The 57671-nt window shown below is 70.8% G+C and carries 48 protein-coding genes and 1 pseudogene (1 of these 49 running past the window's edge); 22 read left to right on the top strand and 27 right to left on the bottom strand.

All coding sequences use genetic code 11. From position 1 onward, the window contains the following. Nucleotides 1-249 precede the first annotated feature (249 nt). The 3 genes from WG923_RS21905 to WG923_RS21915 all read left to right on the top strand — a co-directional run bounded on the left by WG923_RS21905 (nt 250) and on the right by WG923_RS21915 (nt 3133). Nucleotides 250-1266 carry a TRAP transporter substrate-binding protein gene (locus WG923_RS21905; RefSeq protein ID WP_340353128.1) on the top strand — a complete coding sequence of 339 codons (1017 nt, stop codon included), beginning with the start codon at nt 250-252 and terminating at the stop codon, nt 1264-1266. A 92-nt stretch (nt 1267-1358) separates the two neighbouring features. Then, nucleotides 1359-1844: a TRAP transporter small permease gene (locus tag WG923_RS21910; protein ID WP_340353129.1), complete on the top strand. Its 486-nt coding sequence runs from the start codon at nt 1359-1361 to the stop codon at nt 1842-1844. Next, on the top strand, nt 1841-3133 hold the full coding sequence (locus tag WG923_RS21915) for a TRAP transporter large permease (protein ID WP_340353130.1): 1293 nt from the start codon (nt 1841-1843) through the stop codon (nt 3131-3133). The genes WG923_RS21910 and WG923_RS21915 overlap by 4 nt, the downstream gene beginning before the upstream one ends. Before the next feature lie 154 nt (nt 3134-3287). Here the strand turns inward: WG923_RS21915 and WG923_RS21920 are convergent, their stop codons facing one another. Genes WG923_RS21920 through WG923_RS21930 form a run of 3 tightly spaced genes read right to left on the bottom strand, consistent with a single transcriptional unit; the run spans nt 3288 to nt 6299 of the window. After that, a complete protein-coding gene (locus WG923_RS21920) occupies nt 3288-4550 on the bottom strand; it encodes a mechanosensitive ion channel family protein (RefSeq protein WP_340353131.1) in 1263 nt (420 codons plus the stop codon). Nucleotides 4551-4573: 23 nt separating this feature from the next. Next, a complete protein-coding gene (locus WG923_RS21925; RefSeq protein WP_340353132.1) occupies nt 4574-5353 on the bottom strand; it encodes an enoyl-CoA hydratase in 780 nt (259 codons plus the stop codon). Continuing rightward, on the bottom strand, nt 5346-6299 hold the full coding sequence (locus WG923_RS21930) for a histone deacetylase family protein (RefSeq protein WP_340353133.1): 954 nt from the start codon (nt 6297-6299) through the stop codon (nt 5346-5348). The genes WG923_RS21925 and WG923_RS21930 overlap by 8 nt, the downstream gene beginning before the upstream one ends. A 44-nt stretch (nt 6300-6343) precedes the next feature. Here WG923_RS21930 and WG923_RS21935 point away from each other — a divergent pair, with 44 nt between their 5' ends. From WG923_RS21935 to WG923_RS21960, 6 genes are all read left to right on the top strand, one after another. Beyond that, complete coding sequence (locus tag WG923_RS21935) at nt 6344-7264, top strand: AAA family ATPase (RefSeq protein WP_340353134.1); 921 nt, start codon at nt 6344-6346, stop codon at nt 7262-7264. Further along, the gene (locus WG923_RS21940; protein WP_340353135.1) at nt 7261-8301 is read left to right on the top strand and encodes a DUF58 domain-containing protein; all 1041 of its coding nucleotides are present in this window, start codon (nt 7261-7263) and stop codon (nt 8299-8301) included. Before WG923_RS21935 ends, WG923_RS21940 begins: the two co-directional genes overlap by 4 nt. Then, nucleotides 8295-10301, top strand: coding sequence for a transglutaminase family protein (locus WG923_RS21945; RefSeq protein ID WP_340353136.1), 2007 nt, complete (start codon nt 8295-8297; stop codon nt 10299-10301). The genes WG923_RS21940 and WG923_RS21945 overlap by 7 nt, the downstream gene beginning before the upstream one ends. Beyond that, a complete protein-coding gene (gene mltB / locus WG923_RS21950; protein WP_445322959.1) occupies nt 10301-11428 on the top strand; it encodes a lytic murein transglycosylase B in 1128 nt (375 codons plus the stop codon). Before WG923_RS21945 ends, mltB begins: the two co-directional genes overlap by 1 nt. A 91-nt stretch (nt 11429-11519) precedes the next feature. Beyond that, the gene (locus tag WG923_RS21955; RefSeq protein WP_340353137.1) at nt 11520-12143 is read left to right on the top strand and encodes an HD domain-containing protein; all 624 of its coding nucleotides are present in this window, start codon (nt 11520-11522) and stop codon (nt 12141-12143) included. 132 nt (nt 12144-12275) lie between these two features. After that, nucleotides 12276-12653, top strand: a complete 378-nt coding sequence (locus tag WG923_RS21960) for a SpoIIAA family protein (RefSeq protein ID WP_340353138.1) — start codon at nt 12276-12278, stop codon at nt 12651-12653. Nucleotides 12654-12673: 20 nt separating this feature from the next. Here the strand turns inward: WG923_RS21960 and WG923_RS21965 are convergent, their stop codons facing one another. From WG923_RS21965 to WG923_RS22035, 15 genes are all read right to left on the bottom strand, one after another. Beyond that, on the bottom strand, nt 12674-14227 hold the full coding sequence (locus WG923_RS21965) for a tetratricopeptide repeat protein (protein ID WP_340353139.1): 1554 nt from the start codon (nt 14225-14227) through the stop codon (nt 12674-12676). After that, nucleotides 14227-15180, bottom strand: coding sequence for an alpha-E domain-containing protein (locus WG923_RS21970; protein WP_340353140.1), 954 nt, complete (start codon nt 15178-15180; stop codon nt 14227-14229). The genes WG923_RS21965 and WG923_RS21970 overlap by 1 nt, the downstream gene beginning before the upstream one ends. A 20-nt stretch (nt 15181-15200) precedes the next feature. Further along, entirely contained in the window at nt 15201-16700 is a 1500-nt protein-coding gene (locus tag WG923_RS21975; RefSeq protein WP_340353141.1) for a circularly permuted type 2 ATP-grasp protein, read from the bottom strand. A gap of 67 nt (nt 16701-16767) precedes the next feature. Next, nucleotides 16768-19218, bottom strand: a complete 2451-nt coding sequence (locus WG923_RS21980) for a DNA internalization-related competence protein ComEC/Rec2 (RefSeq protein ID WP_340353142.1) — start codon at nt 19216-19218, stop codon at nt 16768-16770. A gap of 235 nt (nt 19219-19453) precedes the next feature. Next, complete coding sequence (locus WG923_RS21985; RefSeq protein ID WP_340353143.1) at nt 19454-20494, bottom strand: protein-glutamate methylesterase/protein-glutamine glutaminase; 1041 nt, start codon at nt 20492-20494, stop codon at nt 19454-19456. Next, the gene (cheD, locus tag WG923_RS21990) at nt 20491-21102 is read right to left on the bottom strand and encodes a chemoreceptor glutamine deamidase CheD (protein WP_340353247.1); all 612 of its coding nucleotides are present in this window, start codon (nt 21100-21102) and stop codon (nt 20491-20493) included. Before cheD ends, WG923_RS21985 begins: the two co-directional genes overlap by 4 nt. A gap of 8 nt (nt 21103-21110) precedes the next feature. Continuing rightward, nucleotides 21111-21989 (bottom strand): CheR family methyltransferase, encoded by an 879-nt coding sequence (locus WG923_RS21995; protein ID WP_340353144.1) that lies wholly within the window; start codon nt 21987-21989, stop codon nt 21111-21113. 2 nt (nt 21990-21991) lie between these two features. Further along, nucleotides 21992-23383, bottom strand: a complete 1392-nt coding sequence (locus WG923_RS22000) for a methyl-accepting chemotaxis protein (protein ID WP_340353145.1) — start codon at nt 23381-23383, stop codon at nt 21992-21994. 86 nt (nt 23384-23469) lie between these two features. Beyond that, nucleotides 23470-23979: a chemotaxis protein CheW gene (locus WG923_RS22005; protein WP_340353146.1), complete on the bottom strand. Its 510-nt coding sequence runs from the start codon at nt 23977-23979 to the stop codon at nt 23470-23472. 206 nt (nt 23980-24185) lie between these two features. Continuing rightward, on the bottom strand, nt 24186-25898 hold the full coding sequence (locus WG923_RS22010) for a methyl-accepting chemotaxis protein (protein WP_340353147.1): 1713 nt from the start codon (nt 25896-25898) through the stop codon (nt 24186-24188). 132 nt (nt 25899-26030) lie between these two features. Beyond that, complete coding sequence (locus WG923_RS22015) at nt 26031-28379, bottom strand: chemotaxis protein CheA (protein ID WP_340353148.1); 2349 nt, start codon at nt 28377-28379, stop codon at nt 26031-26033. A gap of 19 nt (nt 28380-28398) precedes the next feature. After that, on the bottom strand, nt 28399-28761 hold the full coding sequence (locus WG923_RS22020) for a response regulator (protein ID WP_340353149.1): 363 nt from the start codon (nt 28759-28761) through the stop codon (nt 28399-28401). Then, nucleotides 28758-29639 carry a response regulator gene (locus WG923_RS22025; protein WP_340353150.1) on the bottom strand — a complete coding sequence of 294 codons (882 nt, stop codon included), beginning with the start codon at nt 29637-29639 and terminating at the stop codon, nt 28758-28760. The genes WG923_RS22020 and WG923_RS22025 overlap by 4 nt, the downstream gene beginning before the upstream one ends. Continuing rightward, a complete protein-coding gene (locus WG923_RS22030; RefSeq protein ID WP_340353151.1) occupies nt 29636-30484 on the bottom strand; it encodes a serine/threonine-protein kinase in 849 nt (282 codons plus the stop codon). The genes WG923_RS22025 and WG923_RS22030 overlap by 4 nt, the downstream gene beginning before the upstream one ends. Next, nucleotides 30484-32094, bottom strand: a complete 1611-nt coding sequence (locus WG923_RS22035) for a protein kinase domain-containing protein (RefSeq protein WP_340353152.1) — start codon at nt 32092-32094, stop codon at nt 30484-30486. Before WG923_RS22035 ends, WG923_RS22030 begins: the two co-directional genes overlap by 1 nt. 236 nt (nt 32095-32330) lie before the next feature. On the opposite strand from WG923_RS22035, the gene WG923_RS22040 reads away from it, so the two are divergent. The 5 genes from WG923_RS22040 to WG923_RS22060 all read left to right on the top strand — a co-directional run bounded on the left by WG923_RS22040 (nt 32331) and on the right by WG923_RS22060 (nt 40703). Next, nucleotides 32331-35822, top strand: coding sequence for a transglutaminase family protein (locus tag WG923_RS22040; protein WP_340353153.1), 3492 nt, complete (start codon nt 32331-32333; stop codon nt 35820-35822). Nucleotides 35823-35835: 13 nt separating this feature from the next. Then, on the top strand, nt 35836-36591 hold the full coding sequence (locus WG923_RS22045) for a metallophosphoesterase (protein ID WP_340353248.1): 756 nt from the start codon (nt 35836-35838) through the stop codon (nt 36589-36591). A 50-nt stretch (nt 36592-36641) separates the two neighbouring features. Further along, nucleotides 36642-39266 carry a circularly permuted type 2 ATP-grasp protein gene (locus tag WG923_RS22050; protein WP_445322960.1) on the top strand — a complete coding sequence of 875 codons (2625 nt, stop codon included), beginning with the start codon at nt 36642-36644 and terminating at the stop codon, nt 39264-39266. After that, nucleotides 39266-40186, top strand: a complete 921-nt coding sequence (locus WG923_RS22055; RefSeq protein WP_340353155.1) for a transglutaminase family protein — start codon at nt 39266-39268, stop codon at nt 40184-40186. Before WG923_RS22050 ends, WG923_RS22055 begins: the two co-directional genes overlap by 1 nt. Before the next feature lie 64 nt (nt 40187-40250). Continuing rightward, a complete protein-coding gene (locus tag WG923_RS22060; protein WP_340353156.1) occupies nt 40251-40703 on the top strand; it encodes a RidA family protein in 453 nt (150 codons plus the stop codon). Between the two features lie 3 nt (nt 40704-40706). Here the strand turns inward: WG923_RS22060 and WG923_RS22065 are convergent, their stop codons facing one another. Both WG923_RS22065 and WG923_RS22070 read right to left on the bottom strand, forming a co-directional pair. After that, a complete protein-coding gene (locus WG923_RS22065; protein WP_340353157.1) occupies nt 40707-41639 on the bottom strand; it encodes a universal stress protein in 933 nt (310 codons plus the stop codon). Continuing rightward, a complete protein-coding gene (locus WG923_RS22070; RefSeq protein ID WP_340353158.1) occupies nt 41639-42058 on the bottom strand; it encodes a GreA/GreB family elongation factor in 420 nt (139 codons plus the stop codon). Before WG923_RS22070 ends, WG923_RS22065 begins: the two co-directional genes overlap by 1 nt. A gap of 365 nt (nt 42059-42423) precedes the next feature. Here WG923_RS22070 and WG923_RS22075 point away from each other — a divergent pair, with 365 nt between their 5' ends. The 4 genes and pseudogenes from WG923_RS22075 (at nt 42424) to WG923_RS22090 (ending at nt 45906) form a co-directional block, all read left to right on the top strand. Then, nucleotides 42424-43056, top strand: coding sequence for a TetR/AcrR family transcriptional regulator (locus WG923_RS22075; RefSeq protein ID WP_340353159.1), 633 nt, complete (start codon nt 42424-42426; stop codon nt 43054-43056). Beyond that, a complete protein-coding gene (locus WG923_RS22080) occupies nt 43053-44021 on the top strand; it encodes an HlyD family secretion protein (RefSeq protein WP_340353160.1) in 969 nt (322 codons plus the stop codon). The genes WG923_RS22075 and WG923_RS22080 overlap by 4 nt, the downstream gene beginning before the upstream one ends. Beyond that, nucleotides 44018-44680: pseudogene (locus WG923_RS22085) on the top strand (ABC transporter ATP-binding protein); the annotation flags it as partial. The gene WG923_RS22080 and the pseudogene WG923_RS22085, both read left to right, overlap by 4 nt. Nucleotides 44681-44772: 92 nt before the next feature. Then, nucleotides 44773-45906, top strand: coding sequence for an ABC transporter permease (locus WG923_RS22090; RefSeq protein WP_340353162.1), 1134 nt, complete (start codon nt 44773-44775; stop codon nt 45904-45906). A gap of 50 nt (nt 45907-45956) precedes the next feature. Here the strand turns inward: WG923_RS22090 and WG923_RS22095 are convergent, their stop codons facing one another. From WG923_RS22095 to WG923_RS22120, 6 genes are read right to left on the bottom strand one after another with little or no spacing between them, the layout of a single operon-like run. Next, the gene (locus WG923_RS22095) at nt 45957-46157 is read right to left on the bottom strand and encodes a hypothetical protein (RefSeq protein WP_340353163.1); all 201 of its coding nucleotides are present in this window, start codon (nt 46155-46157) and stop codon (nt 45957-45959) included. Next, nucleotides 46154-48484, bottom strand: coding sequence for a DNA topoisomerase IV subunit A (gene parC / locus WG923_RS22100; RefSeq protein WP_340353164.1), 2331 nt, complete (start codon nt 48482-48484; stop codon nt 46154-46156). Before parC ends, WG923_RS22095 begins: the two co-directional genes overlap by 4 nt. A 6-nt stretch (nt 48485-48490) precedes the next feature. Further along, entirely contained in the window at nt 48491-49669 is a 1179-nt protein-coding gene (locus tag WG923_RS22105; RefSeq protein WP_340353165.1) for a diguanylate cyclase domain-containing protein, read from the bottom strand. Nucleotides 49670-49672: 3 nt separating this feature from the next. Continuing rightward, nucleotides 49673-50518, bottom strand: coding sequence for a lytic transglycosylase domain-containing protein (locus WG923_RS22110; protein ID WP_340353166.1), 846 nt, complete (start codon nt 50516-50518; stop codon nt 49673-49675). Further along, nucleotides 50515-51066: a GNAT family N-acetyltransferase gene (locus WG923_RS22115; protein WP_340353167.1), complete on the bottom strand. Its 552-nt coding sequence runs from the start codon at nt 51064-51066 to the stop codon at nt 50515-50517. Before WG923_RS22115 ends, WG923_RS22110 begins: the two co-directional genes overlap by 4 nt. A 21-nt stretch (nt 51067-51087) precedes the next feature. Beyond that, nucleotides 51088-53052: a DNA topoisomerase IV subunit B gene (locus WG923_RS22120; RefSeq protein ID WP_340353168.1), complete on the bottom strand. Its 1965-nt coding sequence runs from the start codon at nt 53050-53052 to the stop codon at nt 51088-51090. Nucleotides 53053-53213: 161 nt separating this feature from the next. Between WG923_RS22120 and WG923_RS22125 the strand changes: the two genes are divergently transcribed. Both WG923_RS22125 and WG923_RS22130 read left to right on the top strand, forming a co-directional pair. Next, complete coding sequence (locus WG923_RS22125; RefSeq protein WP_340353169.1) at nt 53214-54434, top strand: MFS transporter; 1221 nt, start codon at nt 53214-53216, stop codon at nt 54432-54434. After that, the gene (locus WG923_RS22130; RefSeq protein WP_340353170.1) at nt 54434-54565 is read left to right on the top strand and encodes a hypothetical protein; all 132 of its coding nucleotides are present in this window, start codon (nt 54434-54436) and stop codon (nt 54563-54565) included. The genes WG923_RS22125 and WG923_RS22130 overlap by 1 nt, the downstream gene beginning before the upstream one ends. A gap of 87 nt (nt 54566-54652) precedes the next feature. On the opposite strand, the gene WG923_RS22135 is transcribed toward WG923_RS22130, so the two are convergent. After that, a complete protein-coding gene (locus tag WG923_RS22135; protein WP_340353171.1) occupies nt 54653-56152 on the bottom strand; it encodes a methyl-accepting chemotaxis protein in 1500 nt (499 codons plus the stop codon). A gap of 166 nt (nt 56153-56318) precedes the next feature. Between WG923_RS22135 and WG923_RS22140 the strand changes: the two genes are divergently transcribed. Continuing rightward, nucleotides 56319-56858: a class I SAM-dependent methyltransferase gene (locus WG923_RS22140; RefSeq protein WP_340353172.1), complete on the top strand. Its 540-nt coding sequence runs from the start codon at nt 56319-56321 to the stop codon at nt 56856-56858. A gap of 30 nt (nt 56859-56888) precedes the next feature. Beyond that, on the top strand, nt 56889-57671 hold the 5' portion of the coding sequence (dapA, locus tag WG923_RS22145) for a 4-hydroxy-tetrahydrodipicolinate synthase (RefSeq protein WP_340353173.1). Its footprint extends 105 nt past the window's final position; the window shows 783 of its 888 coding nt (coding positions 1-783); the start codon lies at nt 56889-56891; its stop codon lies beyond the right edge, outside the window.

Consider the following 57671-nt stretch of genomic DNA (forward strand, 5'->3'; position numbering starts at 1 on the left):
CGGGCACTCCTAGGGTAGTTCTGTGGGGAATTGACGTTGACGTAAACGGAATTCTATGCGGCGCGCGCGGCCGACTCTCCGCGACGCATCCTCTCACGCCGGATCGGGATAAAAAAGAACGATCGTTCGATTTTGATTATAGAGGGACTCGCGGGCCCCCCTCGCGTCGGGGGCTGTCCGGGTAATTCAGGACCGGGCCGCTTAGGGCGCCGCCTTACAGTCGCACGCACCCTACAAGGAGTTCGTTGGATGAATTACCGCCTGCTCTCCCTCGCAGCCCTCGTCACCGCCGGTGCCGCCGCGCCGGCCGGCGCGCAGACCGTGCTCACCGCGTCGAGCTGGGTCCCGCCGACCCACGCCCTGAGCGTCGCACAGAAGGAGTGGTGCGACCTCGTCGAGAAGAACAGCGCCGGCAAGGTCAAGTGCAACGTGCTGCCGCGCGCGGTGGCCAACCCGCCGGGCACCTACGACGCGGTGAAGAACGGCCTCGCCGATGTCTCGTTCACCGTGCACGGCTACACGCCCGGGCGCTTCGTGCTCACGCAGATGGCGGAATTCCCCTTCCTCGGCGACGCCGCGGAGCCGCTGTCGGTGGCGTTCAACCGGGTGGCGATGAAGCACCCGCAGTTCGCGCAGGAGCACCAGGGCGTGCACGTGCTGGCGTTCTTCACGCACGGCCCCGGCATCGTGTTCAACACCAAGCACGCGGTCACGAAGCTGCAGGACCTGCAGGGGCTGAAGTGGCGCGTGGGCGGCGGCATGGTCAACGAGATCGCCAAGACGCTGGGCATGAACGTGACGCTCAAGCCCGCGCCCGACTCCTACGAGCTGCTGTCCGGCGGCGTGATGGACGGCACGCTGTTCCCGGCCGAATCGATCGAGTCCTTCAAGATCGACAAGATCATCAAGTACGCGACCACCTTCCCGGGCGGCCTCTACAACACCAGCTTCGTCTTCATGATGAACCCCGCCACCTATGCCAAGCTCGCGCCGGCGGAGAAGAAGGCCGTGGACGACGCCTCGGGCGAGGTCGCCGCGCGCATCATGGGCCGCAACTGGGACAAGGTCGATCGCCGCGCCTACGGCCTCATGCAGGCCAACAACGTGCAGGTCACCAAGGCCGACGCGAAGTTCGTCTCCGACATCAAGGGCAAGACTTCCGCGCTGGAACAGAAGTGGGTCAAGGAGGCCGAGGCCAAGGGCCTGAAGGATGCCGCCAAGGTGCTGGCGGAATTCCGCTCGGAGATCGCCAAGCAGTCGAAGTAAGCGCAGCAACGAGTCTGGTACAAAGGCGGCACCCGGGGCGACCCGGTGCCGCTTTCGTTTGCGCGAACGGCTAGGGGACAAGAAACCACGACATGAACAAGCTCCTGGATCTGCTGTGCGGGCTGCTGTCCGGAATCGCGCTCTTCGCGATCATGGCGCTCACCTTCTTCGACGTGCTGGGGCGCAAGTTCGCCTCGAACTCCATCCCGGGCTCGCTGGAGATGACGGAGCTGCTGATGGTGGTCGTCATCTTCGGTGCGCTGCCGCTCGTGTCGCGGCGCGGCGAGCACGTCGAGTTCGATTCGCTCGATCCCTACCTGCCGGCGTGGGTGCGCCGCGCGCAATGGCTGGTGGTGAACCTGCTGTGCGGCGCCGTGCTGCTGGCGCTCGCGTGGCTGATGTGGCGCACGGGCGGGCAGTTCTCCGAAACCGGCGAGACCACCGCGCAGCTGCAGATCCGCAAGGCGCCCTTCATCTACGGCATGGGCGTGCTGTGCGGCCTGACCGGCCTGGTGCACCTGTGGCTGGTGGGGCACCGGCCGCCGGACCGCGCCGAAGGCGAAGGGACGGCCCTGTGACCGCGGCGCTGCTCGGCTTCGCCGCGATCTTCCTGCTCGCGCTGCTGCGCGTGCCGCTCGCCTTCGCCATGGGCCTGGTGGGCTTCGCCGGCATCGGCCTCACCCGCGGCTGGCTGCCGGCGCTGGCCAGCACGGCGCAGGTCGTGTACGAGACCGGCTTCGCCTACACGCTGTCGGTGATCCCGCTGTTCATCCTGATGGGGAATTTCGTGGCGCGCGCCGGGCTGGCGCACGAACTGTTCGCCGCCGCCTACGCGTTCATCGGCCACCTGCGCGGCGGGCTCGCGCACGCGACGGTCGCCGCCTGCGCCGGCTTCGGCGCGATCTGCGGCTCCTCCATCGCGACGGCGGCCACCATGAGCAAGGTGGCCTATCCGTCCATGCGCAAGCTCGGGTACAGCGACGCGCTCTCCACCGGCGTGATGGCCGCGGGCGGCACCCTCGGCATCATGATCCCGCCGTCCACGATCATGGTGATCTACGGGATCATCACGGAGACGAACATCGGCAAGCTGTTCGCGGCCGGCGTGATCCCGGGCATCCTGACGGCGGCGATGCTGATGCTGGCGATCGTGGTCGTCACCTCGCGCGACCCGGAACACGCGCCGCCCGGCGAGCGCGCTTCCTGGCCGCAGCGCTGGCGCGCGCTGCGCGGGATCTGGGGCGTGCTGGTGCTGGTGCTCGTGGTGCTCGGCGGCATCTACGGCGGCTTCTTCACGGCCACCGAAGGGGCGGGTTTCGGCGCCGCCGGCGCCTTCCTGTTCGCGCTGCTGCGCGGCAAGCTCACGTGGCGCAGCCTCTACGAGGTGCTGGTGGAGTCCGCGCGCACGACGGCGATGCTGTTCGCGCTGCTGATCGCGGCCACGCTGTTCGCCAACTTCGTGAACTTCACGACGCTGCCCGGCGACCTGAAGGACTGGATCACGCACCTGGGGCTGTCGCCGACGATGGTGGTCGTGGCGATGATGGCGATCTACGTGATCCTGGGCACCGTCATGGAGGAACTCACGATGGTGCTGCTGACCATCCCGCTGTTCTTCCCGATCGTGACCTCGCTCGGCTTCGACCCGGTGTGGTTCGGGGTGCTGATCGTGATGATCGTGCAGATCGGCCTGATCTCGCCGCCGGTGGGAATGAACCTGTTCGTGCTGAACGCGCTGCTGCCGAACGTGGGCCTGAACCAGATCTTCCGCGGCTGCTGGCCGTTCGTGCTGGTGATGGTGCTGATGCTCGGGGCGCTGATCGCGTTTCCCCAGTTGAGCCTGTGGCTGCCGTCGTTGATGAAGTGAAGACCGAACTGCCGGACGCAGAGGGCGCAAAGGGTACGCAGAGGACGCAAAAGAAATACCTTTAAAGGGATTCGTTCCTTCTCTTCTCTTGGCTGTCCTTTCGCGTCCTCTGCGTACCCTTTGCGTCCTCTGCGTCCGGCAGTCCGGTTTTACTTCAGCCCGGTGCCCCATCCGTCCCGCGCGCCGGCACCATGTGCACGACCCGCTGCGGATAGGGGATCTCGATCCCCGCCGCGCGCAGGCCCTTGAGCACCCGGATGTTCACCTCCGAAACCACGTTGCCCGAGCCGTTCTGCGGATCCGCGATCCAGAACAGCAGGCGGAACTCCAGGCCGTCGGCGCCGAAGCGCACCAGGTGCACGCCCGGGCCGGGCTCGGCGATCACGCGCGGCGACTCGCGCGCGGCCTCCATCAGGATGCGCCGGACCTCGTCCACGTCCGCGTCGTAGCTGACCGCGACCTCGGTCGTCAGCAGGATCTTCGGGTCGGCCAGCGACAGGTTCTCGATGCGCTCGGTGATCAGCTTCTCGTTGGGCACGATCGACTCGCGGCCGCCGAGCGAGCGGATCAGCGTGTAGCGGGTCTTGATGTCCGCCACCACGCCCTCGAAGTTGTCGACCCGCACCGTGTCGCCGATGCGCAGGCTCCGTTCGGCCAGGATCACGAAACCGCTCACGTAGTTGGCCGCCAGCTTCTGCAGGCCGAAGCCCAGGCCGACCCCCAGCGCGCCACCGAGCACGGACAGCGCGGTGAGGTCGACGCCCACCGCCGACAGCGCGAACAGGAAGCCCACCGTCAGCAGCACGGCGCGGATCGCGTTGCCGGCCACCTTGCGCAGCGACAGGTCCGCCACCGTGTCGCGCAGCACCTTGCGCTCCAGCGCCGCCGAGACCCACAGCGCCAGCACCATCACGAGGCCGGAGGAGAGGGTCCCCTGCACGATTGTCAGCAGGCTGACGTCGGTCTTGCCGAAGGCGAACCGGATGTTCTCCAGCTCCGCCATCACGGCCGGCAGCAGCCCCAGGATCCACAGCGCGGCGGCGAGCCAGGCGACCCACGAGAACAGCCGCTCCACCAGCCGTGCCATGGCCGAATGCGGGAACACCAGCGTGAACACGCGGGCGAGCAGGCGGATGCCGGCCAGCGCCAGCAGCACCGGCACCGCGATGCGCAGCAGCGGCACGGGCTGGAAGCGCCCCTGCACCAGCGCCGCCGTGTAGGTGATCGCCAGCGCCAGCAGCGGGAACAGCAGGCCGTCGATCAGCGCCCGGCCGAACCAGACCGATTCGCCGCGGCGGTTGCGCCCCACCAGCCAGCAGATGCCGTAGGCGACCAGCAGGCTGGCGACCAGCGTGCCGATTTCCCATGGCGTCGCGCCGCGATCGAGGTCGCGGATGAAGCGTCCGAGTTCGTCCATGCCCTCCTCGGGCGCCAGCCCCCTCATGGGGTCCAGCTCGGCTTTCTCTTTTCGGTGAAGGCGGTGACGCCCTCGAGGGCGCAGCTGTCCATCATGTTGGCAGCCATCGTCTGCGCGGCAAGCTGGTACGCCGCCGCTATGCCCATCTCGCGCTGGCGATAGAACAGGTCCTTGCCCATCGCCAGCGCCAGCCGCGGCTTGGCCAGGATGCTGTCGACGAGCCGCGCGATCTGCCCGTCCACCTCGCCCGGTGCGACGGCGTGGTTCACGAGGCCGCGCGCGCTCGCCTGCTCGGCGGAGATGAACTCGCCGGTGACCAGCATCTCCATCGCCTGCTTGGCCGGCACGTTGCGCAGCAGCGGCACGCTGGGCGTGGAGCAGAAGAGGCCGTAGTTGACGCCGCTCACGGCGAAGCGCGCCTCGGTGGAAGCCACCGCCAGGTCGCACTGGGCCACCAGCTGGCAGCCGGCGGCGGTGGCGATGCCGTGCACCCGCGCGATCACCGGCACGGGCAGCTGCTGGATCGCCAGCATCATGCGGCTGCACTGCGCGAACAGCTCCTGGTAGTACGCCAGTTCGGGCCGCGCGATCATTTCCTTGAGGTTGTGGCCGGCGCAAAAGGCCTTGCCGTTGGCAGCCAGCACCACCGCCCGCACGCCTTCGTCGTCCCCCAGGCGCTCGAGCGCGGATTGCAGCGCGGCGATCATTTCCTCCGACAGCGCATTGAAGCTGGCGGGCCGGTTCATGGTCAGCGTGACCACGCCGCGGGCGTCGCGGTCCTCCAGCAGGGCGGCTTCAGACATCGGCCAGCGCCCGCACGTGCGCCTCCACGCTGCGGCCCAGGGCGTCGAGGTTGTAGCCGCCCTCCAGGCAGGAGACGATGCGGCCCTTCGCATGGCGGTGGGCGACCTCGCTGATCCGGCGCGTGATCCAGGCGTAGTCCGCCTCCACCAGGCCGAGCTGGCCCAGGTCGTCCTCCCGGTGGGCGTCGAAACCGGCGCTGATGAAGATCATCTCCGGCCTGAATTCCTCCAGGCGCGGCATCCACAGCGTATCGACGATCTCGCGGATGGCGGGCCCGCGGGTGAACGCGGGCACCGGCACGTTCAGCATGTTCTTCGCCTTGGCGTCCGCGCCGCTGTACGGATAGAACGGGTGCTGGAAGATGCCGACCATCAGCACGCGCTCGTCGCCCGAGAGGATGTCCTCGGTGCCGTTGCCGTGGTGGACGTCGAAATCGACGACGGCCACGCGCTGCAGGCCATGGCGCTCGAGCGCATAGCGCGCGGCGACGGCGACGTTGTTGAAGAAGCAGAAGCCCATCGAGCGGCTGCGGCAGGCGTGGTGCCCGGGCGGGCGGACGGCGCAGAACGCGTTTTCGAGTTCGCCCGCCATCACCGCGTCGGTGGCCGCCATCGCCGCGCCGGCGGCGCGCAGCACCGCGTTCCAGGTGTGGCGGTTCAGGGCCGTGTCGGGGTCGATGTGCAGGTGGTCCATGCCGCCGGCGTCTTCCTGCTCGCGCAGTTCGTCGGCCAGGCCGCGGATGCCGGCGACGTGCATGCGGTCGTGCGCCAGTTCCAGGGTTTCGGTGCTGGCGAGCGGTGCCTCGCGCCGTTCCACCACATCGAGCAGGCGCGAGGCCAGCATGCGGTCCTCGATGGCGTCCAGCCTTTCCGGGCACTCCGGGTGCCCCTGACCCATGTCATGCCGCCTGCAATCCGGGTGCGTATAAAAGCCGGTCTTGTGCATCGCTCGCCTCGGCGCCGTTCGAAATTCGGATAAGGTCGCACTTCATGGAAGCACGACAAAAACTCAAAACGCTCCTCGACCAGCTTAACACGGTGATCGTCGGCAAGCCGTCCCAGGTCCGCGACTGCGTCGCCTGCCTGCTGGCGGGGGGGCACCTCCTGATCGAGGACGTGCCGGGGGTGGGGAAAACGACCCTGGCGCACGCCCTGGCGCGCGCCTTCGGCCTGCAGTTCTCGCGGGTGCAGTTCACGGCGGACCTGATGCCGTCCGACCTTTCGGGCGTCTCGGTGTACGACCGCGGGCGCGAAAGCTTCATCTTCCACCCCGGGCCGATCTTCGCCCAGGTGCTGCTGGCCGACGAGATCAACCGCGCCAGCCCCAAGACGCAGAGCGCGCTGCTGGAGGCCATGGAGGAAAAGCAGGTCACGGTGGAAGGCGAGACGCGCGCCCTGCCCTCGCCCTTCTTCGTGATCGCCACGCAGAACCCGCACGACCAGCTCGGAACCTTCGCCTTGCCCGAGTCGCAGCTGGACCGCTTCCTGATGCGCATCTCGCTCGGCTATCCCGACCGCGCCGCCGAGCGCGCGCTGTATTCGGGCGCCGACCGCCGCGACATGGTGGAGCACCTGGGCAACACGCTGTCGCCGATCGAGCTGCAGGTGCTGCAGCAGCGGGTGCTGGACGTCCACGCGGCCGAGCCGCTGCTGGACTACGTGCAGGACCTGGTGGCCGCCAGCCGGTCGGGCCGCTGGTTCCTGCAGGGGCTGAGCCCGCGCGCCGGCATCGCGGTGATCCGCGCGGCCAAGGCGCAGGCCATGCTGTCCGGCCGCGACTACGTGGCGCCGGACGACGTGCAGGCCATCCTGCCGCAGACGGTGGCGCATCGCCTCATCCCCGTCGGCGACGCGGGTCGGGGCCCGGTGGAGCAGGTTCGCGCGATGATGGAGGCGGTGCCATTGCCATGAAAGAAGCGGTTGAGCGTTCGGCGTTCGGCGTTGCGCGGCCGGGCGCCGGCACGCCCGACGCGCCGCGCCCGGCGTGGGACCTCGCCGAGCACGTGCGCGAGCGCTTCCGCCGCTGGTGGCAGGCGCGGCTGCCGCTGACGGACACGCTCACGCTCACGCAGCGCAATGTCTACATCCTGCCGACGCGGCCCGGCTTCATGCTGGCCGTCACGCTCCTGGTGCTGCTGGTCGGCTCCATCAACTACCAGCTCAATCTGGGCTACCTGCTGACGTTCCTGCTCGCCGGCAGCGCCGCCGTCGGCATGCACGTCTGCCATGCCACCCTGCGCGGGCTCACGCTGATCCTCATGCCGCCGGCGCCGCAGTTCGCCGGCGCCAGCACCACGCTGTCGGTGATCCTGAACAACACGCGGCGCTCGGTGCGGCACGGCATCGGGCTGGCGGTGCTGGATGCCACGCACGAGGACCACTGGACGTGGACCGACGTGCCGGCCGAGGGCAGCTGCACCGTGCAGGTGGCCTTCCGCCCGCAGCGGCGCGGCGTGCATCGCGTGCCGCCGCTGACGGCGGAGACGCGCTTCCCGCTCGGCACCTTCCGCGTCTGGACGGTGTGGCGGCCGGCCGCGCAGGTGCTGGTGTATCCCCAGCCCGAGCCCCACCCGCCGCCCCTGCCCCCGGGCGAGCCGCGCTCGGGCGGCGTGGCCGCGTCGCGCGTGCAGAACAGCGGCGAATTCGAGGGGGTGCGCGCCTACCGGCGTGGCGACCCGCTGAAGCTGGTGGTGTGGAAGAAGGCCGCCAAGTCGCGGGAACTGGTCAGCCGCGACACGATGCAGGCGCAGCGCCACGAGCTCTGGCTGGACGCCGCGCAGACGGCCCTGGCCGATCCCGAGGCCCGCCTGTCGCGCCTGGCCGCCTGGGTGCTGCAGGCGGACAAGCTGGGGCAGGACTACGGGCTGCGCGTCGCCGGCCAGCAGATCCCGCCCGGCGCGGGGGAGGCGCACAAGCGCCGCTGCCTGGAGGTCCTGGCGCTGTGCTGACCGCCGCCGCCCGCGTCGCCACGCTGCCGCGCGACAGCCGCGACACGCTGTTCCTGCTGGCGGTGATCGCCTGGCTGGTGCTGCCGCACGTGGGCTACCTGCCCTGGTGGTGCTCGGTCTTCGTGGCGGCGGTGCTGTTCTGGCGCGCCCGCCTCGCGGTGCAGGCCAGGCCGCTGCCGGGCCGCTGGTGGGTGGTAGGGCTGCTGATCGGCTCGCTCGTCGGCACCTGGTTCACGCACCGCACGCTGCTCGGGCGCGATGCCGGCGTCACGCTCATCGTGGCGCTGCTGGCGCTCAAGACGCTGGAACTGCGGGCCAGGCGCGATGCCTTCGTGGTGTTCTTCCTGGGCTTCTTCACGATGCTCACGAACTTCTTCTTCTCGCAGTCGCTCGCCGTCGCGGGGGCCATGCTGCTCGGGCTGCTGGGGCTGCTGACGGCCCTGGTCAACGCGCACATGCCCGTGGGCCGGCCGCCGCTGCTGGAAGCGGCCCGCACCGCCGGCTGGATGACGCTGCTGGGCGCCCCCGTGATGGCCGTGCTGTTCCTGCTGTTCCCGCGGCTGGCGCCGCTGTGGGGCATCCCGAGCGACGCGATGACCGGACGCAGCGGCCTGTCGGCGCACATGGAGGTCGGCGCCATCGCCGCCCTGGCGCTGGACGACTCCGTGGCCCTGCGCGTCAAGTTCCTCGACCCGCCGCCGCCGCAGCGGGACATGTACTTCCGCGGCCCCGTGCTGACCGATTTCGACGGCCGCGAGTGGCGGCCGCTGCTGGCGCGCCTGGGCACCCGCTTCCCGCCGCTCAGGATCGGCGACCCGCGCCTGAGCGGCCTGGGCGCCCCGGTGCGCTACGAGCTCACGCTGGAGCCGAACAACCGCCCCTGGCTGCTCACGCTCGACGTCCCCATCGCGCCGCCGCGCGCGCCGGGGCTCGAAGTGGCCATGACCAGCGAGCTGCAATGGGTGGCCTCGCGGCCGGTGGTGGACCTGCTGCGCTACGAGGCCGAGAGCTACGTCAACTTCCGCCATGGGCCGCAGACGAGTGCGCTGGTGCTGCCCGAATACCGCCAGCTGCCCGCCGGACTCAATCCGCGCACGATGGAGCTGGCCGCCACGCTGCTGCGCGAGAACCCGCGCGATGCGCCGACGCTCGTGCAGGCCGCGCTGCGGCGGCTGCGCACCGGCGGCTACACCTACACGCTCGAGCCGGGCGTGTACGGGGCGCACACGGCCGACGAATTCTGGTTCGACCGCAAGGAGGGCTTCTGCGAGCACATCGCCTCGGCCTTCGCGGTGCTGATGCGCGCGATGGGCATTCCCGCGCGCATCGTGACGGGCTACCAGGGCGGCGAACTCAACAGCATCGACGGCTTCTGGGTGGTGCGGCAAAGCGACGCGCACGCCTGGACCGAGGTGTTCCTCGACGGCCGCGGCTGGGTGCGCGTGGACCCGACCTCCGCCGTCGCGCCGGGCCGCACCGGCTCGCTGCAGCGCCTGCTGCCGCCGCGGGGCGTGCTGGCGGCCGCGATGGAGACCGTGAACCCGAACCTCTCCGCGATGATGCGCACCGCGTGGGAGGCCCTGAACAACAGCTGGAACCAGTGGGTGCTGAACTACACCCAGAGCCGGCAGCTCAACCTGCTGCGCAACCTGGGCTTCCGCTCGCCCGGGTGGGAAGACCTGGCGCGGCTGCTGATCGGGCTGATCGTCGCCGCCGCCGGCCTGGGCGCGCTGTGGAGCTGGTGGGACCGCCGCCAGCACGACCCCTGGCTGCGCCTGCTGAGCCGCGCGCGCCGGCGCCTGCGCGGCGCGGGGCTGGAGGTCGACCGCGCCACGCCACCGCGGCAAATCGCGAATCTTGTCACGACACGGTTCGGCGCGGATGCGCGACCATTGGCCCAGTGGCTGCTGAAGCTGGAAGCGCAGCGATACGCGCGCACCAGCGAAGCCAGCCTGTCCGCGCTGCGGCGCGAGTTGAAACACATCGCCTGGCCCCGTTGATGCATCTCCTTCGCTTCCTTCCTGCCCTGGTCCTGCTGCTGCCGCTGGCGCTGTTCGCGCAGGGGCCGCAGGCCGCGGGCGACGAACTGGTCGCCGCCGGCAAGGGCCGCGCGGCCCAGCGCGTGAAGGCGCCGCCACAGCGCCGCGGCCCACCCTACGCGGAGCGCGAGGAGGCGATGCGCTTCGGCGACGAACTGGCCGAGCGGCGCAACATCGATCCGGCCTGGGTGCGGCGCATGCTGGGACAGGCGCAGAACCTCGCCGTGGTCTCGCGCCTGATGCAGCCCGCGCCAGCGGCCACCGCCAAGAACTGGGCGCTGTACCGCAGCCGCTTCATCGACCCGGTGCGCATCCGCGCCGGCGTGCGCTTCTGGGAGGAGAACCGCCGCACGCTGGAAGCGGTGGAAACGCAGTACGGCGTGCCGGCGGAGATCATCGTCGGCATCGTGGGCGTGGAGACGATCTACGGCCAGCAGATGGGCGATTTCCGCATCGTCGATGCGCTGGCGACGCTGGCTTTCGATTTCCCTTCCAGCCATCCGCGGGCGGCGGAGCGCGCCAGGTACTTCCAGGGCGAGTTGGAGCAGTTCCTCGCCTTCCACTACGCCGAGAAGACCAGCCCGCTGAAGCCGCGCGGCAGCTACGCCGGCGCCTGGGGCATGCCGCAGTTCATGCCCAGCAGCCTGGCGCGCTGGGGCGTCGACTACGACGGCGACAAGAAGGTGGACCTGGCGGCCAGCCCCGACGACGTGATCGCCTCGGTGGCCAACTACTTCAAGGGCTACGGCTGGACCCCGGGCATGCCGACGCACTACCCGGTGCGGTTCGACAAGGAGAAGCTCGACCTCGATGCCCTGCTGGCGCCGGACATCCTGCCCACGTTCAGCGTGGCCAGCTTCCAGGCCAAGGGCGCCGTGCTGGAGGGCCCGGCGCTGGAGCACAAGGGCCCGCTGGCGCTGATCGAACTGCAGAACGGCGGCGACGCGCCGACCTACGTGGCCGGCACGGAGAACTTCTACGCCATCACGCGCTACAACTGGTCCAGCTATTACGCGATGGCCGTGATCGAGCTGGGGCGCGAGGTGCGGGAAGCGCTCGCGCGCCAGCAGAGCGCGAGCAATCCGTGAGCGCCGCAAGGCCGCCCGAAGGCGCTCGCCCCCTCCGCTTGCGCAGGGGGGAGGCGGCCGCGCAGCAGGCAAGCCTGGGGGAGGCTGGTTCATGACCCTCGGCAACGCGTCGTGGCAGCGGCTCTGGCGCGAGCTGCAGGCGGACCCGGTGCCGAACGGCCTGTACAACCAGCTGGTCGCCGCGTACAGCGAGCCGCACCGTCACTACCACACGCTGCAGCACCTGCGGGCCTGCCTGGCGCACCTGGACGCCGCGGCCTCGCTCGCGCAGCATCCGGCCGAAGTCGAACTGGCGCTGTGGTTCCACGACGCCGTGTACGACCCGCGTTGCGCCGACAACGAGGAACGCAGCGCGGAATGGGCGTGGCGCAGCATCCTGGCCGCCGGCTGCGGCGAGGACGTGGCCCAGCGGGTGCAGGGCCTCGTGCTGGCCACGAAAGGCCACACCGCCGGCGACGATCCGGACGCGCGGCTGCTGCTGGACATCGACCTCGCGATCCTGGGCGCGGCGCCCGCCCGCTTCGACGAGTACGAGGGCCAGATCCGCGCCGAGTACGCCCACCTGGGCGAGCCGCAGTTCCGCACCGGGCGGGCGCGGGTCCTGTCCTCCTTCCTCGCGCGTCCGCGCATCTATCTCACGTCCGCCTTCCACGATGCGCTGGAGCATCGCGCGCGCGAGAACATCGGCCGCAGCCTCGAAGCATTGCAGGGCTGATCCGACGCGGCCGTGCCGCGCGTGGTGCAGGTCACGCGCGGCGGGTTACTTGCGTAACACCGGTTCACCCGCGCCCCGCGCGTGACATCCGCCGCACAGGCGTTGCGTGCCGTCTGGCACATTGAAGACGCCATGAATGAAACGGCCATCAACTTCGACCTGCACGTCGCGCACGAGGCCGACCATGCCCGGGTCAAGGTGGCGGGGCTCCCGTCGTTCGACCAGATGCTGTCGATGATCCACCTGCTGGGCGTGGACAGCGGCGGCTGGGACAGCGACACGCTGCTCGTCGACCTGCGCGAGGTGCGCACGCTCTTCACGCGCGAGGAACAGTTCCGCATCGGGCTGGAGGCCGCCCTGAGCCTGGCGCACCTGCGCAAGGTGGCCTCGCTGGTGCCGCCGGAGCGCATCACGCGCATCAGCGAGAAGGCAGCCCGCCGCAACGGCACCAACGTGCGCGTGTTCGGCGACGAGCAGGCGGCGCTGGCCTGGCTGCGCGCCGCGGGGTAGCCGCCGCGGGATCGCCGCCCTCAGGCGCCGCGCTGCTGCCGCCACGCGAGCAGCGCCTGCCGCACGCGTTCGACCTGCGCCGCGCGCGCCTCCCCGAAGCCGCGGCGGAACAGGCGCGCGGTGGGATACCAGGGCGAGTCCGCGCGATCGAGCAACCAGCGCCAGTCGGCATTGGGCCCGAGCAGGATCCACACCGGCTTGCCCAGCGCGCCCGCGAGATGCGCGATCGCCGTGTCGACGGTGAGCACCAGGTCCATCTGCTCGATCATGGCGGCGCTGTCGCCGAAGTCCTGCCAGTGGGGCGTGAGGTCCACCAGCGCGTCCTGCCCCGCGTCGGTCCACTCGCCGCCTTGCTCCTTCTGCAGGCTGAAGAAGCGCAGGCCGCTCGTGCGGGCGAGCGGCAGCAGCGTCGACAGGGGCATGGAGCGATTGCGGTCGTTCACCTGCACGGGCGAGCCGCACCAGGCCAGGCCGACCTTCACTTCACCCTGCCAGGGCTGCAGGCGCTCGCGCCAGAGCGAGCGCGCGGCCTGCGGCGGGCGCAGGTAAGGCACCTGCGCGGGGAGCGTGTCGAAGGTGGTATCGAGGCGCGCGGCAAGGTCCATGAGCGCAACGTGCCACTGCACGCGCAACTCGCGTCCGGGGACCAGGCAGGCCACGCCGTCGAAGCTGGCCTCCACCAAGGGCACCAGGTCCGGCGGCACCACGGCGCACACCCGCGCGCCGAGCGCCTGCAGCTGCGGCACGAACCGCAGGAACTGCAGGGTGTCGCCGCGGCCCTGCTCCGCGACCACCGCGATGGCCTGTCCCGCCAGCGATGCGGAGGGGCCGGGCCATTCGCCCTCGGCGCGCCAGAAGGCCGGGCGCTTCACGCGCGCATCGCGCCAGCGCTGTTCGTATGCGTGCCAGCCTGCCGGCCACCGGCCGGCCAGCAGCAGCGTGAAGGCCAGGTCGACCTGCGCGGGTACCAGCCCCGGCTGCAGTTCCAGCGCGCGGCGCAATGCGGCCTCGGCTTCGTCGACCCGGTTGAGGTTCAGCAGCGCCGTGCCGAGGATGCGCTGCGCCGCCGCACTGGCGGGTGCGAGCCGCACGGCCTCGCGCGCGTGCGCCAGCGCGCCTTCGCCGTCCTCCAGCCGCCACAGCACGCCCGCCAGGTCGACGTGCGCGTCCACCAGCAAGGGGTCGACGGCCAGCGCCTCGCGGTACGCGGCCGCGGCCTCGGCGATGCGTCCGAGCTGCTCCTCGCAGAAGCCCACGCGCAGCAGGTTCACCGCGGTGCGCAGGCCGAAGCGCTCGCCCAGCTGCAGGTACAGCGGCAAGGCCTGGGCGTGCTGGCCTTGCGCGAGGCACAGGTCTGCCAGCAACTGCATGGGTTCGGCCTGGTCCGGCGCAAGCCGGATCGCATCGCTCAGCCACGCCGCGGCCGACAGCGCCTCGCCGGCGCCCATGCAGGCGCGGGCGAGGCCGACGCGCGCCGGCACCGACAGCGGCTCGCGCTGCAGCCACTGGGCGTAGGCGACCATGGCCTCGCGAAAACGGCCGCCGGCCAGCAGCGCCGCGCCGTCCGCGGCCATCAGGCGGGAATCAGGAAGTCGCGGCTGATGCGCGCGCCCAGGTCGTTGACGCGGTCGAGGAACTGCGTCAGGAAGGCGTGCAGCCCGGTGGCGAGGATCTCGTCGATGTCGCCGTATTGCAGTTCAGCCCGCAGCTTGCCGGCGCGGCGCTGCGTCTCGGTGGACTGCTCGTTGGCCACCATCGCCAGGTTGTGCACCACCTCGTTCATGCTGGCGTGCAGCGAACGCGGCATGTCCGCGCGCAGGATCAGCAGGTCGGCCACGCGCTCGGGCTTGATCACGTCGCGGTACACCTTGCGGTAGATCTCGAAGCCGGAGACGCTGCGCAGGATCGAGCTCCAGTGGTAGAAGTCGTACTCCTGGTCCTTCTCGCTGGCGGCGCCGAAGAAGTCGCTCTGCACCGCGTGGAACTTCACGTCGACGAGCCGCGCCGTGTTGTCGGCCCGCTCCAGGAAGGTGCCCAGGCGCATGAAGTACAGCGCCTCGTCCATCAGCATGGTGCCGACGGTCACGCCGCGCGACAGGTGCGAGCGGAACTTGACCCACTCGAAGAACTGGCCGGGGTCGCGCTCGAACTCGCCGCCGCGCAGCATGCGATTGAGTTCCAGCCAGGTCTGGTTCTGCGTCTCCCAGGCCTCGGTGGTGAGCGAGCCGCGCACCGCGCGCGCGTTCTCGCGCGCCGCCCGCAGGCACGACAGGATGGACGAGGGATTGCTCTCGTCCTTCACCATGAACTGCATGACGCGCTGCGGGTCGACCTCGCCGTGCTTGGCCTGGTAGGCCGGCATCAGCTCGCTGATCGACAGCATGCCCTGCCAGCCGACCTTCGAGACGGCCGCCGACTGGGGCAGCAGCGAGGTCTGGTAGTTCACGTCCAGCATGCGCGCCGTGTTCTCGGCGCGCTCGGTGTAGCGCGCCATCCAGAAGAGGTGGTCGGCGGTCCGTGACAGCATGTTGGTTCTTTTCTCCGCCACTAGACTTCCAGGATCCAGGTGTCCTTGGTGCCGCCCCCCTGGGAGGAGTTGACGACCAGCGAGCCCTCCTTGAGCGCCACGCGCGTGAGGCCGCCGGGCACCATCTGCACTTCCTTGCCCGAAAGCACGAAGGGCCGCAGGTCGATGTGGCGCGGCGCGATGCCCTTCTCCACGAAGGTGGGGCAGCTCGAAAGCGAGAGCGTGGGCTGCGCGATGTAGCCCTCCGGCCGGGCCTGCAGCACCCGGCGGAATTCCTCGATCTCGGCGTTCGTCGCCGCCGGGCCGACCAGCATGCCGTAGCCGCCGGCGCCGTGGACCTCCTTGACGACCAGGTCCTTCAGGTTCGCCAGCACGTACCTGAGGTCCTCCGGGTTGCGGCACTGGTGCGTCGGCACGTTGGAGAGGATCGGCTTTTCCCCGAGGTAGAACTCGATCATCTCCGGCACGTAGGGGTAGATCGACTTGTCGTCGGCCACGCCGGTGCCGATCGCGTTGCACAGCGCCACGTTGCCGGCCTGGTAGGCCTTGAGCAGCCCCGCGCAGCCGAGCGTGGAGGTCGGGCGGAACGCGAGCGGGTCCAGGAAGTCGTCGTCCACGCGGCGGTAGATCACGTCGACCCGCTTGGCGCCGCGCGTGGTGCGCATGTAGACGAAGCTGTCCTTGACGAACAGGTCCTGGCCTTCGACCAGTTCCACGCCCATCTGCTGGGCGAGGAAGGCGTGCTCGAAGTACGCGCTGTTGTACATGCCCGGCGTGAGCACCACGACCGTCGGGTCGTCGGTGGTGGACGGCGCGGAGGCCCGCAGCGTCTCGAGCAGCAGGTCGGGGTAGTGCATGACCGGCGCGACCCGGTAGGCGCTGAACAGGTCGGGGAAGAGCCGCATCATCATCTTGCGGTCTTCCAGCATGTAGCTCACGCCGCTGGGCACGCGCAGGTTGTCTTCCAGCACGTAGTACTCGGCCTGCTGGCCGTCGGGGCGCGGCGCGCGCACGATGTCGATGCCGGCGATGTGCGAATAGATGTTGTTCGGCACGTTCACGCCCATCATCTCGCGGCGGAACTGCGCGTTGCCGATGATCTGCTGCTGCGGCACCAGGCCGGCCTTGACGATCTCCTGCTCGTGGTAGACGTCGTGGATGAAGCGGTTGAGCGCCGTCACGCGCTGCACCAGCCCCTTTTCCATCAGGCGCCATTCGGCGGCGGGGATGATGCGCGGGATGAGGTCGAAGGGGATCAGGCGCTCGGTGCCCGAACCGTCCTCGTCCTTGGCGCCGTACACCGCGAAGGTGATGCCGACGCGCCGGAAGATCATCTCGGCCTCGTCGCGCCGCGAGCGCATCATCTCCTGCGGCTGGCGGCCGAGCCACTCGGCATAGGTGCGGTAATGGTCGCGCACGCCCTGCACCTGCAGCTGCGACATGCCGCCCATGGACTGCGACTGGACCTGGAACGCACCGTCCTGGGGCAGCTGGGCGAACATCTCGTCGAATTTCTGCATGTGTGCGCGTTCTCCGGCTGACAGGATAGCAACTTCCCGGCCATGGCTGGGCCGCGCGGCGCGCGGATCACTGGCCGCCCGTGTCGGCGTCCGCCGCGTCGTGGTGCCAGTAGTGCGGCGCCACCTGGCGCTCGCACTGCAGCACGCGCGCGGTGCGTGAATCCCAGCGCGCTGCACCGCAGCGGGGCGACAGCGCCAGCACGATGCCCCGTTCCTGGTAACGGTGCTGCACCGCCGGCGCCGGATGGCCGAAGCGGTTGCGGTAGCCCGCCTGCACCAGGGCCGCCCAGGGCCGGACCGCTTCGAGGAAGGCCTGGCTGGAGGAGGTGCGGCTGCCATGGTGCGGCACCAGCAGCACGTCGGCCGCGAGCGGCGCGGCGCGCGCCAGCAGCGCCGCTTCCTGCGGCTGCTCGATGTCGCCGGCCAGCAGCGCGCTGGCATGGCCGTTGTCCACCCGCAGCACGCAGCTCATCGCGTTGGGCTTGGCGCGCAGCGCGTAGTCTTCGGCGGCCGGATGCAGGATCTCGAAGTGCACGCCGTCCCAATCCCACTGCTGCCCGGCGTGGCAGCGGGTGGACGGCCGGATCGTCTGCAGGGGATGGGCGTCCTCCAGCGAGCTCAGGAGCCGGGCCGCGGGTTGCATGCGCAGCACGGCCGCCGCACCCCCGGTATGGTCGCTGTCGCGGTGGCTCAGGACCACGAGGTCCACCGTCTCGCCGCCGGCGCGCAGCAGCGGCACCAGCACCCGCTGGCCGGCGTCCGTCTCGCGGCTGTAGCCCGGGCCGGCGTCGTACACCAGCGTGTGCGTGGCCGTGCGCACGAGGACGGCGTTGCCTTGCCCGACATCGGCGGCGAGCAACTCGAATTCGCCCGCCGGCGGCCGCGGCGCCTGCCACAGCAGCACGGGCAGCATCAGCGGCACGCCCAGCAGGCGCAGCGACGGTGCCACGCGTGCGGCCAGCAGCAGGCCGCCCGCCACGCCGGCGGCACCCGCCCACAGCGGCGGCGCCGGCGCCGACCAGGTGGCGAAGGGCAGTTCCGCCAGCACGCGCAGGAAGGCGCCGAGCAGGTCCAGGGCTTGCGCGGCCACGTTCCACAGCGGCGCGAGCAGCACGCCGGCCAGGCCGAGAGGCGTCACCACCAGCGTCACCCACGGGATCGCGACGAGGTTCGCGAGCAGGCCCACCAGCGACACCTGGCCGAACAGCAGCAGCGACAGCGGCGTGAGGGCGACCGTCACCACCCACTGCTCGCGCGCCAGGGAGACGATCGCCCTTGCGAGGCGCGCCAGCGCTCCGCCCGGCGCGGCGCGGCCGCTGCTCGCCGCCGCCGGCCCGCTTGCGAACAGCACCCCCACGGCCACGAAGCTGAGCCAGAAGCCGGCCTGCGTGAGCGCCCAGGGGTCGATCGCCACCACCGTGGCGCACGCCAGCAGCCACACGTGCGGCCAGGGCCAGTCGCGCGCACCCAGCCGCAGCAGGCCGACGGCGGACAGCATGAACACGGTGCGCTGCGCGGGCACCCCCCAGCCGCTGAACAGGGCATAGGCCGCCGCCAGCAGGATGCCGCCGGCGAGCCCCGCATGCTGCGCCGGCCAGGCCAGGCACAGGCGCGCGCTGCGCCGCCACAGGCGCCCCACCAGCGCGGCCGCGGCCCAGGCGAACATCGTGACGTGCAGGCCCGAGATGCTCATGAGGTGGGCCACGCCGGTGGCACGGAACACGTCCCAGTCGGCGCGCTCGATCGCGCCCTGGTCGCCCACGATGAGCGCGGCCAGCACGCCGGCCAGGCGCGCATCGCTCACCTGCGCGTAGATCGCATCGCGCACCGCGTGGCGCGCCTGCTCCACCGGATGCGCCCAAGTCGCCGCGATGCGCAGCGGCGGCGGATCGCGCAGCCCCGCGCGCACGTAGCCGGTGGCCTGGATGCCCTGCTCCCACAGCCACAGCTCGTAGTCGAAGCCTTGCGGATTGACGTGGCCGTGCGGCGCCTTCAGGCGCACCGTCCATTGCCAGCGTTCGCCCGGGCGCACGTCGGCCGGCAGGCGCTCCAGTGCCACCGTGCCGTCGCCGGCCGCATCGGGACCGCCATACCAGCCCAGCATGATCTGCGGCGGCAGCACGATGGCGCGGCCCTGCAGCTGCGCGGCTTCCGGCTCGAAGCGAAAGCGCAGGCCCGCCTCGTTGCGATGCGGCATGCTCGCGACGATGCCGGTGAGCTGGAGGTCGAGTCCTTCGAGTGCAGGGGCCAGCCGCGTGCCGATGAAGGACGCTGCGCGCCAGCCGGCGACGCTGGCGGAGAGCGTGGCCGCGAGCAGCAGGAGGGCAGCGGTGCGCGAGGCGCCGCGCAGGCGGGAGAAGGCGATCGGCAGCAGCAGGCCCGCGAAGACGGCGCCGGACGCGTACCACGCCAGCGGCCACAGGCGGGGCTGCTGCAATTGCAGGGCGGCACCGAGCACCACGCCCAGCAGCAGGGGCGCGAGGGCGGAACCGGGTCGCGCGGCCGCGGGGAGGGTCACACCCGATCAACGCATGAAGGGGCCGGGCGGTGGAATGCGGAGCTCCTCCAGATGGGGGAGCGGAGTGCCCCCACCCCCGCCCTCCCCCGGAGGGGGAGGGAGTCAAGTCACGTGCCCTCCCCACAGCGGGAGGAGTCAAGTCACGTGCCCTCCCCACAGCGGGAGGAGTCAAGCCACGTGCCCTCCCCGCAGCGGGAGGAAGTCAGGCCGCACGCCTTCCCCGCAGGGAAGCGAGTCAGGACAGCGCCAGGGCCTCCAGGCGGCCGGCGATGTCGGGCAGGGACGCGACCTCGTTGACGCCGCCGGCGGCGATGGCCTGGCGGGGCATGCCGAAGACGACGCAGCTCGCCTCGTCCTGGGCGATGTTGTAGGCGCCGCAGCGGCTCATCTCCAGCATCGCGTCGGCGCCGTCGCCGCCCATGCCGGTGAGCATCACGCCGATGGCCTGGTGGCCGGCGGCCTTGGCGATCGATCGGAACAGCGTGTCCACCGAGGGCCGGTGGCGGTTCACCGGCGGGTCGTCGGTCACGCGCAGCGAGTAGCCGCTGCCGCGCCGCACCAGCAGCAGGTGGCGCCCGCCCGGGGCGATGTAGGCCACGCCGCCGTGCACCGGCTCGCCGTCCTCGGCCTGCTTCACGTGGATGCGGCACAGCGTGTCCAGGCGCCGCGCGAAGGTTTCCGTGAAGCCGGGCGGCATGTGCTGCGCGATCACGATCGGCGGCATCGAGGAGGGCAGGTGCGTCAGCACGTCGCGCAGCGCCTCCACGCCGCCGGTGGACGCGCCGATGCCGATCACGCGGTGCAGCGCCACGGGCACCGACTGCAGCAGCGGCGCGGGGCGCGACTTCTGCGCCGGCTGCGCCAGCATCGGCCGCCGGCGGCTCACGCGCGCGCCGGCCGCCGCGCGGATCTTGTCGGCGATCTCCTGGGCGTTCTGTTCGAGCTGGTCGTAGCTGGCCGGCTTGGGGATGAAGTCCACCGCGCCGAGTTCCAGCGCCTTCATGGTGGTCTCGGCGCCCTCGCGCGTGAGCGACGAGATCATGATGACGGGCAGCGGCCGCACCATCATCAGGTTGCGCAGGAAGTCGAGGCCGTTCATGCGCGGCATCTCGACGTCGAGCGTGATCACGTCCGGCGGCGTGCGGCGGATGCGGTCGATGGCCAGCAACGGATCGGGCGAGGCGCCCAGCAGCTCCATGTCGGGCTGCGAGGCCACGACGCGGCTCAGGAAGGCCCGCATCACCGCGGAGTCGTCGACGATGAGGACGCGGATCATCGCGGGGGCTTGAAGATTTCGATCTCGCCGCCGGACTTCGTGTCCAGCCGCGACAGGTATTCGCGCTCGCGCCGCTGCACCGTCTCGCTCGGCGACAGCGCCAGGCGCTTGACCTGCACCTTGCCGCTGTCGACGAAGAAGTGCACCTTGCGCGGGCACACGTCCAGCAGGTCCTTGGCGAGGATGCGGATGCCCTCCACGCGCAGGAATTCGAGCACGAACTCGCAGTTCTTGGCGCCGACGTCCAGCCGCTCGAAGCCGGCCAGCAGCCGCGCGCCGCCGAACACCTTGGCCACCATCCGGCGGCGGTCGGCGCCGAGGTGGATCATCTCGTTGATCAGCACTTCCATCGCGTACACGCCGAAGCGCGCCGAGGCGGCCCAGGGCGAGTCGGGATGCGCGGTGTCGCCGGGCAGCATGAAGTGGTTCATGCCGCCGATGCGCTCGATCGGGTCCCACAGGCAGGTCGACACGCAGGAACCGAGCACCGTCGTCACCGCGCCGCCGCGCGCGGCGTGGTACTGGCCCGGCAGGATCTTGACCGTCTCGACCTGGAACTCGCGGTCGAAATAGCGCAGGGGTTCGCCGGCGTCGTTGGTGTTGTTCAGGACAGCGTTCAAGAACCCACCCGTTCGTAGGCCGTGCGGCCGCACGAGCGGAAGCCGCCATGCGCCGACGGGAAGCTTTCGGAATGGCCGACCATCAGCAGCCCGCCCGGCACCAGCAGGTCGGCGAAGCGCGCGAGCAGCTTCTTCTGCACCTCGCGGTCGAAGTAGATCACCACGTTGCGGCAGAAGATCACGTCGTAGGGTTCCTGCGCCGGCCACACCGGCGACTGCAGGTTCAGTTGCCCGAAGCGCACCATCTGGCGCAGCTCGGGCCGCATGCTCACCAGCCCCTCGTTGGCCCCGGAGCCGCGCAGGAAGTGCTTGCGCAGCCGCTCGGGCGTGAGCGCGGCGGCGCGCTCCATGCGGTAGATGCCCGATTGCGCCGTCTGCAGCACCTCGGTGTCGATGTCGGTGCCCAGCACGCTGCCGGCGCACTGCGCCTCGCGCAGCACCATCGCGATCGACCACGCCTCCTCGCCGGTGGAGCAGGCGCTGCTCCAGCAGCGCAGCGGCGCGCCGCGCTGCTGCGCGCGCGTGCGGGCGCGTTCCAGCAGCATGTCGAAGTGGTGCGGCTCGCGGAAGAAGGCCGTGAGGTTGGTCGTGAGAGCATTGACGAAGGCCTCGCGTTCGTCGGAGCCTTCGCGCTGCACGAGCTCCAGGTACTCGCCGAAGCTGGCCAGGCCGCGCGCCCGCAGCCGCCGCTGCAGGCGGTTGTAGACCATGTTGCGCTTCTGCGGGCTGAGCTTGATGCCGGCGTACTGGGCGATCAGGTGGCGCACGGTGCCGAACTCGCGCTCGCCCAGCAGCGAAGCCGCATCCACCAGCGGCAGGTCGGCGATCGGCGCTCGCGCGGGGGATTCGGTCGAGCGCAGGGACTGCAATTTCACGCTCAGAACTCCGTCCACTCCCCGGCCTGTTCACGCGCTCGGGCCGGCGCGGCGGGGCGGTCCGCGGCCGGCACGGGTGCCGGTCGCACGCGGATGCCCGGTGCGGCCACGCGCGCGGGCGCCACCGGGAGGGCCGCCTTCGCTTCAGCCTGCACCGGGGCCTGCGCAGCCGGCGCCGGCTGCGCGGCTGCCGGGGCGCCGGCGAGGCGGAAGCGCGAGGCCATCTTCAGCAACTCGGCCGCCTGCACGTTCATGCTCTCGGTGGCGTGCGAAGCCTGTTCCACCATGGAGGCATTGCGTTCCACCACGCGCTGCATCTGCGTGACGGCGGTGTTCACCTGGCCGATGCCGGCGCTCTGCTCCTGGCTCGCCTGCGCGATCTCGGCGATGAGGCCGCTGACCTTTTCCACCGACATCACCACCTCCACCATGGTGTGGCCGGCGGCGTCCACCAGGCTGGAGCCGGCGTTGACCTTGTCGACCGAGGCGCCGATCAGGCCCTTGATCTCGCGCGCCGCCGCGGCGCTGCGCTGCGCCAGGCTGCGCACTTCGGCAGCGACCACCGCGAAGCCACGGCCCTGCTCGCCCGCCCGTGCCGCCTCCACCGCCGCATTGAGCGCCAGGATGTTGGTCTGGAAGGCGATGCCGTCGATCACGCCGATGATCTCGGTGATCTTGCGCGAGGCGTCGGAGATCTCGTCCATCGTGCGCACGACCTGGTCCACGGCCTGGCCGCCCTTGCGTGCCACCGCCGAGGCCGCCAGCGCGAGCTGGCTGGCTTCGCGCGCGTGGTCCGCGTTCTGGGCCACGGTGGACGTGAGCTCCTCCAGCGAACTGGCCGTTTCCTCCAGCGTGCTGGCCTGCTCCTCGGTGCGCTGCGACAGCTCCAGGTTGCCCTGCACGATCTGGCTGCTGGTGCCGTTGACGGTGTGCGCGCCGTGCACCACGCTGCCCAGCACGCTGCGCAGGCTTTCGGTCATTTCCGCCAGCGCGCGCATCAACTGCGCCGCCTCGTCGCTGCCGCCGGTGCGCACCCGCACCGTGAGGTCGCCGCCGGCGACACGCTGCGCGATCTTGGCGGCCACGCGCACGGGCTTGACGATGTGCACGGTCAGCGGATAGCACAGGGCGAAGGCCAGCACCACCACGACGATGGCGAAGCCGACCACCACGGTCTGCGCGGAAGCGAGCGCGCCCTGCAGCGCCGCGGCGCCCGGCTGCGCCGACGCCACCTCGGCGAGCCGCTGCAGTTGCCACCAGGCGATCGCGCCCTGCACGCCCAGCACGGCGGCGATCGACAGGAATGCCGCCGTCAGGCGCGTGCGGATGGTGGAGCGGCGGAAGAAGCCGAGCGCCGCCCGGTCGATCTCGTGCTGGACCTGAGTCTGGGTCAAAGGGGAATCCTCCTCGAACCTGCCAGGGCCGCCCAGGACGCCCGCATCGCGCGCGCCCCTGCGGCCCCTGCCCGGCCCGGATGCGTTCAGTGCACCGCGCCGTCGACCAGCGCCATGTCGGCGCCCGTCATCAGCTTCTCGATGTCCAGCAGGATGATCATCTGGTCGTCGACCGTGCCGAGACCGGTGATGTACTTGGTGTCGAAGGTGGCCGAGGCGAACTCCGGCGTCGGGCGGATCGCGTCGCTCGCGAGCGTCAGCACGTCGGACACCGAGTCGACCACCACGCCCACCACGCGGCCGGCGACGTTCAGGATGATCACCACCGTGAACTCGTCGTAGCGCGCCTCGCTCAGGCGGAACTTGATGCGCAGGTCCAGGATCGGGACGATCACGCCGCGCAGGTTGATCACGCCCTTGATGAAGGAAGGCGCGTTGGCGATGGCCGTGGGCGTCTCGTAGCCGCGGATCTCCTGCACCTTCAGGATCTCGATGCCGTAGCTCTCCGCGCCGAGGCGGAAGGTGAGGAACTCGCTCGCTGGCCCGTCGCTGGGCTTGCCCGCATGGGAAGTGACGCTGGCCGTCGGTCCTTGCATGGTTTCTTCTCCTCTTTCACGCGTGGTGCGCCGGGCACCGTCGAACCGAGGATGCCATCTCGGCCGGCGTGTTGCAACTGGTTAAGTCTTGTTACTGGATGCTTTTCGGTGACTCTGCGCAAAAGGGCGCGAACGGGGGCCGTCCGTCGTTCGCGCGCCGCCTTCCAGCCGGCGTGGGGCGTGGCGCCGGCGGCACAGGTTTTCGCTCAGAACTCCTGCCATTCGCCGGCGGGGCGCGGTGCGCCGTTGGCCACGGCCAGCATCTCCGGCGCGTTGGCGGCGGCGCGCGGCGCGGGCCGGCGCAGCAGGCGCAACGGCTCGGGCACCGGCGCGGGCACCTCGCTCGCGCCTGCGACCTGCGCACCGGGCGCAGGCGCTCCGGCGTGCAACTTGAAGCGCGCCACGAGCTGCCGGAGGCTGGCCGACTGCGCCTTCATGGCTTCGGTGGCGGCAGTGGCTTCCTCCACCAGGCCCGCGTTCTGCTGCACCACGTGCTCCATCTGCGTGACGCCGGCGTTGACCTGCTGGATGCCGGAGCTCTGCTCCTGGCTCGCCACCGCGATGTCGGCGACCAGGTCGCTCACCTTCGTGACCGCGGAGACGATCTCGTCCATCGTGTGCCCGGCGTGGTCGACCAGCCTCGCGCCGGCGCCCACCTTCTCCACCGATTCGCCGATCAGCGCCTTGATCTCCTTGGCGGCCGCGGCGCTGCGCTGCGCCAGCGAGCGCACTTCCGCGGCGACCACCGCGAAGCCGCGGCCCTGCTCGCCCGCGCGCGCCGCTTCGACGGCCGCATTGAGCGCCAGGATGTTGGTCTGGAAGGCGATGCCGTCGATCACGCCGATGATCTCGGAGATCTTGCGCGACGAGGCGGTGATGCCCTCCATGGTGCTCACCACCTGCCCCACGACCTCGCCGCCCTTGCGCGCCACCTGCGAGGCGCCCACTGCGAGCTGGCTCGCCTGGCGCGCGGAATCCGCGTTCTGCGCCACGGTCGAAGTCAGTTCCTCCATCGAGCTGGCTGTTTCCTCCAGCGTGCTGGCCTGTTCCTCGGTGCGCTGCGACAGGTCCTGGTTGCCCTGCGCGATCTGGGCGCTGGTGTGCGCCACCACGTGGGCGCCGCCGGCGACTTCGCCGAGCAGGTGGCGCAATTGCTCCGTCATGTCCTGCAGCGCGGCCAGCAGGAGCCCGGCCTCGTCGCGCCGCGTGGTGGGCAGGTCCACGGTGAGATCGCCGTGGGCGACGCGGCGCGCCGCGGCCACGGCCTCGCCGATGGGGCGCGTGATGGAGCGGGTGACCACGATCGCGAACAGCAGCGCGAGCAGCGCCGAGGCGCCGGTGGCCGCGGCCATCAGCGACAGGCTGGCGCGCGCGGTGCCGGCGGACTCCGCCGCCAGGCTCTTCGCCTCCGCGGCGAGCACCTGCACCAGCTTGTCGATCGCTTCGAGGTAGGCGAACTGCACGCGGCGGATGCGGTTGAGCATCATGTCGCGCGCTTCCTGCATCTTGCCGCCGTCCGCGAGCGTGAGGAACTCGTCCTCCAGCGCGAGGTAGGCCTTGCCGGACTCGGCGATGCCCTGCAGCGCCCCGCGCGCCTTCGGCGTCTGCGCCAGCTTCGTCAGCTCGCCCTGCAGGCGGTCGCGCTCCTTGCGCGCCAGCCGGATGGCGGCGACCTCTTCCAGCATGTCCTCCTCGGGGACGATGAACAGGTTGCGCATGTCCTTGGCGGCAGCCTCCACGCGCGCATGCCATTCGCCCGCATACACGAGCGCGGGGGTATGGTTGTTGGCCAGTTCGTCCACGCTCCGGCTCTGGGCCGCGAGGCTGCTGATGCCCAGCACGCAAGTCGCCACCGCCAGCGCAATCACCAAGCCGAAACCCAGCGCAAGCCGGACGGACACCCGCAGGTTCTGGAACATCACCTCGTTCTCCTGTGACGCGGCGCGTCTCCCAACGACGGCACGCTGCGCCAAGGATGACAGTGAGGTGGGGCGCCCCAGTAGACCTAGGTCAACTGAGGCAGATTGCCTAAGCCTTTCGACCTGCCGGGATCAGAACTGCATGGCGCCTTCGCGCCCGGAAAGGCGCACCAGGTGCGCCACGTCGAGGATCAGCGCCACCGAGCCGTCGCCCATCACCGTCGCCCCGGCGAGTCCCGGCACGCGGCGGAAGTTCGCCTCCAGGCTCTTGACCACCACCTGCTGCTGGCCGACCAGTTCGTCGACCAGCAGGACGGCCTTGGAGCCGTCGGTCTCGACGATCACCGCGATCGCCGAGGCCTGCTCGCGCGGCTTCTGCGGCGGGAACAGCTTCGCCAGGTGCAGCACCGGCAGGTACTCCTCGCGCACGCGCAAGGTGTCGCCGTGCCCGGGCAGCGTGTGCAGCTCGCCCGGGTTGACGCTCAGCGACTCCACCACGCACGCCAGCGGCAGCACGTAGGTCTCGGCGCCGACGGAGATCGTCATCGCCTCCATGATCGCCAGCGTGAGCGGCACGCTGACCGCCACCCGCATGCCTTGCCCCTTCACCGACGACAGGTCCACCGTGCCGCCCAGGGCCTGGATGTTGCGGCGGACCACGTCCATGCCGACGCCGCGGCCGGAGACGTCGGTCACCTGGTCGGCGGTCGACAGGCCGGCCTCGAAGATCAGCTGCCAGACCTCCGCATCGGGCGCGTCGCGCGAGATCGCGGTGCCGCGCTCGATCGCGCGCTGCAGGATCCGCTCGCGGTCCAGCCCGCGGCCGTCGTCGGCCACCTCGATCACGATGTTGCCTCCGCGCTGGCTGGCGCGCAGCCACACGGTGCCCACCGGCGGCTTGCCGGCGGCGATGCGTTCTTCCGGCGTTTCCAGGCCGTGGTCGATCGCGTTGCGCACCAGGTGCATCAGCGGATCGGAGATCTTCTCGATCAGGCCGCGATCGAGCTCGGTGCTCTCGCCCGAGACCTTCAGCTCCACCCGCTTGCCGAAGCGGCCGGAGAGTTCGTGCACCACGCGCGGGAAGCGCGAGAAGATGTTGGAGATCGGCAGCATGCGGATCGCGAGCACCGCCTCCTGCAGGTTGCGCGTGTGGCGCGACAGGTCCGCCAGCCCGCTGTTGCTGCCGTAGCGGCCGTCGGCGGCCGCCGTTTCGGCGATCGCGCCATTGCGCTGGAGCATGGCTTCGGTGATCACCAGCTCGCCCACCAGGTTCACCAGCAGGTCGATCTTCTCGGTGGCCACGCGGATGAAGGTGGTGTCGTGCGCGGCGCTGGTCGGCGCTTCGGGCAGGTCGGCCGCGGGCGCGGGGGCCGCACCGGCAGCCGGGGCGGCAGGCGCCTGCGTGGCCGGTGCGGCGGCGGACCGTTCCTTCTTGAACTGTTCCGGCGTGACGAACAGGTCGACGCCCGGGGCCGCTTCGCCGGAGCGCATCGCGCGCTCCTTCCTGAACTGCTCGGGGGTGACGAACAGGTCGATCGAGCCGCCATGCTTGCCGGCGGCAGCCACCGCTTCCGGCGGGGCCGGGGGCAGCGTCGCCACCGGCGCGGCCGGTGGTTCGGTTGCCGCGGCGCGGGCCGCCCGCTGCCTGAATTCGGCGGGATCGACGAAGAACTCGTCCTCCGGCTCGTTGGCTGCTGCGGCGGCGGGCGCCACCGCCTGCAGTTGCGGCGCGGGCGCGGGCGCCACGGGCGCGACGGCGGCGCTCGCCTGCTGCTGCGGCTGCAGTTGCGGCTGCGCCGGCGGGGCGTCCATCGTCTCCAGCACGATCAGCTCCGGCGGCACCACCAGCGACAGCACGCTCTGCAGGTCGGCCGCGGCCCCCTGCAGGGCGACCTCGAAGCACACGCTGCCGCCTGCGACGTTGTCGACGACGGTGTTGGCGACGGCGCCCATTTCGGCCAGGCCCGTCAGCATCATGTCCAGTTCGAGTTCGTCGATCGCGCTCGCCAGCGGGCCGAGGCTGACGCGGAAGTTGCGCGTGACGGGACCCGACTGGCCGTTGCGCGCATCGGCCGCGGGCTGCGCCACGCGTTCGCGCAGCAGCGCCTCGACCTGTGCCGCGTCCGGCGCCTCGGCCAGCGCGCCGCGCCGGTGCTGCACCTGCAGGCGCAGCACGTCGCCGGCCTTGAGCATCGCGTTGATGTCGTCCGGCGTGATCGGCCGCTCGTTCTTGCGCAGCAGGTCCAGCAGGTTTTCCTGCAGGTGCGTCAGCGCCGCGATCTCGCTGCAACCCAGCATCGCCGCGCTGCCCTTGATCGAGTGCACGGCGCGGAAGATCCCGTTGAGGTCGTCGGGCGCGGGCGCGTCGACATCCATGCGCAGCAGGATCGCCTCGACGTTGCCCAGGTGCTCCTGCGCTTCCTCGAAGAAGATGGTGCGGAAGGCGAGCGGGTCGCCGAAACTGTTCGAAGGCTGGAACATGACGCCTCCCCTTTGCGCTTCAGATGAACTTGCCGACGATATCGAGCATGCGCTGCGGATCGAAGGGCTTGGCCATCCATCCCGTCGCGCCTGCCTCGCGGCCCTTCTGCTTGAGCTCGGGGCTCGCCTCGGTGGACAGCACGATCAGCGCCACCGGGTCGTAATTGGGCAGCTGGCGCAGTTCGCGCACCAGGGTCACGCCGTCCATGCGCGGCATGTTGTGGTCGGTCACCACGAGGTCGAACACGCGATGGCGCGCCAGCTCCAGGGCCTCGATGCCGTCGCCGGCCTGGGCCACCTCGTAACCGGCGCCTTCCAGCACCGCTGCCACCATGGCTCGCATCGAACGGGTGTCGTCCACCACCAGGATCGATTTGCTCATTGTTGTCTACTCCGGGACTTGTCGCGCTTGCGGCTGCTGGGAAGGAACTTGGCGATCACCTCGAGGAGGCGGTCCTCGTCGAGGGGCTTGGTGAGGTACTCGTCGCAGCCCGCGAGCGAGCCGCGCAGCTTGTCGAACGGCGAGCTGCGGCTGGTGAGCATCACCACCGCCGTCTTCTTGATCGCGTGCTTGTTGGCCTTGATCAACTTGCAGACCTGGTAGCCGTCGATGCCGGGCAGCACCACGTCGAGGAACACGCACGCGTATTCGCGCTGGCCCGTGAGGCCCACCGCTTCCTCGCCGGTCTCGGCGAAGTCGACCTCGAACTGGAACGGCGCCAGCTTGGCCTTCATGAACATGCGCACCGAGGCGTTGTCGTCCACCACCAGCACCGTGTCGCCGGCGGCGCGCTTGTGCGCCGAGGCGCCCTCGAACCCGCTGTTGTGCGGCGCGTTGGTGCGGCCCGCGCTGCTGGCCGAGAGCGTGTGGCCCAGGGGCAGCGTGCCGTCCTCGTCGTTGCTGGCGCCGCCGCCGGCGGAACTGCCGGAGGCCGTCACCGTTTCCTCCAGCGCCTGCAGCAGGCGGGCCCACTGCAGCGGCCGGGGCAGCAGCGGGAAGCCGAGGCTGTCCGCGTTGGAGCCGATCATCACCGCCGGCAGGTTGGCCCGGCGGCTCAGCATCTTGAACTCGCTGAGCGCCTCGGGGTTCTCGGCATCCACCAGGTAGATGTCGGCCGAGCCGCTCACGGTGTTCGCGGGGTCGTACTGGACGAATCCGGGATCGCGCCGCGCGGCGAGGGCGAAGATGCTCGCGAGCATCGATCGCTCCACCGCGTTGAAGCCGATCACGTCGACCAGGTATTGTTCATTCACATTCACGGTACCCACCTCTGGCCCAGAAGGCCGAGTACGGCATCCGCATCCGGAAGCCGGTCTTTCACCTCTTTTGCAAGCATTCGGTCCAGCAGCGGCTGCAGCGGCGCGATATCGGCCGGCAGGCGCGGCGGCGGCGCGACGAGGTGCTGCGACAGCACCTCCATCAGCGTCTCGCCGGAAAACGGGGGGCAGCCGCAAAGCATCTCGTGCAGCAGCACGCCCAGGCTGTAGACGTCGGCGGCCGGCGCGGCGCCCGCGCCCTGGAGCTGTTCGGGCGCGACATAGCGCGGGGTGCCGACCACGGCCCCCGGTTGCGCGCGCGGGTCGAGCGCGCCGCACGGCGTGACGAGGCCGAAGTCGGCCAGCACCAGCTCGCCGGTCGCGCGCAGCAGCAGGTTGTCGGGCTTGACGTCGCGGTGCACGAGCTCTTGCCGGTGCAACTGCGCGACCGCTTCGGCCGCCTGGCGCAGCAGGACGAGCGCTTCCTGCGCCGTGTTGCCCTGCCCGATCAGGCGGCGCAGGTTGCCGCCCGGCAAGTGTTCCATCGCCAGCCAGCCGCAACCGTGCGCCTCGCCGCAGCCGAAGACCTGAACGATGTGCGGGCTGGCCAGGCGCTGCGCGACGGCGTACTCGCGCATCAGCGAGCCGTCCCCGGCGGGTTGCAGCTTGAGCACCACCTCGCAGTCGGCGCCGGCGTCCCACGCGAGCCAGGCGGCGGCATGGCGGCCGCGGCCCACCTGGCGCAGCAGGCGGAAGCCCGGAATGCGTGGCGTGGGTGCGTCGCGCGCCCCGGCGGCGCGCGGAGCACGCCAGGCTGTGTTGGCGGGCGCGATGTGGAAGGGGACCATCACAAGCCCATGCGCTTGAAGTCGTCGAGCAGGGCCTGGGCCGACGGGTAACGCTGGTCGTGGTCCTTGGCCATGAGGCTTTCCATCACGGCCTGCAAATGGGCGTGGTCCGGCGGCAGCAGCGGCACCGGGTCCTGCACGTGCATGCGCAGCAGCTCCTGGGCGGAGCTGGCGTGGTAGGGCTTGCGGCCCGTGAGCAGCTCGTAGGCCATCACGCCCAGGCTGTAGATGTCGCAGCGCGCGTCCACCGGCTGGCCGAGCGCCTGCTCGGGGCTCAGGTAGTACGGCGTGCCGACGATGTCGCCATCGCCGGTGTCGGTGATCTTCATCGAGGTCTGCTTGGCCACGCCGAAGTCCGCCAGCGCCAGGCTGCCGTCGTGGCGCAGCATCAGGTTGTCCGGCTTCATGTCGCGGTGCACGATGCCGACATCGTGGATGGCGCCCAGGCCGGCCGCGGCCTGCTTGATGTACGACACCGCCGTCTGCGGGTCGATCGGGCCGGAGCGCATGCGCTGGCGCAGGTCGCCGTTCGGGAAGAACTCCATCGCGATGTACGCGTGGGCCACCGAGAAGTCCTGGCGGTAGATGCGCGCGACGTTGGGGTGGTGGATCTGCGCGAGCAGCGCGTATTCCTGGATGAAGCGCTGCAGGGCGTCGCCTTCGAGGCCCTGGTCCAGCCGCATCACCTTCAGCACCTGCGGCGGCCCGCTCTCGGCGGCTTGCGCGAGGTAGATGGCCGCCATGCCGCCCTCGCCGATCTTGCGCAGCACGTGGTAGCCCTCGATCAGCAGGTGCGTGCCCGAGGTCGGCGCGTTCGGCACGGGCGCCGGGGCGACCGTGCGGCGGCGCACCTGGTGATTGGCCTGCAGCGCCTCGCGCAGCCGGTCGAACACCTGCGGCGGCGTGTGCGAGCCGCGGCGCGGCACCAGGCCGGTGACTTCGACGATGTCCAGGAAGCTGTTGTCCGGCAGCCCGAGCGAGCCGATGCGGCCGCCCTCGGCGCGTCCGGCCGATGCGAGGCGCGTGCCGGTGGAGGTGGCGACGCTCCAGTTCAGGTCCATCGCCGTGAGTTCGAGCAGCCGGGCCACTTCGACGGCTTCGCCGGCGGCGTGGACCTTGCCGTTGGTGCGCCGCGACAGCTCGGCCGCGCCCAGGTGCACGCCCGCCGCGATGGTCAGCGCGGGCAGGTGCGCCAGCTCCGGGCGTTCGGCGACGGTGTGGGCCAGCTGCACCGCCTCGTGCACCAGCAGGATCGCGGCGTGCAGGCCGCGCTGCGCGTGGTTCGGCTTCTTGTCCTCGGGCTTGTTGCTGAAGACGGCCAGGATGGAATCGGGACGGCGGGTCGCGACCTCGCCATTGAGCTTGAGCACGGGCTCCGTCAGCACGCGACGGACCTCATTGACGAAGGCGGCGGCGGCGTCGCTGTCCAGCGCGTTGCAGATGTCCGAGAAATGGTGCAGGCGGGCATACACGATGGTCGCCACGGTCGACGCCGCATCGGCGGCGCTCCCGTCCAGGCCGGAGGCGAGCTGCGAAGTCGACACGAAGTCGCGCACGCCGTGCGCGATCTGCGCTTCCGAGCTGGTGCGGGCTTCGAGTTGTTGTCGCATTTAGTTACATCCTGGCCTGCAGTGTACATTTGGTCACAAGGCCGACGCACCTACTTTGTCACCTCACCGCCACCGCTCATCTGACCGAACTCAAGCGTAGCGGAGGAATGTCACAGAAGGCGCGCAGGTCCGACAGCCCCCTCCCGCCGACCGGGACGTGGCGCCGACGGGCGGACGCCGCCCGCTTCCTGCGGCCGTGAACCCCGCGGGCCCGGCTGTTGCTACGATGCAGCGCCATGTCCATTCACGCTGCGCTGAACCACGTCACCCACTACAAGTACGACCGACCGGTGATGCTGGGCCCGCAGGTGGTACGCCTGCGGCCTGCCCCCCACAGCCGCAGCAAGGTGATTTCCTACGCCCTGCGGGTCGAACCGGGCAAGCACTTCATCAACTGGCAGCAGGACCCCTTCTCCAATTTCCAGGCCCGCCTGGTGTTCCCGGAGAAGACCACGGAGTTCAAGGTCACCGTCGATCTCGTCGTGGAGATGGCGGTCTATAACCCTTTCGACTTCTTCCTCGAGCCCAGCGCCGAGAAATTCCCCTTCAAGTACGAGCCGCAGCTCGCCGAGGAGCTGGCGCCCTACCTGGCCTGCGAGCCGCTCACGCCGCGCGTGCAGGCCTACCTGGAGAAGATAGCCCGCAAGCCCACGGCCACGATCGATTTCCTGGTGGCGCTCAACCAGCGGCTGCAGCACGACGTCAAGTACCTGATCCGGATGGAACCCGGCGTGCAGACGCCGGAGCAGACGCTGGAACTGGCCAGCGGCTCCTGCCGCGACTCGGGCTGGCTGCTGGTGCAACTGCTGCGGCGGCTGGGCCTCGCCGCCCGCTTCGTCTCCGGCTACCTGATCCAGCTGAAGCCGGACGTGAAGGCCCTCGACGGGCCGAGCGGCACCGAAGTGGACTTCACGGACCTCCATGCCTGGTGCGAGGTGTACCTTCCCGGTGCGGGCTGGATCGGCCTCGACCCCACCTCCGGGCTGCTCGCGGGCGAGGGCCACATCCCGCTGGCCTGCACGCCGCAGCCTTCCGGTGCCGCGCCGATCGAGGGGCTGGTCGAGGAATGCGAGGTGACGTTCAGCCACCACATGCAGGTCACGCGCATCCACGAGTCGCCGCGCGTGACCAGGCCCTACACCGAGGACCAGTGGCAGGAGGTGCTGGCCCTGGGCGAACAGGTGGACCACGCCCTGCGCGCCGGCGACGTGCGCCTGACCATGGGCGGCGAGCCGACCTTCGTCGCGGTGGGCGACCGCGATGCCGCCGAATGGAACACCGACGCGCTCGGGCCGACCAAGCGCGGCTACGCGACCGAACTGGTGCAGAAGTTGCGCGCCGAATACGGCGACGGCGGCTTCCTGCATTTCGGCCAGGGCAAGTGGTACCCGGGCGAGCAGTTGCCGCGCTGGGCGCTGTCGATCTGCTGGCGCGCGGACGGCCAGCCCTGCTGGCGCGATCCGGCCCTGTTCGCCGATGAACGCGAGCCGCAGCGCTACACCTGCGAGGATGCGCGCCGCTTCACGCACCGCCTCGCCGCGCGGATCGGCATCACCGACCGGCACGTGCAGGCCGGCTACGAAGACGTCTTCTATTACCTCTGGCGCGAGCGCAAGCTGCCGGTGAACGTCGATCCCTTCGAGGCGCGGCTGGACGACGAGCTCGAACGCGCGCGCCTGCGCCGCGTGTTCTCGCAGAAGCTCGATGCCGTGGTCGGCTACGTGCTGCCGCTCGCGCCCACCGATCCCGAGGCGCCGACGCTCGATGGCGCGCGCTGGCAGACCGGTCCCTGGTACCTGCGCGACGACCGGCTGTACCTGCTGCCGGGCGATTCGCCGATGGGATACCGCCTGCCGCTGGAGAGCCTGCCCTGGGTCAGCCAGGGCGACTACCCCTACCTCGTGGAGCAGGACCCGATGGCGCCGACGGCTCCCCTGCCGGCGTACGACCGCCTGCGCGGCCAGTACGTGCAGGGCCCCGCCATGCCGCGCGGCGAAGCGCCGCGGATGTTCCAGGAGGACCCCGGCCGCGCCGATGCGCGCGCGGACACGCGGCCCGGCGCACCCGGCGCGGGCCGCACGCGGGCGGACCACCCCGCGAGCCCCGCGCGCGCGCCGGCACGCTTCGAATCCGCGCACTGGCTCACCCGCACGGCGCTGTGCGTGGAGGTGCGCGATCCGCAGCGCGCCAACGGCCCCAAGGCCGAACGCGAGCACGGGGGCAAGAGCGGCATGCTGTATGTCTTCCTGCCGCCGCTGGCGCGCCTGGAGGACTACCTGGAGCTGCTGGCGGCCGTCGAGGCGACCGCGCAGGAACTGGGCGTGCGCATCGTGCTGGAAGGTTATCCGCCGCCGCGCGATGCGCGCCTGAAGGTCCTGCAGGTCACGCCCGACCCCGGCGTGATCGAGGTGAACATCCACCCCGCCCACGACTGGGGCGAACTGGTGCAGCACACCGAGTTCCTGTACGACGCCGCCTTCGCGTGCCGCCTCTCGGCCGAGAAGTTCATGACCGACGGCCGCCACACCGGCACCGGCGGGGGCAACCACTTCGTGCTCGGCGGGGCCACGCCGGCCGATTCGCCCTTCCTGCGCAGGCCGGAGCTGCTGGCGTCGCTGCTGCTGTACTGGCACAACCACCCGAGCCTCAGCTATCTTTTCAGCGGCCTCTTCATCGGCCCGACCAGCCAGGCGCCGCGGGTGGACGAAGCGCGCAACGACCAGCTCTACGAACTCGAGATCGCGCTGAAGGAAATCGAGCGCAGCCGGCAGCTGCACGGCGAGGCGATGCCGCCCTGGCTGGTGGACCGCGCCCTGCGCAACATCCTGGTCGACGTCACCGGCAACACGCACCGCAGCGAGTTCTGCATCGACAAGCTGTACTCGCCGGACAGCACCACCGGCCGCCTGGGCCTGCTGGAACTGCGCGCCTTCGAGATGCCGCCGCACGCCCGCATGAGCGTGGTGCAGCAACTGCTGCTGCGCGCCCTCGTCGCCCGCTTCTGGAAGGAACCCTACCGCGCGCCGGTCACACGCTGGGGCACCGAGCTGCACGATCGCTGGCTGCTGCCCACCTTCATCTGGATGGACCTGCAGGACGTGCTGGCGGAGATGCGGCAGGCCGGATTCGATTTCGATGCGCACTGGTTCGCGCCGCACTTCGAATTCCGCTTCCCGGTCGCGGGCGACCTGCAGGCGCTGGGCATGGAACTCACGCTGCGCAATGCGCTGGAGCCCTGGCACGTCATGGGCGAGGAAGGCGCGACCGGCGGCACCGTGCGCTACGTGGATTCCTCGCTGGAGCGCATCGAGGTGAAGGTGACCGGCCTGAACGAAAGCCGCTACGTCGTCACCGTCAACGGCCAGCCGCTGCCGATGCAGTCCACCGGCACGGCGGGCGAATTCGTCGCCGGCGTGCGCTATCGCGCCTGGCATCCGCCCTCGGCGCTGCATCCCACGATCGGCGTGCACGCGCCGCTCACCTTCGACCTGGTCGACACCTGGCTGCGCCGCTCGGTCGCCGGCTGCCAGTACCACGTGTCGCACCCGGGCGGGCGCAACTACGTGACCTTCCCGGTCAATGCCTACGAGGCCGAGAGCCGGCGCCTGTCGCGCTTCTTCCGCATGGGGCATTCGCCCGGGCGGATGCAGGTTCCGCCGGCCACGGTGGACGTCGTCGGCAGCCGAGAATTCCCGTTCACGCTCGACCTGCGCCGCGCGGGCGCGTGAAGCGGCGATGGCCTTGAAGCTGCACATCGTCTCGGACCTGCACCTGAGCCAGGCCGGCCTGGCGCTGCCCGCCACCGACGCCGACTTGATCGTGCTGGCCGGCGACATCGCCCGGCCCCGCGAGGCGGTGGCCTGGGCCACCGGGCTGGGCAAGCCGGCGCTGTACGTGCCCGGCAACCACGAGTTCTACGGCGGCAGCCTCGAGGGGCGGATCGCCGAACTGCGCGCGCTCACCGACGGCACGCCGGTGCGCCTGCTGCACGACGAGGAGATCGTGATCGACGGCGTGCGCTTCCTCGGCACCACCTTGTGGACCGCCTTCCGCCTGCCCGACCTGCCGCAGCAGGACGCCGCGGAGCGCGCCGCCACCAGCTTCATGCGCGACTTCGCCCGCATCCGCCTGCGCGAGGGCGACGAGGCGCTGCTGCGCTCCGGCGACTGCACCGCGCTGTTCGAGCGCCACTCGCGATGGCTGCGCGGGCGCATCGCGCAGCCCCACGCGGGCCCGACGGTCGTGATCAGCCATCACGCGCCTTCCGTGCGCAGCATCCATCCACGCTTTGCCGGCTCGCCGGTGAACCTGTGCTTCGTCTCGGACGCCGAAGAACTGCTGCACGGCGTGGACCTGTGGATCCACGGCCACACGCACGACAGCTTCGACTACCGCGTCGGCGCCACGCGCGTGCTGTGCAACCCGCGCGGCTACGTGCGCGAGGGAGTGCAGGAGAACGCGCGCTTCGATCCCGCGCTGGTCGTCGAAGTGGCCTAGGCGAACATGCGCGAGCAGCCGCGCCGGTCCTGATGGAGAATGGACCGGCCGTGGACCCCACCAAGGATTCCTTGTTCGGCACGCAGGCCGAGGAGACGCCCGCCGCCCTGGCCGCGGCGCTGGCGCCGCCTGCCGCGCCCGGACACTTCGACGAACTGCGCGGCGGCGTCTCCGCGCCGCTGCCCGAGGCCCCGGTGGCCCAGGGTGCGGTCGTCGGCGCCCACGCCCTGCCCACCCGGGCCTGGGCGCGCTTCTTCGAGAACCTGGGGCGCGAGGGCTTCGGCGAGCTGAACCAGCGCACCATCGACCTGCAGCGGCAGGTGCGCGACAACGGCATCACCTACAACGTCTACGCCGATGCCGGCGGCCCGCAGCGGCCCTGGTCGCTGGACCTGTTCCCGCTGATCCTGCCGCCCGCGGCGTGGCAGCAGATCGAGGCCGGCGTGCTGCAGCGCGTGCGCCTGCTGGAAGCGGTGCTCGACGACGTCTACGGCCCGCAGGAGCTGCTGAAATCCAACCTGCTGCCGCCCGCCCTGGTGCAGGGCCACTCCGGCTACCTGCGCCCGATGCACGGCGTGCGGCCCGCCGGCGGGCGCCGCCTGCACATCGCCGCATTCGACCTCGCGCGCGATGCGGCCGGCGCCTGGTGGGTGCTGACGCAGCGCACGCAGGCCCCCTCGGGCCTGGGCTACCTGCTGGAGAACCGGCTGATCATCTCGCGGCTGTTCCCCGAGGCCTTCCGCGACCTGAAGGTGCAGCGCCTGGCAGCCACCTACCGCGCGCTGCTGGAGAGCCTGACCACGATGTGCCCCGTGGGCGAAGGCGGCGAGCCGCGCATCGTGCTGCTCACGCCGGGCCCGTACAACGAGACCTACTTCGAGCATGCCTACCTGGCGCGCTACCTAGGCCTGACGCTGGTGGAAGGCAACGACCTCACCGTGCGCGACGAGCGCCTGTACCTCAAGACGCTCAAGGGGCTGGAGCCGGTGCACGGCGTGCTCAAGCGCCTGGACGACGAATTCCTCGACCCGCTGGAGCTGCGCCCCGATTCGCACCTGGGCGTGCCGGGACTGCTGCAGGCGGTCCGCGCCGGCAACGTGCTGGTGGCCAACTGCCCCGGCTCGGGCCTGCTGGAGTCGCCGGCGCTGCTCGGGTTCCTGCCGGCGCTGAGCCGCCGGCTGCTCAAGGAGGAACTGAAGCTGCCCTCCCTTCCGAGCTGGTGGTGCGGCGAGCACGCCGCGATGCTGGCGGCCCTGCCGCGGCTCGCCCAGAGCGTCATCAAGGACACCCATGGGACCGCGGGTGCCGGGGCCATCCTGGGCAAGAACCTGTCGCGCCGCGAGCTGGACGAGTGCGCCGTGCGCATCATGCGCGAGCCGGACAGCCACACGGTGCAGAGCTACATCCGGCTGTCGCAGATGCCCACGTGGAAAAGCGCGCGCTCGGGCGACCACATCGTGCCGCGTTCCCTGCTGCTGCGCGTGTTCGCGCTCTCCGACGGCGCGCAGGGCTGGCGCGTGCTGCCCGGGGGGCTCACGCGGCTGGCCGCGAGCGAAGCCGAGGTCGCTTCCATGCAGCGTGGCGGCAGCAGCGCCGATACCTGGGTGCTCACCGAAGGCGAGGTCGACCCCACCACGCTGCTGCACCACGAGCATCCCGCCATCGACACGCCGCTGCGCAGCCGCACCGTGACCAGCCGCGCGGCGGAAAACCTGTTCTGGCTGGGGCGCTACACCGAGCGCACCGAGAACACGGCGCGGCTGGCGCGCCTGGCGATCGAGAGCCTCAACGGCGAGGACCAGAATTCGCTGCCGCTGCTGGCGTGGCTCAGCGACCTGGCGGTGGCCAACGGCCTCGTCCTTCCGGCTGTTCCATCGGCCACGCACGCGCGGCGGGTGTTCGAACGCTCGCTGATCGCCGCGCTCGGCACCGGCCGCAAGGGCACCAGCGTCGGCTTCAACCTGCGCGCGGTGCGCGCGGCCGCCTCCGCGGTGCGCGAGCGCCTGTCCAAGGAGCAGTGGAACCTGATCGTGCGCGCGGAGCAGGAATTCCGCCTCGCCTGCGACGCGCTGGCCAGCGAGGGCGAATATTCGTCGGTGGAGGCGCTGCGGGTGCTGGAGGTGCTCTCCGGGCACACCGCCGCCATGACCGGCGCGCAGACCGACCGCATGACGCGCGACGACGGCTGGCGGCTGCTCTCCTCGGGCCGCCACCTGGAGCGCCTGGGCTTCCTGGCGCAGGCGCTGGCCACCGCGTTCGACACCGGAGCCCTGTTCGACGAAGGCGGCTTCGAGGCCGTGGTGGCCCTGTTCGACAGCACGATCACCTTCCACGCCCAGTACCAGCAGCGGCACGACGTGCCGGCGCTGCTGGACCTGCTGGTGCTGGACCGCGACAACCCGCGCTCGCTGGGCTGGGTGGCGCAGACGCTGCGCGGGCGCCTCGCCAAGCTGGCCGGCTCGGCGCCCGGCGCCATTCCCGCCATGGCCCTGTGCGTCCCGGATCCGGAGGACTGGAGCCTGGAGGCGCTGTGCCAGCGTGACGGCTCGGGCCGCCACGCCGCCCTGCTCGAACTGCTGCAGGAATGCATCGACGCCTCGTACCGGCTTTCGGACGAGCTCACCACGCGCTACTTCGCGCATTCGGGCGACGTGCGCTACTCGGTGGGGGCCTGATGCTGCTGCACGTGCTGCACGAAACCGCGTACGACTACGTGCCTCCCGTGCGCACCGCGCAGCACATGGCGCACCTGAAGCCCGCCACCACGGCCACGCAGCGCCTCCTGAGCCACCGCCTCACGATCACCCCGCTGCCGGCCCGCTGCAGCGAATGGGTCGACGTGTACGGCAACACGCGCAACTTCTTCAGCCTGCAGTTCTCGCACGCTGCCCTGCGCGTGCAGGCGGAAAGCCTGGTCGCCACGTCGGCGCGCGCCGAACCGGCGGCGAGCCTGCCGTGGGAGGAGGCGGTCGATCGCATGCGCTACCACCGCGCGAGCCGCTACGACCCGGCGGCCGAATTCGCCTTCGCCTCGCCCTACGTGCCGCGCGACGATGCCTTCGCCGCCTACGCCCAACCCAGTTTCGCCGCCGGCCGGCCGCTGCTGGAAGCGGCGCGCGAGCTGATGCAGCGCATCCACGCGGATTTCGAATACGAGACCACGGCCACCGACGTCAACACGCCGGCGCTGCAGGCGCTCGCGCTGCGCAAGGGCGTCTGCCAGGACCTCGCGCACGTGATGCTCGGCTGCCTGCGCAGCCTGGGCCTGCCGGGCCGCTACGTCAGCGGGTACCTGCTGACCGAGCCGCCGCCGGGGCAGCCGCGGCTGGTGGGCAGCGATGCCTCGCACGCCTGGGCCTCGGTGTACCTGCCGGCCGGGGAAGGCGCCGGCGAGTGGCTCGACTTCGACCCGACCAACGACCGCCTCGCGGGCGAGGACTACGTGACGCTGGCCGTGGGCCGCGACTACTCGGACGTCTCGCCGATGCGCGGCGTGATCCACGGCGGCGCCAACCACACGCTGCGCGTGGCCGTCACGGTCACGCCCGCTGGCGACGACGACATGACCTCGGCTGCGCCTTCGATGACAGAATGACCGGTCATGCGCGACGCGCGCCATCGGGCGTGGCGTGCGAGGTCATTTCGTCATGGAGCAAACAATGAGCGTCTACGACAAGCTGAAGGAATTGAACATCACGCTGCCGGCGGTGGCCACGCCCGCGGCGGCGTACGTGCCCTTCGTGCGCACCGGCAATCTGGTCTTCCTCTCGGGCCACATCGCGAAGAAGGATGGCAAGGCCTGGGTGGGGCAACTGGGCAAGACCATGCAGACCGAGGAGGGCAAGCAGGCCGCCCGCGCGATCGCGATCGACCTGCTCGGCACGCTCCACGCGGCCGTCGGCGACCTCGACAAGGTCAAGCGCATCGTCAAGGTCATGAGCCTGGTGAACTCGTCCGGTGACTTCACCGAGCAGCACCTCGTCACCAACGGCGCGAGCGAGCTGTTCGGGCAGGTGTTCGGCGACCAGGGCGCCCATGCGCGCAGCGCCTTCGGCGTCGCGCAGATCCCCATGGGCGCCTGCGTCGAGATCGAGCTGATCGCCGAGGTCTGAGCCTCACTCGGCCCGGGCTTCGAAGGCTGGCGCCGAGCCGCGCAGCGCGCGCAGCCCGGCACCGAACGTGAGCGCGGCGCCGCTCCCCAGCGCCTGAACTCCCCGCTCCGGCGGCACCACCAGCACGTCCGCCTCGGCGCGCGCCAGCACCCGCTGGGTCACGCCGCCGAGGAAGAAGTCCGCCAGCAGCCCGCGCCGCCGCTTGCCCAGCACCAGCAGGTCCGCGCGCATGGCGCGCGAGCGCGCCAGCACCAGCGCCGCCGGGTCGCCGAAGCTGACGGCCGGCAGCACCGCATCCGGCTGCGGCACCGCCTGCGCGATCAGTTCCTCCAGCGCGGCCTCCGCCCGCAGGGCCGCACGCCGGCGCAGGCGGCGCACCACGTGCTGCGGGATGTCGTACACACGCATGCCGAACTCGTCGCCCGGCGGCAGCGCATGCAGCACCTCGATGCGCGGCCCGCGCGACAGCCGTGCGGCCGCCGCGATCACCGGCGCCGCCGCGCCCGCCAGTTCCACCGGCACCAGCACCCGCCGGTAGGCCCCCGTGGGTGGCTTCTTGACCACCAGCACGGGAACGCGGCACAGGCGGATCAGCCGCTCGGCCTGGGTGCCGAGCACCCATTCGCGCAGCGGGTTGCCGCGCCGCGAGCCGATCACGAGAAGTTGCGCTTCGCGCGCGCCGTGCACCGTGGCGCCCAGCGCATCGCGCGGATCCTCCACCAGCTCCACGGGCACGCCCATGTGCGCGCGGATGTCGCCCGCGAGCTTGCGCAGCGACCGCCCCGTGCCGCGGGCGTCCTCGCCCGCCGCATCGGCGTGCAGCAGCCGCACGGCGCATCCCAGCTCGCGCGCGGCCAGCGCGGCGCGCCAGGCAGCATGGACGCCATGGCTGGAGAGATCGCCGGGCACCAGCACCCCGCCGGTTCGCGCCGCCATCACAGCGGCTCCCGCGCGAGGGCCTCGGGCTGGAACAGCACCGCGAGGATCAGGGCCGCACCCTCCTGTCCGGTGGGCGTGCGCCAGCGCGCGACCTGCCCCGCGCACAGGCCCAGCAGGCTCGCGCCCACCGGCGACAGCACGGAGATGCAGGCTTGCGCCGGTCGCGCGTCGCGCGGCTCGCACAGCGTGAGCTGGTAGGGCGCGCCGGTGCGCGCCGTGTCCTGCAGCAGCACCCGGCTGCCGAGGGTGACGAGCGAGACGGGGACCGGCGCCGGGCTGGCGAGCACCTCGCTGCCCTCCAGCAGTTCGTGCAGCACCTCGCAGGCGCTGTCATCGCGCTGCTGCGCGAGCAGGCGCCGCATGCGCAGGTGATCGGACGGCGTGAGCGTGCGCTCCACCGGGAGGATGGTTTCCATGGAACTCTCCTGGACAAGGCGATGACTCGCGAACGGCATGCAGCCGTCGCGGGCGTTGGTCTTGGTGGAGGCCCGGCGGTTCGCGGGACGTCGCGGTGGACGCCCGGGACCGCCGGGCTCAGGAAAGTGCCTGGGATTGCGGGCGCAGGAGAGCGCGTGCCGCACTCCGCTCCGGCGCGCGTGCGCCCACTCGCCGCGCGAGGGCGGAGAGAGGCAGGGTGGTGCGCGCGAGGTTCATGCGGGCAGTCTACGACACGAACGCGCCCTCCGGGGCAATGACCGCGCTGGCCTTGCCGGATTGCGCCGCGCGGGGCCGCCGACGCGCGCGCTTGCACGTTACTGGTCACACGACCAATAATGCACGCATGCCCCGCCCCGGCCGCAACATCGAGCAGGTCCTGCTGCGCAGCGGCCGCCAGCTGTATCCCGAGCGCGGCAGCGCCGGGCTGTCGGTGCGCTCGCTCACGGAGCACGCGGGCGTCAACCTGGGCATGTTCCACTACCACTTCCGCTCCAAGGACGACTTCCTGCGCGAGCTGCTGCAGCAGTACTACGAGGAGATGTTCGGGCCCCTGAGCGAGCGCGCGCGCCACGAGGGCCCGCCGCTGGAGCGGCTGCGCCAGGCGCTCATCTTCCTGGCCACCTTCGTGCGCGACCACGAGGCCATGCTGGGCCGCGTGTTCGCGGATGCGAGCGGCGGCGAGCCGGTGGCGGCGGAGTTCCTGCGTGCCAACGCGCCGCGCCACCTGAAGCTGCTGCTCGCGCTGATGAACGAGGCCGAGGCCGCCGGCGTGCTCGCGCCGGTGCCGCGCCTGCAGCGCTTCGTCTTCACCATGGGCGCGGTGGCGCTGCCGCTGGTGGTGGTGCCGCACATCGCGCGCATGGAGATCGCGCCGGCCATCGTCGGGCGCCAGCTGCGCAAGCAGGTCACGAGCGACGCAGCGATCGCGCAGCGGGTCGAACTGGCGCTGGCCGCGCTGCAAAGGGGCGCGGCATGAGCGCACGCAGCGTCCCCCTGCTGCTGTGCGCCCTGCTCGCGGCCTGTTCGCGCTCGCCCGCGCCGCAGTGGTCCGGCTATGCGGAAGGCGACTACGTGTACGTGGCCGCGCCGCTGGCGGGCACGCTCACGAGCCTTCAGGTGCGCTCCGGCCAGCAGGTGGCGCGCGGCGACGCGCTGTTCGCGCTCGAAGCGCAGTCCGAGGAAGCCGCGCGCGCCGAGGCGCAGGCGCGGCTCGCGGCGGCGCGCTTCCAGGCGGCCAACACCGACAAGGGCAAGCGCCCGCAGGAACTCGCGGTGCAGGAGGCCCAGCTCACGCAGGCGCGCGCCCAGCTGGCGCTGGCGCGGCGCGAGCTGGCGCGCAAGGCGCCGCTGGCCGACAGCGGCGCGGTCTCGCGCTCCGAAGTGGACGCGGCGCGCGCAGCGGCCGAGGAAGCGCAGGCCCGCGTGAACGAGCTGGAGGCAGCCCTGCGCGTCGCGCGCCTGCCCTCGCGCACCGACGAGCGCGCGGCGGCCGACGCGCAGGTGGAAGCCGCGCGCCAGTCGCTGCGGCAGAACGAATGGCGCGAGCAGCAGAAGCGCCAGGCCGCGCCGGCCGACGGCGTGGTCAGCGACACCTTCTACCGCGCCGGCGAGTTCGTGCCCGCCGGCGCGCCGGTGCTCGCACTGCTGCCGCGCGGCAACGTCAAGGCCCGCTTCTACATCCCCGAAGCGGACCTGCAGGGCGTGGCCCTCGGCCAGGGCGTGCAACTGGCGTGCGACGGCTGCGACAGGCCCATCGAGGCGCGCGTGAGCTTCATCGCCACCCAGCCCGAATACACGCCGCCGGTGATCTATTCCAACGCGCAGCGCAGCAAGCTGGTGTTCCTGGTCGAGGCGCGGCCCGTGAACCTGGCGGATGCGGCCAGGCTGCGTCCGGGGCAGCCGCTGGACGTGCGGCGCCTGGCGAAGACGGCACAGCCATGAGCGAACTCGCGATCGACGTGCGCGGATTGACGAAGCGCTACGGCGGGCGGGCGGTCGTCAACGACGTCTCCCTGCAGGTCGCCACCGGTCGCATCTGCGGCTTCCTCGGCCCGAACGGCAGCGGCAAGACCACCACCATCCGCATGCTGTGCGGGCTGCTCAGGCCCGATGCCGGCGAAGGCACCTGCCTGGGCCTGGACGTGCTGCGCGAGTCGCGCGCGATCAAGCGCCAGTCCGGCTACATGACGCAGAAGTTCGGGCTATACGAGGACCTGTCGATCCGCGAGAACCTCGACTTCATCGCCCGCCTGTTCGAACTGGACGACCGCCAACAGGCCGTGGCCGGCGCGCTGTCGCGGCTCGGGCTCGTCGAGCGCCAGCGCCAGCTCGCGGGCACCCTCTCGGGCGGCTGGAAGCAGCGGCTCGCGCTGGCCGCCTGCCTGATCCACCGCCCGCGCCTGCTGCTGCTGGACGAGCCCACCGCCGGCGTCGACCCCAAGGCGCGGCGCGAATTCTGGGACGAGATCCACCGCCTGGCGCGCGAAGGCATGACGGTGCTCGTGTCCACGCACTACATGGACGAAGCCGAGCGCTGCGACGAACTGGTCTACATCGCCTACGGCAACGTGCTCGCGCGCGGCACCGGCGCCGAGGTCGTGCGGCAGGCGGGCCTGCGGGAGGGCGCGTCGCTGGAGGAAGCGTTCGTCGCCCTGATCGCTCAGGCGCAGGACAACTTCGCGCAGCCATGACCATGACGCGCCTGTCCTGGCGCCGCACCTTCGCGGTCTTCCTCAAGGAGTTCCAGCAGATGCTGCGCGACCGGCTGACGTTCGCGATGGCGATCGGCGTACCGGTGCTGCAGCTGATCCTGTTCGGCTACGCCATCAACACCGACCCGAAGGGGCTGCCGACCGCCCTCGTGAGTGCCGATGCGAGTCCCATGGCGCGCAGCATCTCGTCGGCCCTGCAGAACACCGGCTACTTCCGCATCGTGCACGAGGGCACCAGCGAGGACGCGGCGGAGGACCTGCTCGCGCGCGGCGAGGTGCAGTTCCTCATCGTGATCCCGCCGCGCTTCGGCCAGCGGCTGGTGCGCGGCGAGCGCCCCGCCCTGCTGCTGGCGGCCGATGCGACCGACCCTTCCGCCTCGGGCAACGCGCTGGCCGCGCTGCAGGGCATGGGCGGGCAGGCGCTGCAGCGGGAACTCACCGGTCCCTTGCGGGGACTGCAGGCGAAGGCCCTGCCCTTCGACGTGGTGGTGCACCGGCGCTACAACCCGGAGGGGCTCTCGCGCTACAACATCGTGCCGGGCCTGGTCGGCACGATCCTCACGATGACGATGGTGATGCTCACCTCGCTGGCCATGACGCGCGAGCGCGAGCGCGGCACGATGGAGAACCTGCTCGCGACGCCGGTGCTGCCGGCGGAGGTGATGGCCGGCAAGATCCTGCCCTACGTGGTGATCGGCTACGTGCAGCTCGCGGTGATTCTCGGCGCGGCGTGGCTGCTGTTCGCGGTGCCCATGGAAGGCAGCGTGACGCTGCTGCTGGCGATGATCGGCGTCTTCATCGTGGCCAACCTCGGCGTGGGCTTCACCTTCTCGACGCTGGCGCGCAACCAGCTGCAGGCGATGCAGATGACGTTCTTCTTCTTCCTCCCGAGCATGCTGCTGTCCGGGTTCATGTTTCCGTTCCGCGGCATGCCGCGGTGGGCGCAATGGATCGGGGAGGTGCTGCCGCTGACGCACTTCCTGCGGATCGTGCGCGGGATCATGCTCAAGGGGAGCGAGGCGGGGCAGCTGGTGGGGGATTTGTGGCCGATGCTGGCGTTCATGGCGGTGTCGGGCGCGGTGGCGCTGCTGCGGTATCGGCAGACGGTGGATTGAAGCAGCGCCCCCACCCCGGCCCTCCCCCGGAGGGGGAGGGAGGAAGACCGTCACTCGTCGAGCAAGCCGCCCCGATAGAAGCTGTACGCGGTGCCGTCGTGCAGGTAGAAGTACCCGTCCGCGCATCCGTCCTTGCCCGGGAAGTACTCGCGGTACTTCTTGGGCACGAGCCGCTCCAGTTCCTCGTCCGAGAGCTCGTCGAATTCCTGCGGCGTGATCGCCTGGCCGGCACGCAGGCGGCGTTCCATCATTCGACCCGCGTCACCGCCAGCGGCTTGAAGCCCAGGTCCGCCTGCTTGCCCTTGCGGGCGCGCGCGCCGCGGGCGTTGTTCAGCGAGCGGATCTCCAGCACCTCCTCGCGGTCCTTGTCGCCGCGGCCCAGGCCCGTGATGCGCACCGAGCGCGTGTAGGCCGCGGCGCCCGCGAGTTCTTCCTTGGGCTCCAGGTCCATCAGCATGAGGCCGCGCCCGCCATTGGCCATGGCCTTGAGCTCGCCGATCTCGAAGGTCAGGATGCGCCGGCCGGTGGAGGCGCAGCACACGTGCGTCGCCGGAGCCTGCGGCGGCACGTTCGCCGGCGAAGGCTTGCACACCGTCTCGCCCGCGCCCAGCGACAGGAAGGCCTTGCCGCCCTTCTGGCGCGAGATCATGTTCTCCACCGTCGCCAGGAAGCCGTAGCCGCCCGAGTTCGCCAGCAGCAGCCACGCATTCGCCGCGCCGGCGAAGTAGTGCACGAGCTGGGTGCCCGACTCCAGTTCGATGAAGGTCGTGAGCGGCTGGCCGTCGCCGCGCGCGCCGGGCAGCGTCGCCACCGGCACCGAGTACACGCGGCCGTTGCTGCCGAAGGCCAGCAGCGTGTCCACCGTGCGGCACTCGAAGGTGCCGTACAGCCCGTCACCGGCCTTGAACGCGAAGCTCGCGGCATCGTGCCCATGGCCCTGGCGCGCGCGCACCCAGCCCTTCTGCGACACCACCACCGTCACCGGCTCGTCGACCACCTTGACTTCGGCCACGGCCTTCTTCTCGGCCTGGATCAGCGTGCGGCGCGCGTCGCCGAACTGCTTCGCGTCGCCCTCGATCTCCTTGATCATCAGCCGCCGCAGCGCCGCCGGCGAGCCCAGGATCTCTTCCAGCTTGCCCTGCTCGACGCGCAGGTCCTTGAGCTCCTGCTCGATCTTGATCGCCTCCAGCCGCGCCAGCTGGCGCAACCGGATCTCGAGGATGTCCTCGGCCTGCCGGTCCGACAGCTTGAAGCGCGCGATGAGCGCCTGCTTCGGCTCGTCGGCATTGCGGATGATCCGGATCACCTCGTCGATGTTCAGCAGCACCAGCTGCCGCCCCTCGAGGATGTGGATGCGGTCCAGCACCTTGTCCAGGCGATGCCGCGAGCGCCGCTCGATCGTGCGCTGGCGGAAGTCGATCCACTCGGCGAGCATCTGACGCAGCGACTTCTGCGTCGGCCGGCCGTCCAGCCCCACCATCGTCAGGTTGATCGGCGAGGACGTCTCCAGCGAGGTCTGCGCCAGCAGCGTGTTGGTGAGTTCTTCCTGCGCGATCCTGCTGGTCTTGGGCTCGAACACGAGGCGCACGGCGGCGTCCTTGCTCGATTCGTCGCGCACCGCGTCGAGCACCGCCAGCACGGTCTGCTTGAGCAGCACCTGGTCCTGGGTGAGCGCCTTCTTGCCGGCCTTGACCTTCGGGTTCGTGAGTTCCTCGATCTCCTCCAGCACCTTCTGCGAGCTCACGCCCGGCGGCAGTTCCGTCACCACCAGCTGCCATTGCCCGCGCGCCAGTTCCTCGATCTTCCAGCGCGCCCGCACCTTCAGCGAGCCGCGCCCGCTGCCGTAGGCCTCGGCGATGTCCGCCGCGCTGGAGATCACCTGGCCGCCGCCCGGATAGTCCGGCCCCGGCACCAGCGCGAACAGGTCCTCGTCGGAGAGCTTGGGGTTCTTCACCAGCGCCACGCAGGCGTCGGCGATCTCGCGCAGGTTGTGCGAGGGGATCTCGGTCGCCAGGCCCACGGCGATGCCGCTGGCGCCATTGAGCAGCGCGAAGGGCAGGCGCGCCGGCAGCACCACCGGCTCCTGCGTGCTGCCGTCGTAATTGAGCACGAATTCGACCGTGCCCTCGTCGATCTCGTCGAGCAGCAGGTTGGAGATCTTCGCCAGCCGCGCCTCGGTGTAGCGCATCGCCGCGGCGCCGTCGCCGTCGCGGCTGCCGAAGTTGCCCTGGCCGTCGATCAGCGGATAGCGCTGCGCGAAGTCCTGCGCCATGCGCACCAGCGCGTCGTACGCCGCCTGGTCGCCGTGCGGGTGGAAGCGGCCCAGCACGTCGCCGACCACGCGCGCGCTCTTCACCGGCTTGGGCCCGGCGCCCGTGCCGAAGCCCAGCCCCATGCGGTACATCGAGTACAGGATGCGGCGCTGCACCGGCTTCTGGCCGTCGGCCACGTCCGGCAGCGCGCGACCCTTCACCACGCTCAGCGCGTATTCCAGGTAGGCCCGTTGCGCGTAGGTGGCGAGGTCCAGCCCGCCGTCGTCGTCGCCGGGGTCGGCGAGGGGAATGAGTTCCTGCTCCATGTCTTCTTATCGGATGGTCGTCGGGGGATCGAGGGCGATGAGTTCTTCCTGGCTCAGGGTCACGATGCGGCGCTCGGAGGCGGCGCGCAGCTCCTGGTCCAGGCGCGTGTTGAGCTTCTGCATCAGCAGCTTGGGCGACATTTCCTCCGGCGGCACGGCCGCCAGCACGATGCGGAACCGCAGGTATTCTGCGCGCGCCGCCGGCAGCGGCTCCTTCAGCCCCGCCACCAGGATGCGCGTGGCGACGGTGGCCGAGGCCTCGCCGGGCGCGCAGCCCTCGGCCAGCACGCCCATGCGCGAGTGCGTCAGGCGCGCCGCCACGTCGCCGTCGCGCAGCAGCGATTCGCGGATGCGGCTGGCCGCCGCCAGCACCGCCGACTCGGCGGCCTCGGGGCCGAACTCCGCCGTCAGCGCGCCCAGGTTCTCGATGTGCACGATCATCAGCACGCTGGGATGCCCGTAGCGGCGCGTGAGGTGGCGCGCCGCATGCACGCGTTCGGCCAGCACCAGCGGGGTGGCCAGGCCGGTGAGGGGATCGACGGTGGTGCGGCCCTGGATGCGCGCCTGCGTCTCGCCGAGGATGCGCCCGCGCCAGGCCGTGGCGAGGTACGTGCACGCGGCCCAGAGGGTGAGCAGGCCGGCCTGCCAGATCGCGTCGTCCATCTCGTAGGGCGGGCTGTCGGCGGCCAGGCGGAAGCTCGCCAGCGCGAGCGCCAGCAGCGCCGGCAGCAGCCACCAGATCCACGGCCGGCTCTGGCGCAGTGCCCGCGCCATCAGCAGCAGCACGACCGACGTCCACAGCACGATGCCGCCGATGAGCGCCCAGTCGCTGTAGACCGCACCCACCGCCACCAGCGGCAACACGATCGCGCTGGTGGCGAACAGCCAGCGCCGCGCCTGTCGCAGGCCGCCCGCATGGCTCATGAGATCGAGCAGCTGCAGGCCCGCCAGCGCGGGCACCAGCAGCAGCACGGCGGCGGGAATCAGCGGCTGGCGGCCGATCAGCGCCAGTACGGAGAGCACGGCCATCAGCGTGCCGGCGGCGTGCAGCAGCAGCGCCCGCTCGCCGTAGGCATTGGCCTTGATGGCGCAGAAGAACACGAGCAGCACCTGGGCGCCCACGAAGGCCCCCAGCCAGAGCTGTGCCGGATCGATCAGGTCGCTCACCGCGGGTACTGCAAGCAAGGGCTAGTCGTGCACCACGACGGCGGACTCGCCCGGCCCCTCCAGCGGCGTGACGGCGGCCAGCCCCGGGGGCATGTTGCGCCGGGCGCTGGCGTTGGCAGGCCCCGGCAGCTCCATGCGCACGCGGCGCGGCGCCTGCCCGTCGCCCGCGGCGGGCGTCGTCGAAGCCGCGGTGGGCCGGAGCATCGTGTAGAGCTGCATCACGGTACGCACGTAGTTCTGCGTCTCGCGGAAGTTGGGGATGCGGTTGCCCGCACGCTGCACCGCGCCCTCGCCGGCGTTGTACGCGGCCAGCGCGAGTTCCAGCCGGCCCGGGAACATCCGCAGCAGGTCGCGCAGGTAGCGGGCGCCGGCGCGCAGGTTGGTGCGCGGGTCCTTGAGCTTCCTCTCGAGGGGCGAGCGTGCGTCGCCTGCGAGGCCGTAGCGTTCGGCCGTCGCCGGCATCACCTGCATCAGGCCGATCGCGCCCTTGGGCGAGACGGCGCCGGGGTCGAAGCCGGATTCGGCGGCGATCAGCGCCTGCAGCAGGGCGAGTTCGATGCCGTGCTCGCGGGCGGCCTCGCTCACGTGCGGCTGCACCTGGCGGAAGCCCGGCGACACCTGCAGGAAGGAGACGACACGCGCGGCCGACCCGGCCGACCCGGCCGGTGCGGCGGCGCGCGGCACCACGCCTTCGGCCGTGTCGAAGCTCTCGCCGCCGCGGAAGAACAGCTCGTAGCGTTCGTCGAGCTTCTCGGCGGCGAAATGCGCCGTGCCCTGGGCATCGACGAAGCCCCAGATCGCCGCCTGGGCCGGAGCGAGCCACAGCGCGCAGGCCAGCGCGGCCAGCGCCGCGCGCAGCATCCTCATTTCTGCAGCTCCAGCGCGTGGCTGCGGCGCTGCGCGTATTCGGCGGCAAGCATGGACATGACGACCAGCGAGTCGTAGCCGTCCTCCACCCGCACCGCCTCGCGCAGCACGCCTTCCTGCTGGAAGCCTTCCTTCATGTACAGCGACTGGGCGCGCGTGTTGCGCATCTTCACGTCGAGCCAGAAGCGGTGGGCGCCGAGGTCGTCGAAGGCGATCTTCTTGATCACGCGCACCGCGGCGTGGCCGAAGCCCTGGTGCTTGTTCTGCACCACCATGCGCTTGAGCTCGATGCAGGCGTGCTGGTTGCGGCAGCCGATCAGGATCAGGAAGCCGGCGCGGTCCAGTCCCGGGCCGGCCTCGATGATGAAGTGGCGGAAGTCCGGAAAGCGGATCGCGGCCTCGTGCTGCATCTTTTCCCACGGCGTGATGTAGGGGAGGTTCTCCGGGTCCTGCTCCAGCGACAGGACGTATTCCAGGTCGCTCTGCATGGTCGGGCGCAGGCGCACGCGGGCCGGCTCGGCATTCGTCTGGGTTTGCGATGTGCTCATGGAGCCCTCCTCTTCCTGTCCTCAGATATCGATTTCGACGGTGTCGCCGTGGATTTCCATCAGCTCGCGCCGCGCCGCCGCCTCGCCCTTGCCCATCAGCTTGGTGATCAGGCTTTCCGTGCCCGAGAAGTCGAACTTCCCCAGTGTGACAGGCAGCAGCCGGCGGGTGTCGGGATTGAGCGTGGTCTCCCACAATTGTTCCGCGCTCATCTCGCCCAGGCCCTTGAAGCGGCTGATCGTCCACTTGCCCTCGGCCACGCCTTCCTTGCGCAGCTTGTCGAGGATGGCGGTGAGCTCGCCCTCGTCCAGCGCGTACTGCTTGCCGGCCGGCTTCTTGCCGCGCGCCGGCACGTCGACGCGGAACAGCGGCGGGCGCGCGATGTACACGTGGCCGGTGTCGATCAACTTCGGGAAGTGGCGGAAGAACAGCGTGAGCAGCAGCACCTGGATGTGCGAGCCGTCAACGTCGGCATCCGACAGGATGCAGACCTTGCCGTAACGCAGTCCCGTCAGGTCGGGGGTGTCGTTGGGCCCGTGCGGATCGACGCCGATCGCCACGGCGATGTCGTGGATCTCGGTGTTGGCGAACAGGCGGTCGCGCTCGACCTCCCACGTGTTCAGGACCTTGCCGCGCAGCGGCAGGATGGCCTGGCATTCCTTGTCGCGGCCCATCTTGGCGCTGCCACCGGCCGAATCGCCCTCGACCAGGAAGATCTCGTTGTGCGTGAGCTCCTTGCTCTCGCAGTCGGTCAGCTTGCCGGGCAGCACCGCCACGCCGGAGCCCTTGCGCTTTTCCACCTTCTGGCCGGCCTTCTGGCGCGATTGCGCGGCCTTGATCGCGAGTTCCGCCAGCTTCTTGCCGTACTCCACGTGCTGGTTCAGCCACAGCTCCAGCGCCGGGCGCACGTAGCTGGAGACCAGCCGCACCGCGTCGCGCGAATTCAGCCGCTCCTTGATCTGGCCCTGGAACTGCGGGTCGAGCACCTTGGCCGACAGCACGTACGAGGCGCGCGCGAACACGTCCTCGGGCAGCAGCTTCACGCCCTTGGGCTGCAGGTTGTGCAGTTCGATGAAGCTCTTGACGGCGTTGAAAAGGCCGTCGCGCAGGCCGCTGTCGTGGGTGCCGCCGGCGGTGGTGGGAATCAGGTTGACGTAGCTCTCGCGCACCGGCTGGCCGTCTTCCGTGAAGGCCACGCACCAGGCCGCGCCCTCGCCCTCGGCGAAGTTCTCGTTGTTCTCGGCGAAGCCCTCGCCCTCGAACAGCGGGATGACCGGATCGCCCGTGAGCGTCTGCATCAGGTAGTCGCGCAGGCCGCCCTTGTACTGCCAGGTCTGCGTTTCCTTCTTCTTCTCGTCGGTGAGCTGCACGGTCACGCCGGGCATCAGCACCGCCTTGCTGCGCAGCAGGTGGGCCAGTTCGGCCATCGGCACCTGGCTCGACTCGAAGTACTTCGGGTCGGGCCAGACGCGCACCGTGGTGCCCTGCTTGCGGTCGTCCGGGCCGGCCTTGCGCACCTGCAGCTTCTCGATCACGTCGCCGCCCGAGAACGCGAGGGTGGCGACCTGGCCGTCGCGGTAGGTGGTGGCCTCCAGCCGCCTGGCGAGCGCGTTGGTGACCGAGACACCCACGCCGTGCAGGCCGCCGGAGAAGCTGTAAGCCCCGCCCTTGCCCTTGTCGAACTTGCCGCCGGCGTGCAGGCGCGTGAACACCAGCTCGATCACCGGCGCCTTCTCCTCCGGGTGCATGCCGAAGGGGATGCCGCGGCCGTCGTCCATCACGCTCACGGAGCCGTCGGCATGCATGATCACGCCGATGCGCTTGCCGTGGCCGGCCAGCGCTTCGTCGGCGGCGTTGTCCAGCGCCTCCTGCAGCACGTGCAGGGGGTTGTCGGTGCGGGTGTACATGCCCGGGCGCTGCTTGACGGGCTCGAGGCCCTTGAGCACCCGGATCGAACCTTCGGAGTAGTCGGACGGTTTCGTGGCCATGGGTGCCGAATTGTAGGGGACTCGCGGCACTGCACTGGATAGGCATCCAGCCGTGGTGTTGCATTCATGCCGCGGCGTCATCAATCGGGGGCCGCAATTTCATCAGGGTCGACAGCCCCCCGGCCGGCGTGGGAAACACCTTTGTCGCTACATTCGCCCGGATGCAATCCGCCGCCCCCAAGCTTTCGATGATGCAGGTGCTCGCCTGCGGCGCCCTGGTCGTCACGCTGTCCATGGGCATCCGCCACGGTTTCGGCCTGTGGCTGCAGCCGATCACCCAGGCCCAGGGCTGGGACCGCCAGACCTTCTCCTTCGCGCTGGCGATCCAGAACCTCGCCTGGGGCTTCATCGGGATCTTCGCCGGCATGCTGGCGGACCGCTTCGGCGCCTTCCGGGTGCTGGTCGGCGGCGCCTTGCTGTACGCGCTGGGCCTGGCGGGCATGGCCTTCCCGACCAACCCGCTGGTGTTCGCCCTGACCTCGGGCGTGCTGATCGGCGCGGCGCAGGCGGGCACGACCTACGCGATCGTCTACGGCGTCATCGGGCGGCAGATCGATGCGAGCAAGCGCTCGTGGGCGATGGGCGTCGCCGCGGCGGCCGGCTCCTTCGGCCAGTTCCTGATGGTGCCGGTGGAGCAGACGCTGATCGGCAGCCTCGGCTGGCAGAACGCGCTGCTGGCGCTGGCCGCGGCGGCCCTGCTGATCGTGCCGCTGGCGCGCGGGCTGCGCGAGCCGGGCCTCGGCGGCGCGCACGCACCCAGGCGCGAACAGACGATGCTGCAGGCGCTGGCCGAGGCCTTCCGCTATCCCAGCTTCCAGCTCCTGATGGCCGGCTACTTCGTCTGCGGCTTCCAGGTGGTGTTCATCGGCGTGCACATGCCCAGCTACCTGAAGGACAAGGGGCTGTCGCCGCAGGTGGCGAGCTACGCGCTGGCGATCATCGGCCTGTTCAACGTGTTCGGCACCTACATCGCCGGCATGCTGGGGCAGAAGCTCGCCAAGCGGAAGATCCTGGCCGCCATCTACCTCGGACGTTCGGTGGCCATCACGCTGTTCCTGCTGGCGCCGCTCACGCCGTGGTCGGTCTACATCTTCTCCGCCGCGATCGGCCTGCTGTGGCTGTCCACGGTGCCGCCCACCAACGCCACCATCGCGAATATCTTCGGCGTGGCGCACCTGTCGATGCTGGGCGGCTTCGTGTTCTTCAGCCACCAGATCGGCTCGTTCATGGGCGTGTGGCTGGGCGGCCTGCTGTACGACCGCACGGGCAGCTACGACATCGTCTGGTACCTCGCGATCGCGCTGGGCGTCTTCGCTGCGATCGTGAACCTGCCGGTGCGCGAGGCGCCGATCGCGCGCTCGCCGGTGCCGCAGGGGGCGTGATGTCCGCGCGCGCCCGCAGGATCGCCGTCTATGCCGTTGCCGGCGTGGTGCTCGCGGGGGTGTTCACGCTCTACACGCGGCCCGAGATGATGGTCAGCATCGGGGACATGATCTGGGCGTGTTTTCGATGACGCCTCCTGTGGGCCCGGACCGGGACGGGACAGTCCCGGGCTGATCCGGCCCCAGGGGGCACCGCGCCCCTCGGAACTGGCGGGGTGCTACGCCCGCTGCAGCCGCAGCGCGCCCACCGGCTGCGCCCCGGCCAGTGCAGGCACGAAAGCCGAGGGCCGCGCATCCGCCGCCTCCTCCCTGAACGCGGCGACCGCACGCACCAGGTCCCGGGCCCGGCTGCTCAGTCCGGCCGCGGCGGCCGCCATCTCCTCCACCAGCGCGGAGTTCTGCTGCGTCGTTTCGTCCATCCGCACCACCGTCGCCGCGACGCCGGACGCCAGCGAGGCCTGGCCGGTGCTGGCGGCGCTGATCTTCTTCATGATCTCGGCCACGCGCCCGATCGCCTCGACCACCTCGCTCATGGTGGCCCCGGCCTGGTCCACCAGCACGCTGCCGCGGTCCACCCGCTCGAGGCTGGCGGTGATCAGGCCCTTGATCTCCTTGGCGGCCTGCGCGCTGCGCCCCGCCAGGCTGCGCACTTCGCTGGCGACGACGGCGAAGCCGCGGCCCTGCTCGCCCGCCCGCGCCGCCTCCACCGCCGCATTGAGCGCGAGGATGTTGGTCTGGAACGAGATGCCGTCGATCACGCCGATGATGTCGCCGATGCGGCGGGCGGATTCGTCGATGTCGCGCATCGTCTGCACGACCTGCGTGACGACCTCGCCGCCGCGGGCCGCCACGGAACTCGCGTTGAGCGCCAGTTCGCTGGCCTCGCGCGCACTGCCGGCCGTGTCGTTCACCGTGCCGGACAGGCCGGACATCTGGCTGGCCGCCTGCTGCAGGTTGGCCGCCGTCTGCTCGGTGCGGTCGCTCAGGTCGCGGTTGCCGCTGGCGATCTCCAGCGAGGCGGTTTCCATGTTCGAAGCGCCGGAGCGCACGGCGGCCACCGCATGCGCCATGCGCCGCAGCATGCCCTGCAGCGCGGAAGCGCCCGGCGTGCGCACCTCCACCTCGCAGTCGCCCAGGGCGATGCCGTCCTGCCGGTTCACGCGGGAGACCAGCAGTTCGAGCTCCTCCCCTTCCGCCGACGCGCGCAGCATCTGCACGGCCAGCGCCACCTCCAGCCCGGCCTGGAACACGACGTACACGGCGTGGATGACGATGCGGCCGAGGTCCGGCGCGGGCGTGCAGTACAAGGCATACCCGGCCGCCTGCAGCCGGTCGAAGGCGACGTGGTGCACGGCGATCAGCGCCGCGGCGAACACGATCACGCGCCAGTCGAGGTAGACCAGCAGGAACGCGAGCACCACGAACACGCCGAAGTGGAATTCGAGCATGCCGCGCGCCAGCTGGATATGCACCATGACGAAGGTCATGAGCACGAAGGTGAGGACGAACCGGCAGGCGGTGGTCCCCCGCGCCAGCGCGAACGCGGCACCCGCCAGTCCGGTCAGCAGGCTCGCGGCCCAGAACGCCGTGCGCGAATCGACGAACTGCATCCCCAGCGCAATGCTCGCGAGCGCCGACAATCCGATCGAGAACATCAGCAGCTTGTCCCCGAACAGGGCCCGCTGGTGGGCGCGCTGGGCCCCGTTTGCACCGTGCATGGCAGTCTCCTCGTTACGACCCGTTACCAACGGGAGGCCGATGGTAATCAGGTCATGCAAGGCCTGTCATTGGTAGCACCTTGGGTAAGCTGCGCGGATTGCCAACTAGTGCGCGCCGGCCCGGCGAAGCGGCGCGACCCGCATGACGGAAGGAACACCGACACCGATGGACGGCCTGCCCGCCCCCTCCCCCTGGATCCTGCGCTGGGCGCACCTCGTCCCCACTGGGGGCGCGGTCTTCGACGTGGCCTGCGGCCGCGGGCGGCACCTGCGCTGGTTCGCCTCGCGCGGCCATCCCGCGACCGGCGTCGACCGCGCCCCGGAAGCACTCGCGATTTTGCAGGGCATCGCCGAGACGGTCGAAGCCGACATCGAGAACGGCCCCTGGCCCTTCGCGGGCCGGCAGTTCGACGCGGTGATCGTCACCAACTACCTCTGGCGGCCCCTGTTCCCGCGGATCCTCGCGGCCGTCGCCCCTGGCGGCGTGCTGCTGCACGAGACCTTCGCCCAGGGCAACGAGACGGTGGGCAAGCCCTCCCGAGCCGATTTCCTGCTCGCGCCGGGCGAACTGCTGCGCGCCTACGGGGGCGAGCTGCGCGTCGTCGCCTTCGAGGACGGCTTCCTCGAGGAGCCGCCGCGCTTCGTCCAGAGGATCGCGGCGGTGCGCGAGCGGCCCGGCCCGACAAGGCACCGTTACACGCTCTAGTTAGAATCCGCGCATTCCCCGGGAACAACCATGACTCCGATTACTGGCAGCATCGTCGCGCTCGTCACCCCGATGCTGGACGACGGCAGCGTCGACTACCCCACCCTGCGCAAGCTCGTCGACTGGCACATCGAGCAGGGCACCGACTGCGTCTGCGTCGTCGGCACGACGGGCGAGTCGCCCACCGTCGACGTCGAGGAGCACCAGGAGATCATCCGCGTCGCCGTCGAACAGGCCAGGAAGCGCGTGCCGATCATGGCCGGCTGCGGCGCCAACTCCACGCAGGAGGCGATCGCGCTGGCGAAGTTCGCGCAGGGCGTCGGGGCCGACGCGCAGCTGCAGGTGGTGCCCTACTACAACAAGCCCGCGCAGGAAGGCCTGTACCGGCACTTCAAGGCCGTGGCCGAGGCCACGGGCGACCTGCCCATGGTGCTGTACAACGTGCCCGGCCGCACGGTGGCGGACCTGCAGCACGACACCGTGCTGCGCCTGGCGCAGGTGCCCGGCATCGTCGGCATCAAGGAAGCCACGGCCAACATCGAGCGGGCCCAGTGGCTGATCAAGGAAGCGCCCAAGGGCTTCGCGATCTACTCCGGGGACGACCCGACCGCCGTGGCGCTGATGCTGTGCGGCGGCCAGGGCAACGTGAGCGTCACGGCCAACGTGGCGCCGCGCCTGATGCACGAACTGTGCGTCGCCGCGATGGCGGGCGACGCGAGGAAGGCGATGGAGATCCAGCGCCGCCTGCTGCCCGTGCACAAGCACCTGTTCGTCGAGGCCAACCCGATCCCCGTGAAGTGGGCGATGGCCCGC

It is taken from the genome of Ramlibacter sp. AN1133, assembly GCF_037890035.1.
In the GTDB taxonomy this organism is placed as follows: Bacteria; Pseudomonadota; Gammaproteobacteria; order Burkholderiales; family Burkholderiaceae_C; genus Ramlibacter.

Coding starts and splice junctions, on each gene's coding strand:
- WG923_RS21975 (WP_340353141.1), bottom strand. CDS start 16,700: ATGCAGAAATTCGACGAGATGTTCGCCCAGCTGCCCCAGGACGGTGCG.
- WG923_RS22020 (WP_340353149.1), bottom strand. CDS start 28,761: ATGAGCAAATCGATCCTGGTGGTGGACGACACCCGTTCGATGCGAGCC.
- WG923_RS21930 (WP_340353133.1), bottom strand. CDS start 6,299: ATGCACAAGACCGGCTTTTATACGCACCCGGATTGCAGGCGGCATGAC.
- WG923_RS22140 (WP_340353172.1), top strand. CDS start 56,319: ATGGACGGCCTGCCCGCCCCCTCCCCCTGGATCCTGCGCTGGGCGCAC.
- WG923_RS22015 (WP_340353148.1), bottom strand. CDS start 28,379: ATGTTCCAGCCTTCGAACAGTTTCGGCGACCCGCTCGCCTTCCGCACC.
- WG923_RS22125 (WP_340353169.1), top strand. CDS start 53,214: ATGCAATCCGCCGCCCCCAAGCTTTCGATGATGCAGGTGCTCGCCTGC.
- WG923_RS21940 (WP_340353135.1), top strand. CDS start 7,261: ATGAAAGAAGCGGTTGAGCGTTCGGCGTTCGGCGTTGCGCGGCCGGGC.
- WG923_RS22075 (WP_340353159.1), top strand. CDS start 42,424: ATGCCCCGCCCCGGCCGCAACATCGAGCAGGTCCTGCTGCGCAGCGGC.
- WG923_RS22135 (WP_340353171.1), bottom strand. CDS start 56,152: ATGCACGGTGCAAACGGGGCCCAGCGCGCCCACCAGCGGGCCCTGTTC.
- WG923_RS22040 (WP_340353153.1), top strand. CDS start 32,331: ATGTCCATTCACGCTGCGCTGAACCACGTCACCCACTACAAGTACGAC.
- WG923_RS21985 (WP_340353143.1), bottom strand. CDS start 20,494: ATGATCCGCGTCCTCATCGTCGACGACTCCGCGGTGATGCGGGCCTTC.
- WG923_RS21955 (WP_340353137.1), top strand. CDS start 11,520: ATGACCCTCGGCAACGCGTCGTGGCAGCGGCTCTGGCGCGAGCTGCAG.
- WG923_RS21935 (WP_340353134.1), top strand. CDS start 6,344: ATGGAAGCACGACAAAAACTCAAAACGCTCCTCGACCAGCTTAACACG.
- WG923_RS21970 (WP_340353140.1), bottom strand. CDS start 15,180: ATGCTGTCACGGACCGCCGACCACCTCTTCTGGATGGCGCGCTACACC.
- parC (WP_340353164.1), bottom strand. CDS start 48,484: ATGGAGCAGGAACTCATTCCCCTCGCCGACCCCGGCGACGACGACGGC.
- WG923_RS21960 (WP_340353138.1), top strand. CDS start 12,276: ATGAATGAAACGGCCATCAACTTCGACCTGCACGTCGCGCACGAGGCC.
- WG923_RS21925 (WP_340353132.1), bottom strand. CDS start 5,353: ATGTCTGAAGCCGCCCTGCTGGAGGACCGCGACGCCCGCGGCGTGGTC.
- WG923_RS22035 (WP_340353152.1), bottom strand. CDS start 32,094: ATGCGACAACAACTCGAAGCCCGCACCAGCTCGGAAGCGCAGATCGCG.
- WG923_RS22110 (WP_340353166.1), bottom strand. CDS start 50,518: ATGAGGATGCTGCGCGCGGCGCTGGCCGCGCTGGCCTGCGCGCTGTGG.
- WG923_RS22070 (WP_340353158.1), bottom strand. CDS start 42,058: ATGGAAACCATCCTCCCGGTGGAGCGCACGCTCACGCCGTCCGATCAC.
- WG923_RS21920 (WP_340353131.1), bottom strand. CDS start 4,550: ATGGACGAACTCGGACGCTTCATCCGCGACCTCGATCGCGGCGCGACG.
- WG923_RS22120 (WP_340353168.1), bottom strand. CDS start 53,052: ATGGCCACGAAACCGTCCGACTACTCCGAAGGTTCGATCCGGGTGCTC.
- WG923_RS22095 (WP_340353163.1), bottom strand. CDS start 46,157: ATGATGGAACGCCGCCTGCGTGCCGGCCAGGCGATCACGCCGCAGGAA.
- WG923_RS21910 (WP_340353129.1), top strand. CDS start 1,359: ATGAACAAGCTCCTGGATCTGCTGTGCGGGCTGCTGTCCGGAATCGCG.
- WG923_RS22055 (WP_340353155.1), top strand. CDS start 39,266: ATGCTGCTGCACGTGCTGCACGAAACCGCGTACGACTACGTGCCTCCC.
- WG923_RS22030 (WP_340353151.1), bottom strand. CDS start 30,484: ATGGTCCCCTTCCACATCGCGCCCGCCAACACAGCCTGGCGTGCTCCG.
- WG923_RS22115 (WP_340353167.1), bottom strand. CDS start 51,066: ATGAGCACATCGCAAACCCAGACGAATGCCGAGCCGGCCCGCGTGCGC.
- WG923_RS22090 (WP_340353162.1), top strand. CDS start 44,773: ATGACGCGCCTGTCCTGGCGCCGCACCTTCGCGGTCTTCCTCAAGGAG.
- WG923_RS22060 (WP_340353156.1), top strand. CDS start 40,251: ATGAGCGTCTACGACAAGCTGAAGGAATTGAACATCACGCTGCCGGCG.
- mltB (WP_445322959.1), top strand. CDS start 10,301: ATGCATCTCCTTCGCTTCCTTCCTGCCCTGGTCCTGCTGCTGCCGCTG.
- WG923_RS22065 (WP_340353157.1), bottom strand. CDS start 41,639: ATGGCGGCGCGAACCGGCGGGGTGCTGGTGCCCGGCGATCTCTCCAGC.
- WG923_RS21965 (WP_340353139.1), bottom strand. CDS start 14,227: ATGGCCGCGGACGGCGCGGCGCTGCTGGCCGGCGGCCGTTTTCGCGAG.
- WG923_RS22130 (WP_340353170.1), top strand. CDS start 54,434: ATGTCCGCGCGCGCCCGCAGGATCGCCGTCTATGCCGTTGCCGGCGTG.
- WG923_RS22010 (WP_340353147.1), bottom strand. CDS start 25,898: ATGTTCCAGAACCTGCGGGTGTCCGTCCGGCTTGCGCTGGGTTTCGGC.
- WG923_RS22080 (WP_340353160.1), top strand. CDS start 43,053: ATGAGCGCACGCAGCGTCCCCCTGCTGCTGTGCGCCCTGCTCGCGGCC.
- WG923_RS22005 (WP_340353146.1), bottom strand. CDS start 23,979: ATGCAAGGACCGACGGCCAGCGTCACTTCCCATGCGGGCAAGCCCAGC.
- WG923_RS21905 (WP_340353128.1), top strand. CDS start 250: ATGAATTACCGCCTGCTCTCCCTCGCAGCCCTCGTCACCGCCGGTGCC.